Consider the following 51,043-nt stretch of genomic DNA (forward strand, 5'->3'; position numbering starts at 1 on the left):
TTACCAAGGAGTTTTCCGTTTCGTCTGCGCCGGAAGTGGGGCGAATTATAGAGAGATTCAGAGGGGCGTCAAGCACTTATTTAAACTTTTGTTACAGCCGCCGCTCTCTTGCTCATTCGACGTGGGATTCGCTTAGTAATCACAGGGATTCGCAGGATTAACAGGAAAGCTCCAATCCCAGCGTATATAGCCCACTCCTTAAGATCGGCGCGGACTATCCATAGGAAGTGCAGCAACCCTAGCCCGAGAATGAGATAGCTTAGGCGGTGCAGCTTCTTCCATCGCGCACCCAATCGACGCTGGCTATAACGATTGGACGTAACCGCCAACGCCAGCAGACAGAGAAACGCGATGCTGCCGACGATGATGTAAGGACGCTCGACCAACTCGACGCCCAACTGCGCCCAGTCGAATCCGAGAATAAAGAAGCCATACCCCAACATGTGCAGCAGCGCATAAGTAAAGCACCATAGGCCCAACTGACGACGAACGAGCACCCACCCTGCCCAACCGGAGATTCGCTGCAGCGGCGTCATCGCCAAGGTAATCAATAGCAGTACGAGGGTACCAAGACCGAAACGGTCGACCAGCACTTTCCCGGGATCAGGCCCGAGGTCCAGAATCCAAGCCTGATGCAGCCACATAACCGGTGCAACGCACACAGCTAAAAAGACCGCCAGGCGCCAAAGCAGATAACGCATCAATAGTTCTTCCGCAGATCCATACCCGCATAGAGAGAGGCAACCTGCTCCCCATACCCGTTGAACATCTCCGTCGGCCGGATATTGGGGCTGAACAATCCACTCGGCAACCGACGCTCGCGAGCCTGAGTCCAGCGAGGGTGGTCGACCGTAGGATTCACGTTGGCATAGAAGCCATATTCATTCGCGGCGATGCTTTGCCAGGTCGTTTCCGGCTGCTCACTGACCAGGCTGATACGCACGATCGATTTCACACTCTTGAACCCGTACTTCCACGGGACCACCAACCGCAGTGGCGCGCCGTTCTGGTTTGGCAGTTCGCGGCCATACATCCCTACCGCCAGGATCGCCAACGGATTCATCGCCTCATCCAATCGAAGCCCTTCCACATATGGCCAGTCAATTAGCGCAAAGCCAGACCGTTGCCCCGGCATCGCTTTAGGATCCTGCAGCGTCTCGAATCGGATGTACTTAGCGTTGGCCGTCGGCTCAACCTGCTTGAGCAGCTCGGAGATCGGGAAGCCCATCCACGGAATAACCATCGACCACGCCTCGACACAGCGTAAACGGTAGATTCGCTCTTCAAGCTGATAGGGCTTCATGAAGTCTTCCAGCGCATAGCGACCGGGCTTGCCTACTTCCCCATCAATGACAACAGTCCAGGGCTCGGTTTTCAGCGAGCCTGCATTTTGTGCCGGATCGCCTTTGTCGGTACCGAACTCGTAGAAATTGTTGTAGTGAGTGGCGTCCTTGAATGGCGTGATGGCTTCATTCTGAACGGTCACGGCTTCCCACTTGGTCGAGGGCAACTTGTCTTTGAACCAGGTCGGCGCATTTCCAGCCTCGACCCCGTCGTATCGCGAAGGATCAGCGGCGTGAGCCCAACCGGGCAGAGCACTCACGGCAACGCCCGCAAGAGAGGCCCCCAAGACAGCGCGGCGAGAGAGGTAAATGGATTCGGGCGTGACATCCGATTCATTGCAGGCGGATGCGGCTGGGATCTTGATAAGCATGGCAACTCCACAGTCGGCAGATGGATGCACCTTATAGGACTGTGGAGTCCGGGGGGAAATGAATCTCTGGGACTATTTGTGACGACGAAGCCGCAACAGATATTGCACAGGACCAGACGCTGCGTAGCCGAGGAATATCAGCAGCAGAATGCGCGGCGGGTCGCTGAACACGACAGCGAACACCAGCACCACCGCCAGGATGGCGACGAAAGGCACACGCCCCTTGAGGTCCAGTTCCTTGAAACTGTTGTACTTGATGTTACTGACCATCAGCATCCCCGCGGCCGCCACCAGTAGTGCTACGAGAAATGACAGCTTTGAGCCCTGAATACCGTAATCGCTGAACGCCCAGACTGTGCCAGCCACGACACCTGCTGCCGCCGGGCTGGCCAGACCGATGAAGTAACGCTTGTCAGCCTTGCCCACCTGAGTGTTGAAGCGCGCCAGACGCAACGCAGCGCCTGCAACATAGATGAAGGCGACCATCCAGCCGACCTTGCCCATGTCACCCAGCGCCCATCCGAAGGCCAGCAGCGCAGGAGCGACACCAAAGGCAACCATGTCCGACAGGGAATCGTATTCGGCACCGAACGCGCTCTGGGTGTTGGTCATGCGGGCAACGCGCCCGTCGAGCCCATCGAGCACCATCGCGACGAAAATAGCGATGGCGGCAAAGGCGAAATACTTGCTCGCGCTTACCTGATCGCCTGCACTTAGTGCGCTTTGGGCACTCATGGAGCTGATGATTGCGTAGAAACCGGCAAACAGATTCGCAGTGGTGAACAGGTTGGGCAGCAAATAAATGCCGCGATGGCGAACCTTGCGCCCTTCGGCGTCGTGGCCCTCTTCTATATGTTCATCGATCGGTAGCAGGCTTTCGGCGTCAGAGGCCTTGTTTGGCTCTTCGGGACGTTCGCTCATGGACAATACCTTGCAGCTATGAATTTTCGACAAATGCTCGCGGCGACGTCGCGCCAGCAAACGATGCAGCTTTATACCAGATGAGCTCCCCAGAACGAAAAAACGCGACCCGAAGGCCGCGTTTTCTTGAACCAGACTCAGAAAATCTTAGTTCTTGGTTTGGTCCACGATTTTGTTTTTCGCGATCCAAGGCATCATCGAACGCAGTTGTTCACCAATGATTTCAATGCCGTGAGCCTTGTTGTTACGACGCTTGGCGGTCATCGATGGATAGTTGCTTGCGCCTTCAGCGATGAACATCTTCGCGTATTCGCCGTCCTGGATGCGCTTCAGAGCATTGCGCATGGCCTGACGGGATTCAGCGTTGATGACTTCAGGGCCGGTCACGTACTCGCCGTATTCGGCGTTGTTGGAGATCGAGTAGTTCATGTTGGCGATACCGCCTTCGTACATGAGGTCAACGATCAGTTTCAGTTCGTGCAGGCACTCGAAGTAAGCCATTTCCGGCGCGTAACCAGCTTCGACCAGGGTTTCGAAGCCGGCTTTGACCAGCTCGACGGTACCGCCGCACAGTACGGCTTGTTCGCCAAACAGGTCAGTTTCGGTTTCGTCTTTGAAAGTGGTTTCGATGATGCCGGTACGGCCACCGCCAACGCCCGAAGCGTAAGACAGCGCAACGTTTTTTGCGTTGCCGGAAGCGTCCTGGTAGATAGCGATCAGGTCAGGGATACCGCCGCCTTTGACGAATTCGGTACGTACGGTGTGACCTGGCGCTTTTGGCGCGATCATGATCACGTCCAGGTCAGCACGAGGGACGACCTGGTTGTAGTGAATCGCGAAACCGTGGGAGAAGGCCAAGGTGGCGCCTTTCTTGATGTTCGGCTCGATTTCGTTTTTGTACAGTTGGGCCTGGAATTCGTCCGGGGTCAGGATCATGACCAGGTCAGCAGCGGCAACGGCGGAAGCAACATCAGTCACTTTCAGGCCATGGGCTTCAGCCTTGGCGACAGTAGCCGAACCTTTACGCAGGCCAACGGTGACATCAACGCCGGAGTCTTTCAGGTTGCACGCTTGAGCGTGGCCCTGGGAGCCGTAACCGATGATGGCAACTTTTTTGCCCTGGATGATCGAAAGGTCGCAGTCTTTGTCGTAATAAACTTTCATGAAATTCCCCTGTTATCTTGGCCGTTCAGGCCATTCGCTAAATGTGTGTAGGTTAGATGCTCAGCACTTTGTCGCCGCGGGCAATGCCCGTGACGCCGCTGCGTACGGTTTCCAGGATGGCGGTGGTGCCAATGGCCTGGATAAAGCTATCCAGTTTGTCGCTCGTCCCTGTCAGCTGCACGGTGTAGACACTGCTGGAAACATCAACGATCTGGCCGCGGAAGATGTCCGTGGTGCGCTTGATCTCGGCGCGCTGGGCGCCAGTGGCCTTGACCTTGATCAGCATCAGTTCGCGTTCGATGTGAGCGCTTTCCGATAGATCGACCAGCTTGACCACTTCGACCAGCTTGTTGAGGTTCTTGGTGATCTGCTCGATCACCTCATCATGACCGACGGTGGTCAGCGTCAGACGCGACAGGGTCGGGTCTTCGGTTGGCGCCACAGTCAGGCTTTCGATGTTGTAGTTGCGCTGCGAAAACAGGCCGACGACGCGAGACAAGGCACCGGGTTCGTTTTCCAGCAATAGCGAAATGATATGCCGCATGATTAAGTCCGCTCCGTCTTGCTCAGCCACATATCGCGCATCGAGCCGTCTCTGATCTGCATCGGATACACATGCTCGGCGACATCGACCTGGATATCGAGGAACACCAGTCGATCCTTCATGGCGAACGCTTCTTCCATCTTCGGCTTCAAGTCTTTCAGATCGGTGATCTTCATGCCGACATGCCCATAGGCTTCGACCAGCTTCACGAAGTCAGGCAGCGACTCCATGTAGGAGTGCGAGTGGCGACCGCTATAGCTCATGTCCTGCCACTGGCGGACCATGCCGAGCACGCCGTTGTTGAGCAGGATGATTTTCACCGGCAAGTTGTATTGCAGGCAGGTCGACAGCTCCTGGATGTTCATCTGAATGCTGCCTTCGCCGGTCACGCAGGCAACCTGGGCATCCGGGAAGCTCAGCGCAACCCCCATGGCGGCCGGAAGACCAAAGCCCATGGTGCCCAGACCGCCGGAGTTGATCCAGCGATTGGGCTTATTGAAGCGGTAGTACTGCGCGGCAAACATCTGATGCTGGCCAACGTCGGAGGAAACGTAAGCGTCCCCTTTGGTGACTTCACACAGGGTTTCGATCACCGTCTGTGGCTTGATCATACTGCCGTCGCCACGGTTGTACGGGAACAGGTCGCCGCCAGCACGCCATTCGTCGATCTGCTTCCACCAGGTCGCCACCGATTCCTTGTTAGGGGTCTCGCCGATTTCCTTGAGGGTCGCGACCATTTCGGTCAACACGCTCTCCACCGGACCCACGATCGGCACGTCGGCCTTGATGGTCTTGGAGATCGAAGCCGGGTCGATATCGATATGGATGATCTTGGCGCCCTGGCAGAAACGCGAAGGGCCGTTGATAACGCGGTCATCGAAACGTGCGCCGACGGCCAGGATCACATCGGAATGGTGCATCGCCAGGTTGGCGGTGTAGCTACCATGCATACCGAGCATGCCGACGAACTGGCGATCGGTGCCCGGATAGGCGCCCAGGCCCATCAAGGTGTTGGTGACTGGCGCGTTCAGCAGTTGAGCCAGTTCGGTCAGCGGCGCGGAACCGTTGCCCATGACCACACCGCCACCGGCGTAGATGACTGGACGCTTGGCCGCCACGAGCATTTCCACAGCCTTGCGGATCTGCCCCGAGTGACCGCGAACAGCCGGACTGTAGGAGCGCAGCTTGGCTTTTTTCGGGAAAACGTATTCAAACTTCTCGGCCGGGTTGGTCATGTCCTTCGGGATATCGACCACGACAGGACCAGGACGACCGGACTGCGCCAGGTAGAACGCCTTCTTCAGCACTTCCGGGATTTCCGACGGGTGTTTGATCATGAAGCTGTGCTTCACGATCGGGCGGGAGATACCGATCATATCGGTCTCCTGGAAGGCGTCGGTGCCGACCATGGTGCTTGCGACCTGACCCGACAGAACGACCATTGGAATCGAATCCATATAGGCGGTCGCGATGCCGGTGATGGCGTTTGTGGCACCAGGCCCTGAGGTCACCAGTACCACGCCAGCCTTGCCGGTGGCGCGGGCATAACCATCGGCCATGTGGGTAGCAGCCTGTTCGTGACGAACGAGGATGTGGCTCACAGCCGGTTCTTTGAACAGCGCGTCGTAAATATGCAGGAGGGCACCGCCTGGGTACCCATAGATATGCTCAACGCCTTCGTCACGCAAAAAGCGGACGACCATTTCAGCGCCAGATAAAAGCTCCACGTTGTTCACCTCTAAAACGCCAGAATACCGTCCACACAAACGAGGAGACGGGTCTTAATAGGTTTACTGCCAGCAGAGCATGAGCGACGGTGGTCGCCGACTACGTCAGCACTGACTGAGCAAGTATTGGGAGCTCCCTAAGTGTTTCGGGGTCATCCCACCCAGCGCGAGGTAACGCGTTGCGGGTGTAACAGGTCGACGCGGGTGTGCGCCTCATGATCTACCGAGACGGTCTGCTTCTGGCAGTCCCTCTACAGCGAACTTTGGATTGTTCTGATTCGCTCCCCGCAAGTCAAGTCATCGATGCGCTTTCTTCACCCACAGGCGCTGAAAAAGCACCGTATAAGGTCGTTGAGGCACGCTTGTGGTAGGTTTCACCCGAACAGCACCCGGAGTTAAGGAAGCAGTATGCGTTGGATGATTCTCGCCGCCACGCTGACAATGGCAGTCGGCTCCACTACGGCTTACGCGGCCCAGATCTACAAATGGGTCGATGCCCAGGGCGTCACGCATTTCGACGCTCAGCCGCCGGTCGGACAGTCCGTGCAGGAGGTCGACACTCAGAAGCCGGTCACACCACCGCCGCCATCACCGGCGCGAACGGACTCCTCGCAAGAGCAGCAGGCCGTCGATGCGAAGGTGAAGAAACAGGTCGCGGCTCAGGAAGCCAAGCGCAAGGAGTACTGCGCGACTCAACGCACCAACCTCGCGCAGTTGCAAAACAACCCGAGGGTACGCGAGGAAGTGAACGGGGAATTCAGGCGCTTTACTGAAGAAGAGCGTCAGGCACGTATCGCCGAGGTCAAGAAGTCCATCGACGATACTTGCAACTGAGTGTCAGACCGATTCGGTGATCAGGCGATCGAACTGCGCCAGCAGCTCTTGCAGATTCCGCGTTTCCTGGGCGCGGCTGGCGTAGACCATCTGCGCCATTTCCAGAATGCCCGAAGCATTGGGCAGCGCCAGATCCTGCTCCAGGATGGTTTTCATCCGGGGCAGGAATATCCATTGCAGCCACTGATCGAAATCCAGAGTGTCTACGCAGAACGGCTCGCGGCTCGACAGAGCCTCGTCGCTGGGCGGCACCTCTTTCCACCAGCCCAGCACACGTAACTCGCGCTCGATCAGCAACAACTGATCGGCAACCTTGGGGAAACGTTTATCCATTAGCCTTCTGCCGAGCCAGCGCTGCACCTGCAGCATCACCCTGTTTCTCACGGGCCTGTGCGATCAAGCCCCACAAGCTGGCTTGCAGGCTGGCGCGGCCGTTGGCGTAAGTCAGACCGCGACGCGCCAGCTGCTCGGCCTGCGGGGCATCGCCCTGGGCCAGACGAACCTGCGCCAACTTGTAGAGCACCTGAGGTTCGCGTGGGGCAACGCGCTGTGCTCGCTCAAGGCTCGACGACGCGCCGTTGAGGTCACCACTGCTCTGCTGTTGCTGAGCGGTGGTCAGCAGCGCCAGTACCGGACCCTCCAACTGCTCATCAGCCGACAAGCCACCGCTGGACGCCGACGGAATACCGGTCGGTGCCGACGACGGCATGTTGTAGGTGTTGTTGGTCGCCGCTGGCGGCGTATATCCGTTATTGACCGGCGGCGCCTGAGTGGCCGGGGAGGTGTCGATCGGCGCTGTACTGATGGGCGCCGTGGTCGGCGGCACGAACGTCGAGATCGGCGCCGCGCTGGCGTTGGCGCCGCCCGGCACCATGACCGTGACACCCGAATCTTCCTGAATCGATTGCCCCTGGGCCGGGGCCTGTGCCGGGGCCTGAGCAGCGCTGTTACGGTTGGCCGAGACACGCTCGCCGTTGGACAACCGAGAACCTGAGTCCACCACCGGAATCGCGCTGCGCGTCTGAGTCGCACAACCGTTAAGCAAAGCCAGCGCCGTTAAAGCCGGAATCCACCACTTGTTCACTTCACATCCTCTTCGCTTAATTCAACCAGCCTTTGACCCAGTCCATCACCGACTCGGCAGGCGCTGTCGGCCCGCCACACGTCGGCCCCGGTTGCGGCTCACTGCCGCGAATATACGGCATCTGCACGGCACCCGGGCAGCTGGCGTCGGTGCCCTGGCCGGTGGAAGCATTGACCCATGCCTGCACCACGTTATCAGGCATGGCCATGTCCAGCGGCAGCGGATCGGCCTTTTTCATGAAGCTGGTCCAGATCTGCAGCGCACCTGTCGCGCCGGTAAAAGGCGTCTTACCGTTGTCGTCGCGGCCCATCCAGACAATCGCCAGCAGATCCTGACTGAAACCTGCGAACCAGCTGTCACGCGAATCGTTGGTCGTGCCCGACTTGCCCGCCAGATTCAGCGTACTTGGCAGCACGTTGTACACCGACTTGCCCGTGCCTTCGCGCATCACGCGCTGCATGGCGTTTTGCAGCAGATAAATGGAGCCTGGGTCGAAGCGCTGCTGAATCTGGAACGGGTAACGCTTGAGGGGCTCACCCTCGGCGGTCAGCACGCTGCGAATCCCGCGCAACGGTGTGTTGAAACCACCGCTGGCAATGGTCTGATACATGGTCGCGACTTCGATCGGACTCAGGGCACCAGCCCCCAGCAGCATCGACGGGAAGGTCGGCCATTCGCGGGTAACGCCGAGCTTGGTCAGCGTCTTGAAGACGTTCGGCACGCCCAGATCGAGACCCAGTTTGGCGCTGGACAGGTTGTAGGAATGTGCCAGCCCCTGATACAGGAAAATGTTGCCGTGAGCCTTGTGATCAAAGTTCTGGGGCTTCCAGATCTGACCGTCCGCGCCTTTGACCTGAAACGGCTCATCCGGCACCCAACTGGTCAGCGTGTACTGCTGCGGGCGTTCCAGCGCGGTCAGATAAATCGCCGGCTTGACCAGAGAGCCGATCGGGCGAACGGCATCCAGCGCACGGTTGAAGCCGGCGAACCCTGCCTGGCGACTGCCGATCAGCGCCTGAACTTCACCAGTTTCCGGGTTGGTCACGACCATCGCCGTTTCCATCTCGTCCGCGCCTTTGCGGCCAGCGATTTTGGCGAAGCTCTCGCGCACCGCCGCCTCGGACTTCATCTGCAGAATCGGGTCGAAACTGGTGAAGATGCGCAATCCCTCTTCGGTCAAGTCTTCGTCGCGATAATCCTGACGCAGCTGACGCTTGACCAGATCGAGGAAATCCGGGAACGAGCTGTCGGCCAGAGAGCCGGTTTTGGTCACGCCCAGCGGCATTTTTTTCGCAGCAGCGACCGCTTCAGCCGAAGCAACGCCTTGCTGCTCAAGGAGGTCGAGCACCAGATTGCGGCGCTCCAGCGCACGATCCGGGTTGCGGCGCGGGTTGTAATAGGAAGGACCTTTGACCAGACCGACCAGCAGCGCGACCTGATGAAGTTTCAACTCAGACAGCGGCTGGCTGAAGAAATACTGGCTGGCCAGACCGAAACCGTGCACCGCGCGCTGACCATCCTGACCGACGAATACCTCGTTGAGGTACGCCTCAAGAATCTCCTGCTTGCTGTAATGGATCTCCAGCAGGATCGCCATCATGGCTTCGGTCAATTTGCGGGTGATGCTGCGCTCGCTGGTGAGATAGAAGTTCTTCACCAGCTGTTGGGTCAGCGTCGAACCACCCTGGCGCATCTGCCCCGCCGAAGCGTTGACCCAAAAAGCACGGGCGATCGATTTGGGGGACACACCGAAGTGGTGATAGAAATCGCGGTCTTCGACCGTCACCAGCGTATCGAGCAGATAAGGCGGCGCCTGATCGAGCTTGATCAGAATCCGGTCCTCAAGGTTTTTCGGGTAAAGCCCGCCGATCATCAACGGCTCGAGGCGCGCCACGGCCAGCTTGGCGCCATTGGCAGCAGTCAGGTCGGCGACGTAGTCGCCGGAGAAACGTACGTGAATCTGCTGAGCAGGATCGGCGCCTTCATAAAACTGAAAGCCGCGGGTATTGAGATCGACACTGTTACCATTCACCGCCGCCGCGCCCGGACCATTGGCAACGCTTTCGCGGCGATAACCCAAGGCATCGAGTTCGATCAGGAAGTCGTCGCGGGACAGCTTCTGGCCGACGAACAACTCCAACGGACGCGCGTAGACCTTGGCCGGAATGGTCCAGCGCTTGCCGGAGAATTTTTCCTGGACGATGGAGTCCAGGTAAACGGCGAAGCAAGCCAGGACGACCAGACCGACGAGGCTGAGCTTCAAGGCCCAGCCCAACAGCCCGCGAAGGCGGCTGTTGGCGGGTTTGGGGGATTTTTTCGAAGTGCGGGATCGAGTCATGGCGGCGGATTATACGCACTTTCAAGGTCCTCGGCAGACCACCCTCGCAGCGGTTTGCAGCAATGCGCCGAGCGGCCATAATGGCCACCTTTAGTCACTTCATCTCGACTTATCTTCTTTCAAGGACCGTCCGTGAGCCAGACACTGATAGCAGCGCTGCAAAATCCTGCCCTGTTTCCCCATCCGGTGGAGCAATTTCAGGTCATCGAGACGCATATTTCCTGGGTGCTGCTCACTGGCCCCTATGTCTACAAGATCAAGAAACCGATGAACTTCGGCTTTCTCGATTTCACCACGTTGTCGGCTCGCGAACACTTCTGCCAGCAGGAGCTGAAGCTCAATCAGCGCCTGACCGAAGATTTGTATCTGGAAGTGTTGCCGATCACCGGCACCGCTGAAGCTCCGCAGCTGGGCGGCACCGGCGAAGCGATCGAGTACGCCCTGAAGATCCGTCAATTTCCGCAGGACGGTCTGCTCAGCACCTTGCAAGCCAAGGGCGAGCTGACCACTGCGCACATCGACGAGATGGCACGCCAAATCGCCGAATTCCATCAAGCGACTCCACGTGTCTCGTCAGACAATCCGCTGGGCTCGCCTGAAAACGCGATGGCACCGGTCACTCAGAACTTCGAACAGATTCTGCCGTTCCTCAGTGAGAAGGCCGATCTCGTGCAGTTGCATGCGCTGGAAGCCTGGGCGAAGACCAGCTACGAGCGTCTGAAACCGCTGATGAGCCAGCGCAAGGCCGACGGTTTCATTCGCGAATGCCATGGCGATATTCACTTGGGCAACATCACCCTGATCGACGGCAAGGTGGTGATTTTCGACTGCATTGAGTTCAACGAGCCGTTCCGCATGACCGACGTCTACGCCGACATCGGCTTCCTGGCCATGGACCTGGAAGACCGCGGCCTCAAGAGCCTGTCGCGTCGTCTGATCAGCCAGTATCTGGCGCATACCGGTGATTACGCCGGCCTGGAATTGCTGAACTTCTATAAAGCCTATCGCGCACTGGTCCGGGCCAAGGTCGCGCTGTTCAGCCTGTCGGCGGATGCCGATCACGTTCAGCGCGCCACCACCCTGCGCCAGTACCGCAACTACGCCAATCTGGCGGAAAGCTACAGCGCCATTCCGTCGAACTTCCTGGCGATCACTCATGGCGTTTCGGCCGTTGGCAAAAGCCATGTCGCCATGCGTCTGGTCGAAGCCCTTGGCGCCATTCGCCTGCGCTCGGACGTCGAACGCAAGCGTCTGTTCAGCCAGAACGATGACCTGTACTCGGCCGATACCAGCGCCGCAACCTACAAGCGCTTGAACGAACTGGCGGAGCTGGTGTTGCACGCGGGCTTCCCAGTGGTGATCGATGCGACGTATCTGAAGCTGGATCAACGTCAGGCAAGCGCGCAAATTGCCGAAGCGACCGGCACACCATTCCTGATCCTCGATTGCGCGGCGCCGAAGGCCGTCATACAGGGCTGGCTTGCGCAACGTCAGGCGCAGAACGACGACCCTTCCGACGCTACCATGGAAATCATCGAAGCCCAACTGGCCAATCGCGAGCCGCTGACCGCAGACGAAATGCTGCGCAGCCGGCATGTCGAGACCAACGTCAGCGGCGATCTGGATAAGCTGGTGGACGATATCCGTCAGTACCTGCCGGGGTTGTAACCAGCCCTGGCACCCGTCATCGAATCGTGAAGGCTGTCTCTTCACGGCTCGATGATAGTGGCGCCAGAATTCCAACAAGGTGGCGCCAGATGAACCAGCCCAAGCAACTCGACTCGCCGCTCTTCGCCCTGCTGCGAAAAGATGACGTGAATGCCTTCAATCTGCAGCGCCCTAAAACCGCCCCCATCGATCTGGCGGGCGGAGATTTTCGCGGCCTGGATTTGCGCGAACTGATTGCCGACGATATCGACTTCTCCGACGCCTACTTCCGCTGCGCCGATCTTCGCGGCGTCGACTTCCGCACTGCTTCTCTGGAAGGCGCCAGCATCGCTCATGCTCAAATCTCCGGGGCCTACTTTCCGGTAGAACTGAGCGCGGACGAAATCCTCATGTCGGTCAATTTCGGCACCCGCCTGCGCTACCGCTGAGCCAACACGGCTTTCGCCCCGCGCGCGAGGACGGTCCCTGCCCTGCCTGCGCAAAAATGCCGGGCCATCGCAGTCGATTTCCCATTCACGCTGCCGTCCGGCGGCTGAGTCGGTATTTTCGCGCTCCCGACTCGAGAGAGTCCGGATAAGCACCTAGACTCATTCCATGGCTTGCATCTGTAGTTTTTACAAGCCCAAGAGGTTACAAAACACGGAGCTATACCTGCAGGAGGCATCATGGAAGACGAACTGCTACAGATGAAAAATCTGGGCAAGACATCGGCCCAGTGGCTACATGCGGTCGGGATTCACAATGCAGCAGACCTTCGCCGAATCGGCGCCATTCACGCTTATCAAGCCGTCAAGACCCGAGGGTTTTGCACGTCCAAGGTGTTGCTCTACTCAATCGAAGGCGCGCTGCGAGACAGGCACTGGCTGAGTCTTTCCCAGGACGATAAAAACAAACTGCTGGAGAAACTGGGCAGTCATGACACTCAGATGGCCGCCTCTATGAACCTACCCTGAAAATAGTTTGAGATTGCCTGTTGACTTACAAATGAGAATCACTATGATTATCACATCCGGTCGCGAGACTGGCTGGTAACCTGAAAGGCTCCTTGGTTCGGACTCTCAGATTATCTCCTCATCAGGCTAATCACGGTTTTTGACCCGGCTTTTTGCCGGGTCTTTTTTTGCCCGTGATTTACGGCGCGTCATTCAAAGGCGAACGCCAAGATGCGTCAGCAAGTCATCCAGCAGGCTGGCAGCGCCCAACCGCACCTTGCCCGGTTCCAGCCACAATGGTCCGAAGCGGTTTTGCACGACATCCATATAAATACGTGCTTCGCGCAATGTCCGCATGCTTCCAGACGCCTTGAAGCCCACTTGTGCACCCATCTCAGCAATCGCCTCAATCAGGATCCGCGCCGCTTGCGGGGTCGCGCTGATGCCCTGTTTACCAGTGCTCGTCTTGAGGAACGACGCGCCCTCACGAATCGCTGTGCGGCACACCTGATGAATGATCTGAGGGTCTCGAAGTACACCGGTTTCCAGCGTCACAGTCAGCCGACCCCGCGTTCCGCATTTCGCCTTGCACGCTGCGATCATCTCGCCGCCGACCGTTTTGTCGCCGCCAAGCTGTGCATGGAAGGGATAAACCAGATCGATCTCATCGGCGCCCGCGAGCATGGCCGCATGGGTTTGGGACTCAACCGTGGAGATCGACGCTCCACCATTGGGGAAGTTGACCGCCGCCACGACCTTGATCTCGCGCGCCAACAACGTATCGAGCGTACGCCGCGCCAGCCCGGCGAACCTGGGCAGCACGCATACTGCGGCGACGTTTCCTACGGGTGTTAACGCCCGCTCACACAATGCAACGATGCGCTCCGCCGTATCATCAGCATTCAGCGACGTCAGCTCCAACAGCCCTACCGCTTTTTGCGCCACCGCCTCATCGCTTTCATACATCCTGTTCATGCCGCTCTCCTCCGCACCCTGCGAAATTACCGGTGCGAAGATAATCCAGCTGGAGGGCGCGTGAACGGCCATGCGAGCTCTAAAGAGCGGACCTACGCGAGTATCAGAAACATCTTAAGGATTTTGCCTTCAACAACGCCCATCACGCGTCGGCTAACGGGCAATGATCAGCGGATGGCCCCGCTCTGGATGTCGCTGTACCAGCACCTCAAGGCCAAAAACGGCCTTGAGCGCGTCTGGCACCAGCACTTCCTCCGGCGTACCTGACGCGAACGGTCGGCCCGACTCCAGCAGCAACAAGCGGTCGCAATAGCGCGCCGCCAGATTGAGGTCATGCAGAATCACCATCACGGCTCCGCCACGATCAGCAAAACCGCGTACAGCCTGCAAGGTGGTGTGCTGGTGCAGCGGATCGAGCATCGATGTCGGCTCATCCAGCAGTAGCGTCTGCCCGCCTTCGCCCGGCCATAACTGCGCCAACACCCGGGCCAAGTGCACGCGCTGGCGCTCGCCGCCGGACAGCGCAAGATAACTGCGGTCGTGCAAATGCAACGCATCGGCAGCCTCGAGTGCCGCCTGGATAATTTCAGCATCACGCTGCTGGCCGCCGTCATGGGGTAAACGGCCCATCGCCACGACTTCCTGAACCTTGAAAGCGAAGCTCAGTGTCGAGCTCTGCGGCAATACAGCGAGCCGCCGCGCCCGCTGCGGACCGGTCCACTGCGTCAACGGTCGATCATCCAGCCAGAGTTGACCCTGCGTCGGTTTCAGCTCTCCGCACAGCGCGCCCAGCAGGGTGCTCTTGCCGGCACCGTTCGGCCCCAGCACACCCAACAACCGGCCAGGCTCCAGCGTGAGGTCGATGTCGGACAGCGCACACTGGCTGTCGCGATGAACGCTGAGGTTTTCGGCTCTTATCATCAGGTACGCCCTCGAACCAGCAGAAACAGAAAAAATGGCGCACCGATAAACACTGTAACAATTCCGATCGGCAACTCGGCCGGGGCCAGTACCAGGCGGGCGAATACGTCAGCGAACAACAGCAGACTGGCGCCCGCGAGTGCCGATGCGGGCAGAACCACGCGATGATCGGGACCGGCAATCAAGCGCACCAGATGCGGCACAATCAGCCCGACGAAGCCGATCAACCCGGCGGCCGCCACCGCCGCGCCTACGCCCAGCGCGATGCACAGAATCAGCTCGCGCTTGAGCCGCTCCACCTCGATCCCCAGATGGCGGGCTTCAGATTCCCCAAGCAACAGCGCGTTCAGGGCCTTGGCGCGGCGCGGCAGCCATAAAATCACCAACACGCAGACCAGCAACAGCGGCCACAGCCGGGCGTAGCTTGCGCCGTTGAGGGTGCCCAGGTTCCAGAACGTCAGGGTGCGCAGTGCGGCGTCATCGGCCAGATAGGTGAACAAACCGATGATCGAACCGGCCAGCGCGGTCATCGCGACACCGGCCAAGAGCATGATGCCGACGCTGGTCTGGCCATCCCGACGACCCAATCGGTAGACGATTCCGGTCACGAGCAACCCGCCAGCGAAGGCGAATATCGACAATAGATAGGGGGCAAGTGCTTCAGGAATACCGCCCAGAGATGCGCCGGCGACAATGGCGACGGCCGCTCCCAACGCCGCGCCGCTGGAAACCCCCACCAGACCGGGATCTGCCAGCGGATTACGAAACAGGCCCTGCATGGCCACGCCCGATAAAGCCAGTACCGCGCCCACTGCCAGGCCGAGCAAGGTCCGAGGCACTCGAATCTGCCCGAGAATCAACTCGGCTTGCTGCAAGTGGTCACCTGCCACGGGCAGGCCCATCAGACGCAAGCAGGCACGCAGGGTATCCATCAGCGGCAGGCTGACCGGGCCCAACGCCAGCGAAAGCCAGACCGCGAGCAGGCACGCGACACTGAGCACAATGAACAACGTTCGAGGCAGCAGAATGACCCTCATTGGGCGGGCGTGACCTTGGCGTTGAGCGCGGTGTCGGCCGGATAAAAGGCTTTGGCCAGGGTTTTAATCGCATCCGGAAGCCGTGGACCCAGGCCACCGACCAGCAACGTTGGATCGACTTCGACCAAACGATTGTCACGGGCGGCTCGCGTCGCTGCCAGTAGCGGATTTTCCCTGAACAGGGCATCGCGGGACGACGCACCGTTCTGCGCGCGATCAGTGAACACCAATACCTCAGGACTCAGCCCGGCCATGGCCTCGGCCGAGAACACCTTGTAACCGGTGTGGGTCGCCAGATTGCGGCCGCCAGCCTGCTTGATCAGCCAGTCGCCCACCGTGCCAACGCCGGCTACCATCGGCGCCGCCCCGGCGTGACTGACCAGCAGCAACACACCCGGCGCAGAACGACGCTGTTGCGCTTGCGCCACCCAATTGTGCTGGCCGTCCAGCCTTCTTTCGTACTGCTCGGTCAATTCACGGGCCTGGGTTTCGTTGCCCAACAGGACGCCGAGCTTTTGCAGATTACCCTGGAGTGCGGTCATTTCAGCTGCGGCGCAGAACACTTCGACCTTTACCCCCGCTGCGCGCAATTGCTCAAGGACCGGTGGCGGCCCCATTTCTTCGGTGCCGACCAGAATAGTCGGACGCAGGCTCAGGATGCCTTCGGACGACAATTGGCGCTGATAGCCGATGCTCGGCAGGGATTTTATCGACTCCGGATGCTGGCTGGTGGTGTCGATACCGACCAGCTTCGACTCCCCGCCCAACGCCACCACCCACTCCGTCAATGCTCCACCGGCACTGACCCATCGGGCAGGCGGTTGTGTATCCGCCGACGCCAGATGAGTGAATAAAAGCCCGGTCAGGATGACAGTCAGCTTGGCAACGAAGCGCATGAACAACGAGTCCTTTATATAGAGGGAGCGCGACAGCGGATCACGGGGCAGCAATCAGCTGGATCGACGTGTCACTTGCAGAGCTGTCAGACTAGGTCGCTCGTGACAGCCTGGCAATTTGATAATGACTTGCATTTACACGTCAAGCGAGAAGGTGACACCGCTGAATTACTTGTGTGACAAAAATGATCTTGATGAAGGAAAAAGCCGCGGCTTCGAGGTCGATGGCGTTCAACTGCTGGCCGTGCGACGCGTCGGGCAGGTCTATGTCTACCAAAACCGCTGCCCACACCGCGCGGTGCCTCTGCAATGGCAACTCGATCAGTTTCTCGATGCCAGCGCCAGCCTGATCCAGTGCGCGACCCACGGCGCGTTGTTTTTGATCGAGAGCGGCGAATGCATCGCCGGCCCGTGTGAGGGTAAATCCCTGAACCCCATCGACTGCGGCGAAGACGCTCAGGGGATCTGGGTCAATCTGCCAGAACGGGACTGAGCAGGCATGTCTGATCAGGTGACTGGACCAGGTGAACTTCGAGCCGACGGTCAACCCGCACCTCTTCAGGCGTAAGTTGCACGCCATAGGCGAGCACTTCGACGCCAGCGGCCACCGCCTCTCTCAACGCAGCCGCATAAGCGGCGTCGATTTCCTCGGCAGGCCGCACTGCCTCGATTCCGGTCAGATTGACGCAATACAGCAACACTGCACGCACACCCTCGCGCGCCAACCCCGCCAGCTCCCGCAAATGCTTGGCGCCGCGCTGCGTGACCGCATCGGGAAAAGCCGCCACATTGCTGTCATCAAAGCCCAGCGTCACGCTCTTCACTTCGAGAAACAGCGCGCCGTCGGGGTAGTCCAGGCGAAAATCGACGCGACTGTTCTCCTGGCCGTACGCCACCTCCCGCTTGAGGGCGGTAAAACCGTTCAGCTCGGTGATCACCCCACCCAGCAGCGCCTCCTCGACCAGCCTGTTCGCTCGCCCAGTGTTGACGCAGGCGAAGCGCCCTTGTGGGGTTTCGCTGATTTCCCAGGTGCCGGGCAGCTTGCGTTTCGGGTCGTTGGAGCGACTGAACCAGACCCGTCCGCCAGGCATCATGCAATTGAACATCGATCCGGTGTTGGGGCAATGGATGGTCAGGCGTTCGCCGCTGGGGGTTTCGATGTCCGCCAAAAAACGCTTGTAACGCTGCAACAGGCGACCTTCTTCGAGTTCGGGACAGAAGCGCATCAGCCTTGCCAGCTCCGCAGACCGCGCCCGATGCGTTCGACCGCCTCCTGCAGACGCGGCAAGCTCTGGGTGTAGGCGAAACGCACGTGGTGACCGGCTTGATAACGCCCGAAATCCAGCCCCGGCGTAAACGCAACATGCTCGGTCTCCAGAAAGTGTCTGCAAAAAGCGAACGCGTCGCCGCCAAAGGCGCTGATGTCGGCATAAAGATAGAAGGCGCCTTCAGGCTCTACGGCAATGTTGAACCCCAGTTCGCGCAGGGCTGGCAGCAGGAAGTCGCGGCGCTTGCCGAACTCGGCGCGACGCTGCTCGAGTATCTCGAGGGTTTGCGGCTCGAAACAGGCAAGCGCCGCGGTTTGCGCCATGCTCGGCGCGCTGATGTACAGGTTTTGCGCCAGCTTTTCCAGATCCCCGATGGCCGCTTGCGGCGCCACGAGCCAGCCGAGACGCCAGCCGGTCATCCCGAAATACTTTGAAAAGCTATTTAGCACGAACGCGTCGTTATCGACTTCCAGCACGCTGGCAGCGTCGGTGCCATAGGTCAGACCGTGATAGATCTCGTCCACCACCAGATGACCGTCGCGAGCCTTGAGCGATTCAGACAGCGCTGCCAGCTCGTCGCGATGCAGCAATGTGCCAGTCGGATTGGCCGGCGAGGCGACCAGAGCGCCGACGCTGTCCTGATTCCAGTGCCGCGCGATCAGATCCGGCGTCAGTTGATAACGCACGTCCGGCCCCACCGGCACCAATTGAGCCGCGCCTTCGACCAGACGCAGAAAATGCCGGTTACACGGGTAGCCCGGATCGGCCAGCAGCCAGTGTTTGCCGGGGTCGACTAACAGGCTGGTCGCCAGCAGCAATGCACCGGAGCCGCCTGGGGTGATCAGAATGCGCCCCGGATCGATGCCCAGGCCATAACGCCGTTGATAGAAGCCAGAGATAGCCTGGCGCAGCTCGGGCAAGCCGCGGGCTGCGGTGTAGCGGGTTTTCCCGGCCGCCAATGCGGCTTGCCCGGCTTTGATGATCGGTTCGGCCGTAGTGAAGTCAGGCTCGCCGATTTCCAGATGGATGACGTCATGCCCCGCCGCCTGCAGTTCATTGGCCCGGGCCAGCAGCGCCATGACATGAAAGGGTTCGATGGCGCGGCTGCGCGCACTGAAGGGCTGAGGCATGGGTCTTCCTTTGGTTGCAGGTATCGGAAACAGCTGACCGATTCTACCCAACCGCTTGCGTCGCTACAGACTTTATCGTCTCTTCGGGCAGAGTTGCCGGCGATCCATAAAAGCAGACAACGTCGCAGAAGGGACTAGACTGCTGGCGCCGCTAAATAATATAAAACCGCGCGCTTTGGCTGCGGTCATAGTTCACGGGCGCGTTGCCGGGGCATGCTCGACAACCGGGAGTAGCGCGCTCCGATTCGATCTGGTAAGTTCGCCCGCTTGCAGCCGCAGGGCCGGCAGGTGTCGGCAATGGTCTTTACCCTGCGCAATGGCTTAGAAGAGTGAGAGGCGGTCCGTTCATGCCCACCGAAGAAAAGCAAAACAACACCCAAACGATCAGTGGTTTCGAACCCTATGCTGACAAGAAGGGTGAGGAATACATGGGCAAGCCCATGCGCGAACACTTCACCAAGATCCTGCACAAGTGGAAGCAGGACCTGATGCGTGAGGTCGACCGCACGGTTGATCACATGAAGGACGAAGCGGCCAACTTTCCTGACCCTGCCGACCGTGCAAGTCAGGAAGAAGAGTTCGCTCTGGAGCTGCGTGCTCGTGACCGTGAGCGCAAATTGATCAAAAAGATCGACAAGACGCTGCAACTGATCGAAGACGAAGAGTATGGCTGGTGCGAATCCTGCGGCGTCGAGATCGGCTTGCGCCGTCTGGAAGCCCGTCCGACCGCCGACATGTGCGTCGACTGCAAGACCCTGGCTGAGATCAAGGAAAAACAGGTCGGTAAATGATCTGTGCTTCGACTACGACCAAAGACGCTTCGGCGTCTTTTGTCGTTTTTGGGCGCTGATTAACCTGCAGGAGTGAACTTGCTTGCGATTGGGCCTTTATAAGCGGCTACCTGTCCGTCGCCTGGCAACATCACATCGCGGGCAAGCACGCTCCTACAGGGATTGAGGCGTCTTCCGGTTTTTCGTACATTCGATTTCCAGTACCATCAGCGCCCATGAAATCCCCTTCTTATATAGGGCGCTTTGCGCCAACCCCCAGTGGCTACCTGCACTTCGGTTCGCTGGTCGCGGCGCTGGCGTCTTATCTGGATGCGCGCGCGGTCGGCGGAAAATGGCTGATGCGCATGGAAGACCTGGACCCGCCGCGCGAAGAACCTGGCGCTCAAGCAGCCATCCTCAAAACCCTGGAAACGTATGGTTTCGAGTGGGATGGTGAGTTGATCAAACAAAGCGGCCGGCACGACGCCTATCAAGACATCATCAATCGCTGGTTCAACTACGGGCTGGCCTATGCCTGCACCTGTTCGCGCAAGCAGCTGGAAGATTTCCAGGGCATCTATCCAGGTTTCTGTCGCAACGCCGGGCACTTGCCCGAGAACGCCGCCATCCGCATTCGAGTGCCGGAACTCGAATACCGCTTCGAAGATCGGGTTCAGGGTGAATTTCGTCAACATCTGGGCCGCGACGTCGGCGACTTCGTGATTCGACGCCGCGACGGCTTGTACGCCTATCAACTGGCAGTAGCGCTAGATGATGGCTGGCAGGGTGTGACCGACATCGTGCGCGGCGCCGACCTGCTGGATTCCACGCCGCGCCAACTCTATCTGCAAGAGTTGCTTGGCCTGCCGCAACCGCGTTACCTGCATGTCCCGCTGATCACGCAACCCGACGGGCACAAACTGGGCAAATCCTATCGTTCCCCGCCGCTGCCCACCGATCAGGCCACGCCGCTGCTGCTTCGAGCGTTGCGCGCCCTGGGGCAACCGGTGCCAAACGAGCTGTCGTTCGCTACCCCGCGCGAAGTGTTGGACTGGGGAATTGCGCACTGGAACGCTGATTTGATTCCACGGGTCGCCAGTATCGAAGAAGCTCGAATAGACTGAGCCAGAGCGGTCGCCGCAAATCGCAGCACAAAGGTGGCAGAAACGTCGCTTGCAGCCTGATCACCATCCGTTACCATGCCGCTCCTTCGGGCTCACGTCCTGTCGCACTCAATCCAGGAGGCCAAATGTACATTTATCGATTGGTCCTGCTACTGGTGGTTGGTATCTACCTCTTCTCCCCGGCCATCATGGACTGGTGGATCGACGCGACAGGCGCCTGGTACCGGCCTTACATGCTGTGGCTGATCCTGATCGTGGTGACATTCATTCTGCAGAGCCAACGAGATGCCGATGAGCTTTAGCCTGACCCAGATGATTCTGGTCAGCGCCGCCTACCTGCTGGTGCTGTTCAGTGTCGCCTGGATCAGCGAGCGCGGCCTGATCCCGCGCTGGATCATCCGCCACCCGCTGACCTACACCCTGTCGCTGGGTGTGTATGCCAGCGCCTGGGCGTTCTACGGCACCGTGGGCCTGGCGTACGAGTATGGTTACGGTTTTCTGTCCAGTTATCTGGGGGTGTCTGGTGCGTTTCTGCTGGCGCCGGTGCTGCTTTATCCGATCCTGAAGATCACTCGCACTTATCAGCTTTCGTCGCTGGCGGACTTGTTCGCCTTCCGCTTTCGCAGCACATGGGCCGGGGCACTGACGACGATCTTCATGCTGATTGGCGTTCTGCCGCTGCTGGCCCTGCAAATACAGGCCGTGGCGGATTCCATCGGCATTCTCACCCGCGAACCGGTGCGCAACTATGTCGCTCTGGCCTTCTGCATCCTGATCATTCTGTTCACCATTTTCTTTGGCTCGCGCCACATCGCCACCCGGGAAAAACACGAAGGGCTGGTGTTCGCCATCGCTTTCGAGTCATTGATCAAGCTGATTGCCATCGGTGGCATCGGGATTTATGCGCTGTACGGCGTCTTCGATGGCCCGCAAAGCCTCGAACAATGGCTGCTGCAGAATCAAAGCGCTCTGGCGGCCTTGCACACCCCGCTGCAGGAAGGCCCGTGGCGCACACTGCTGCTGGTGTTTTTCGCCTCGGCGATCGTGATGCCTCACATGTATCACATGACCTTCACAGAAAACCTCAATCCGCGCTCGCTGGTCAGTGCCAGCTGGGGGTTGCCGCTGTTTCTGCTGCTGATGAGCCTGGCGGTGCCGTTGGTACTGTGGGCCGGGTTGAAGCTGGGGGCGACTACCAGCCCCGAATACTTCACCCTCGGCATCGGGATCGCCGCGCACAACAAGTCGCTGGCCCTGCTGGCTTACGTCGGCGGTCTGTCGGCCGCCAGCGGGCTGATCATCGTCACCACACTGGCTCTCTCGGGGATGGCGCTCAACCATCTGGTCCTGCCGCTTTACCAGCCGCCCGCGCAAGGCAATATCTATCGCTGGCTGAAGTGGACACGGCGCGGCCTGATCGTCGCCATCATCATGGCGGGTTATGGTTTCTATCTGCTGCTGGGCGCCAAGCAGAGCCTTGCCAACCTGGGGATCGTCGCTTTCGTCGCGACCTTGCAATTCCTGCCAGGGGTGCTTTCGGTGCTGTACTGGCCAGCCGCCAACCGCCGCGGGTTCATGACAGGCTTGATCGCCGGGATCGTGGTCTGGATGGTCAGCATGCTGTTCCCGCTGATTGGCAATTTTCAAGGTTTCTACATTCCGCTGCTCAATATGATTTACGTGCTGGACGACACCAGCTGGCACCTGGCGGCGATCGCATCCCTGGCGGTCAACGTGCTGGTCTTTACCCTGATTTCGCTGTTCAGCAACCCCAGCCCTGAAGAAGCCAGCGCCGCCGAAGCCTGTGCCGTGGACAACGTGCGCCGTCCGCAACGTCGGGAGCTGCACGCCGTCTCCCCTCAAGAGTTCGCCACGCAACTGGCCAAACCGCTGGGGGCCAAAGCCGCGCAGAAAGAAGTCGAGCAGGCATTGCGCGATCTTTATCTGCCTTTTGACGAGCGTCGGCCTTATGCGCTGCGCCGCCTTCGGGACCGGATCGAGGCCAACCTCTCCGGACTGATGGGGCCAAGCGTTGCCCAGGACATGGTCGAAACCTTCCTGCCGTATAAATCCGGCAGTGAGAACTATGTCACCGAAGACATTCACTTCATCGAAAGCCGCCTCGAGGATTACCACTCGCGTCTCACCGGCCTTGCCGCCGAGCTGGATGCCTTGCGCCGCTACCACCGCCAGACCCTGCAGGAATTGCCGATGGGCGTGTGCTCGCTGGCCAAGGATCAGGAGATCCTGATGTGGAACAAGGCCATGGAAGAGTTGACCGGCATCGGCGCCCAGCGCGTAGTGGGCTCGCGTCTGGAAACCATCGCCGACCCGTGGCGCCAGTTGCTGCTCGGGTTCATCAATGTCCCGGACGAACACTTGCACAAACAACGCCTGGGCCTGGACGGGCAGACCCGCTGGCTGAATCTGCACAAGGCGGCGATCGACGAGCCTCTCGCGCCGGGTAACAGCGGCCTGGTGATTCTGGTTGAGGACCTGACCGACACCCAGATGCTTGAAGATAAATTGGTCCACTCCGAGCGCCTGGCGAGCATTGGTCGGCTGGCGGCGGGTGTGGCGCACGAGATCGGCAATCCGATCACGGGTATCGCCTGTCTCGCGCAGAACCTTCGCGAGGAGCGTGAGGAAGACGGCGAACTGACCGAAATCAGCAGCCAGATCATCGAGCAGACCAAACGCGTTTCGCGCATCGTGCAGTCGCTGATGAGCTTCGCCCACGCTGGCGGCCATCAGCACGCCGACGAAGCCGTCTGTCTGGCCGAGGTCGCTCAGGATGCCATTGGCCTGCTCGCCCTCAATCGGCGCAATTTCGAAGTGCAATTCTATAACCTGTGCAACCCGAACCACTGGGTCGATGGCGATCCACAACGGTTGGCTCAGGTGCTGATCAATCTGCTCTCCAACGCCCGGGATGCCTCGCCTGCGGGCAGTGCGGTACGGGTCAAGAGTGAGGCGTCCGAACATACGGTCGATTTGATCGTCGAAGACGAAGGCACTGGAATTCCCAAAGCAATCATGGACCGCTTGTTCGAACCGTTCTTCACCACCAAGGATCCGGGGGAAGGGACAGGACTGGGGCTCGCACTGGTCTATTCCATCGTTGAAGAGCATTATGGACAAATCACCATCGACAGCCCGGCTGATGCCGAGCAACAGCGCGGAACCCGTATTCGGGTGACCTTACCGCGACATGTCGAAGCGACGTCCGCCGTGAACTGAGACCGTCGAGGGTACCGAATCAATGCCGCACATTTTGATCGTCGAAGACGAAACCATTATCCGCTCTGCCTTGCGTCGTTTGCTGGAACGCAATCAGTACCAAGTCAGTGAAGCCGGATCCGTGCAGGAAGCTCAGGAACGTTTCAGCATCCCCTCGTTCGACCTGATCGTCAGCGACTTGCGCCTGCCCGGCGCGCCAGGCACCGAGCTGATCAAGCTCGGCCAGGGCAAACCCGTGCTGATCATGACCAGTTACGCCAGTCTGCGCTCGGCCGTGGATTCAATGAAGTTGGGTGCGGTGGATTACATCGCCAAGCCTTTTGACCACGACGAGATGCTGCAGGCGGTGGCGCGCATCCTGCGTGACCGGCAGACGGTGCAGAGCATCCAGGCCGAACGCGCGGCTACTGCCGGCAAGGCTCCGGTCTCTGACAAGGCGATCCCCGACAACAGCAACGGCGAGATCGGGATCATCGGGGCTTGCCCGCCCATGCAGGATCTCTACAGCAAGATTCGCAAGGTCGCGCCGACCGATTCCAACGTGCTGATTCAGGGCGAGTCCGGCACGGGTAAAGAATTGGTCGCCCGAGCCCTGCATAACCTTTCACGTCGCGCCAAGGCACCGATGATTTCGGTCAACTGCGCGGCGATCCCTGAAACGCTGATCGAATCCGAGCTGTTCGGTCATGAGAAAGGCGCATTCACGGGCGCCAGCGCCGGTCGTGCTGGCCTGGTGGAAGCGGCCGATGGTGGCACGCTGTTTCTCGATGAGATCGGCGAACTGCCGCTCGAGGCCCAGGCGCGCCTGTTGCGTGTTCTGCAGGAAGGCGAGATTCGCCGGGTTGGTTCGGTACAGTCGCAAAAGGTCGATGTACGTCTGATCGCCGCTACCCACCGGGACCTCAAGAGCCTGGCCAAGGTCGGTCAATTCCGTGAAGACCTTTATTACCGTCTGCACGTGATTGCTCTCAAGCTGCCAGCCCTGCGTGAACGTGGCGCGGACGTCAACGAAATCGCCAACGCGTTTCTGGCCCGCCAGAGCGCGAAGGCCGGACGCAATGACCTGCGTTTCGGTCCCGACGCCGAGCAAGCGATTCGTCACTACTCCTGGCCCGGTAACGTGCGCGAACTCGAAAACGCAGTCGAGCGGGCCGTCATCCTGTGCGAAAGCCCGGACATCTCGGCGGATCTGCTGGGTATCGATATCGAGCTCAGCGATCTTGATGTCGAGGAGTTCATCGGCCTTGCACCCCAGCAGGCTGGCTCCAGCTCTACGGCTCACGAGCCGACTGAGGATTTGTCTCTGGAAGACTATTTCCAGCATTTCGTTCTCGAGCATCAGGACCACATGACCGAGACGGAACTGGCACGCAAGCTCGGCGTCAGCCGCAAATGCCTGTGGGAACGCCGTCAGCGCCTGGGCATCCCGCGGCGCAAGACCGGTGTGGCGAGCGAAACCTGAGTCACGCCGTTCACAAAGCAAGCCTTGCGGGGCTCTGGCACGCGCATTACAGGACTTGTGAAAAAACTGTTACCACATCAGCGACACGTAACAAAAGCCGGGGCGTACGGTAACGCAGCCCCGGCTTTTTCTTACCCGCAAAAAGTAGCGTCGTTTTGCCACACCCTTGGATTTAAAGGGCTGCAGCGATTTTCGCAAAAGTTGGCACGTGTCCTGCTATCTATATCCGTACAAGAACAACAAAAATCAGTCACCCGCAAAACAACATAACAAGAACAAGACGAATCGACTCACGCATAACAAAAACAACACGGCGGAGGCGCAGCTAACTGATTCTTTTGGAGAGGCGTTGCATTTGGGACTTGTCCCGCAACCAGGCTGAGAACAACAAAAAACTACCCTAAGGTAGCGCCTGAACTGGTTGGATCGATTGATCACTGCAGCACAGCGACCAAAGCAATCCGTTTGCTCTTGACTCCCGATTGGGAGATTTCACAGGCGAAAGCCGTGAATTGGGCGCTCAACAAAAACAAAAAGCCCAACTGACAATAAAAATAAGAGCACGCACTTTGGGGGAGCTTCGGCTCCCCCAGTAGCTTCTGAAGCAAAACTCTACGCTCTACCCTCCGGCAACAACCGTTTCAGCCTGTAATTCCTGCCTCCAGGCGCCCTTCGCGCAGCGTCCTACACCATCCCTCGACTAAATGCTAGAATCCCCGCCCATCGTGCGGTCATTCTTCGTAAGTGGCCGAATATTCCTTCAAACAGTGCATCCCATGCTGAAGAAGCTGTTCCAGTCATTCCGTTCTCCTCTGCGTAAACCGCAGCAACACACGCGTACAACGCCTGAAGTGCTCAGCAGCAGCCAGCATTCGTTGCAGCGCAATCAATTCAGCCGCTACGCGGTAAATATCGTCGAGCGTCTGCAAAATGCAGGCTATCAGGCCTATCTGGTCGGTGGCTGCGTTCGGGACATGATGCTGGGCATCACCCCAAAGGACTTCGACGTCGCTACCAGCGCCACGCCTGAACAGGTCCGCGCAGAGTTTCGCAACGCGCGTATTATCGGCCGCCGTTTCAAACTCGTTCACATTCATTTCGGTCGCGAGATCATCGAGGTGGCGACCTTCCGCGCCAATCACCCTCAAGATGATGAAGAGGAAGACAGCAACCAGTCTTCGCGCAACGAGAGCGGGCGAATTCTGCGGGACAACGTCTACGGCACTCTGGAAGATGACGCCCAGCGTCGCGACTTCACCATCAACGCCCTGTATTACGATCCGGTCACCGAGCGTGTGCTCGACTACGCCAACGGTGTACACGACATCCGCAATCGTTTGATCCGTCTGATCGGCGACCCGCAGCAGCGTTATAAAGAGGACCCAGTGCGGATGCTGCGCGCCGTGCGCTTCGCCGCCAAGCTGGATTTCGGTATCGAAAAACACAGCGCCACGCCGATTCGTCCACTGGCGCCGATGCTGCGCGACATCCCGTCCGCCCGCCTGTTCGAAGAAGTGCTCAAGCTGTTCCTGTCCGGGTACGCCGAGCCGACCTTTGAAATGCTCGTGGATCTGGAGCTGTTCGAGCCGCTGTTCCCGGCAAGCGCCAAGGCCCTGGAATACAACCCGACATACACCCACACGCTGATCAGCGAGGCCCTGGCCAATACCGATCTGCGCGTTCAGCAGAACAAGCCGGTGACACCGGCGTTCCTGTTTGCCGCGTTGCTATGGCCTGCGCTGCCTGCCCGCGTGCTGCGCCTGCAAGAGCGCGGCATGCCGCCGATTCCGGCCATGCAGGAAGGCGCCCACGAGCTGATCACCGAGCAGTGCCAGCGCATCGCGATTCCGAAGCGTTTCACCATGCCGATCCGCGAAATCTGGGACATGCAGGAGCGTCTGCCGCGTCGCTCGGGCAAGCGTGCCGACCTGCTACTGGATAACCCGCGCTTCCGTGCCGGCTACGATTTCCTGCTGTTGCGTGAGAGCGCTGGTGAGCAAACCGATGGTCTTGGCGACTGGTGGACCGAGTATCAGGATGCCAACGAGGCAGGTCGTCGCGACATGATTCGCGATCTGGGCAGCAAGTCCGAAACGACCGGCCAAGGCCCGCGCAAGCGTCGTCGCAGCGGCGGTGGCAAGCGCAAGCGTGCTGGCGCCGACGCTTCGGAATAAAGCGCAATGACGGAACGTGTCTACATTGGCCTGGGCAGCAACCTGGCCGACCCTGCCGAGCAATTGCGTGAAGCGATCAAGGCATTGGTGCAGTTACCGGACACCAGCCTGTCAGGCGTTTCCGCGTTTTATGTCAGCGACTCTCTCTTGCCGGGCCAGCCCCGTTACACCAACGCGGTCGCTGCGCTGGATACGGCGTTAGAGCCGCTGGCACTGCTGGATGCATTGCAGGGCATCGAGAACGGTCAGGGTCGCGAGCGCCTGGAACGCTGGGGGCCGCGCACGCTGGATCTGGACATACTGCTGTTCGGCGATCGGCTGATCGACGAACCGCGTCTGAAGGTGCCGCATTACCACATGCACGCCCGCGCCTTCGTGCTGTACCCGCTGGCTGAGCTGGCGCCGGGCATTACGCTGGCTGACGGGCGCAACCTGGATGACCTGCTTGCCGATTGCCCGTTTGAGGGATTGGAGCGACTGCCGCTCTGACGCCTGGACCTGACACACGCTATCGACTGTAGGAGCGCGCCTGCCCGCGATTGCAATGGATCTGACGCTGGTTTCGGCCGAGATAGATCTTGATCGCGGGCAAGCGCACCCCTACAGATTTGCGTCGTTTCGTGCAGAGGGGTCAACCTTCGCAATACCTGTCTCCCGCTGCCGCGCCCCTCTCGGTAACATCCTTCCCAAACCGGTAACACCCGGAATTGACTTCCCGCCCCCTCCTCACGAAGATAAGCGTCCCGAAGCCGGGCGACCGGCCCATAGGCGCCAGACAGGTCTTTTCAAACATCGCGAAACGACGATGTGCCTGGATTTGCAGAATGAATCACGCGTTGCTCGCCGTAGTATTCACAGCGCCTGAATGAGGACTTTTTTCATGCCAGATATCACCGTTACGTCCCTGCTGGGTCTGAAGCAAAAAGGTGAAAAAATCACCATGCTGACCTGCTACGACGCAACCTTCGCCCACACCGCCAGCCAGGCCGGTGTGGAAGTGCTGCTGGTCGGTGACTCGCTGGGCATGGTGCTTCAGGGCCATGACAGCACACTGCCAGTGACTACCGCCGAGATGGCTTATCACGTTGCCAGCGTCAAGCGCGGTAACCAGGGTGCGCTGATCCTCGCCGACCTGCCGTTCATGTCCTACGCCACTGCCGAGCAGACCTTCGCCAACGGCGCGACGCTGATGCAGGCCGGTGCGCACATGCTCAAGGTCGAGGGCGCGGCATGGCTGGGTGAATCCATCCGGTTATTGGCCGAGCGCGGTATTCCTGTGTGCGCGCATATGGGCCTGACGCCGCAGGCGGTGAACGTGCTGGGCGGTTATAAAGTGCAAGGTCGGCAGGAATCTCAGGCGCGGCAGATGCGCGCTGACGCCATCACGCTGGAGCAGGCCGGCGCGGCGATGATCCTGCTGGAATGCGTGCCGAGCGAACTGGCACAGGAAATCACCCATGCGGTAAAGATTCCGGTGATCGGCATCGGCGCCGGCAGCGCCACCGACGGTCAGGTCCTGGTGCTGCACGACATGCTCGGCCTGTCCATCAGCGGTCGCGTGCCCAAGTTCGTGAAGAACTTCATGACTGGCCAGCCTGACATTCAGTCGGCCATCGCCGCGTACGTCAGCGCCGTCAAAGATGTCAGCTTTCCCGCTCCAGAACACGGATTCTCGGCATGAACACAGTCAAAACCGTGCGCGAGTTGCGCGCCGCCGTGGCACGCGCCCGTAGCGAAGGCAAACGCATCGCGCTGGTCCCGACCATGGGCAACCTGCACAGCGGCCATACCGCGCTGGTCACCAAGGCCGCTCAACGCGCCGACTTCGTGGTGGCGAGCATTTTCGTCAACCCGCTGCAGTTCGGCCCCAACGAAGACCTGGCCACTTACCCGCGCACCCTTGCGGCCGATCAGGAGAAGCTGCTGCAAGCTGGCTGTCATCTTCTCTTCACACCTTCGGTCGAAGAAATGTACCCCAACGGCATGGCCGACCAGACCATCGTCCGTGTGCCGATGGTGTCCGAAGGACTGTGTGGCGGCAGCCGTCCGGGCCATTTTGACGGCGTGTCCACCGTGGTCAGCAAGCTGTTCAACATGGTTCAGCCTGACATCGCAATCTTCGGCCAGAAAGACTTTCAGCAGTTGGCGGTGGTCAGCACGTTGGTGCGAGATCTGAACATGCCGATCCAGATCATCGGCGAGCCCACTGTGCGAGCTGCCGACGGCTTGGCGCTGTCCTCGCGCAATGGCTACCTGACCGAGGCGGAACGTGCGAGCGCGCCTGCGCTGTACCGCGTGATCAAGCAAATCGGTGACGCGCTCAGCGAGGGTGATTCAAACCACGAGCAGCTGCTGGCCGATGGCAGGAAACAGCTCGAACGTGCAGGCTTTCGCCCGGACTATCTGGAAATCCGCCATGCCGTGAGCCTGCGCCCGGCAGTGGCCGGGGATGAGGATTTGGTAGTGCTCGGCGCGGCGTTTCTGGGGAAGACCCGCTTGATCGACAATTTGCACCTGACCAGGGAGCAATGACTGGCAAGCACGTCGGCAAAGCATCGAAGGCATTTTGCGATTCGCGGCTATGCTCATTAGCCGATGCCGACGGTTTATGAAACTTTGCGTCGCGCGCTCTCTATCTGGCGCCGGACGGTGAACTTTAGCCACACCCGCAATGCCATACCGGTACAGGTCGCCCGAGAAAGGCGGCACTAGCTTGTGAGAAAAAGTACCGAGCAAAAGGAAAGCAAGGCGCAGACATCCGCGTCGCCTGGGCTTAGTCTCTGACGTATCGACGAATTCAGTCCAATCCTGGCTTTTCAGTGTCCAAAAGGCAGTTCAAGTACAAGGAAACCCGCAGCGATGGCGTACTACCGCACTCCTCATGACGTCACTACCCTGCCCGCTTGGCAGGCGCTCGAAGCACACCGCAAAGCGATGCAGCATTTCAGCATGCGCGAAGCGTTCAACGAAGACCCACAGCGTTTCAGCGAATTCACTCTTAGCAGCGCCGGTCTGTTCCTCGACTATTCGAAAAACCTGATTACCACCGAGACGCGCAAGCTGTTGGTCAATCTGGCCAATGAAGTGGGTCTGAAGGATGCGATCAAAGCGCAGTACGACGGCGAACTGGTCAATGCTTCCGAAGGCCGCCCGGCGCTGCACACCGCCTTACGCCGTCCGGTTGGCGACAAGCTGCAAGTCAACGGCGTCAATGTGATGCCCGAAGTGCACAAGGTACTGAACCAGATGACCGATCTGGTGGGCCGTATCCACGATGGGCTGTGGCGCGGTTACACCGAGAAGCCGATCACCGATATCGTCAACATCGGCATCGGCGGCTCGTTCCTCGGCCCTGAGCTGGTGTCCGAAGCGCTGCTGTCCTACGCGCAGAAAGGCGTTCGCTGCCACTATCTGGCGAACATCGACGGCACCGAGCTGCACGAGCTAACCAGCAAACTGCGCGCCGAAACCACGCTGTTCATTGTTTCGTCGAAAACCTTCACCACCCTCGAAACCCTGAAGAACGCCACGGCCGCCCGTGCCTGGTATCTGGCGCAGGGGGGCTCTCAGGCCGAGCTGCACCGTCACTTCATTGCGGTCTCGAGCAACAACGCCGCAGCCGTGGCGTTCGGTATTCGTGAAGAGAACATTTTCCCGATGTGGGATTGGGTCGGCGGTCGTTACTCGCTGTGGTCGGCCATCGGTCTGCCTATCGCGCTGGCCATCGGCATGTCCAACTTCAAGGAGTTGCTGTCCGGGGCCTACACCATGGACCAGCATTTCCAGAATGCCGATTTCGATAAGAACATGCCGGTGCTACTGGGTCTGCTGGGTGTCTGGTACGGCAACTTCTGGGGCGCGCAAAGCCACGCGATCCTGCCGTACGACCACTACCTGCGCAATATCACCAAGCACCTGCAACAGCTGGACATGGAATCCAACGGCAAGAGCGTTCGTCAGGACGGCGTGCCGGTGAATGTCGATACTGGCCCGGTAATCTGGGGTGGCGTGGGTGCCAACGGTCAGCATGCTTATCACCAATTGCTGCATCAAGGCACGTTGCTGATTCCGGCCGACTTCATCGTGCCGATCGTCAGCTTCAACCCCGTGTCCGACCACCACCAGTGGCTGTACGCCAACTGCCTGTCGCAGAGCCAGGCGCTGATGCAGGGCAAGACACGTGCGGAAGCCGAGGCCGAATTGCGCGCCAAGGGCATGCCGGAAGCAGAAGTGCAGCGAGTCGCGCCGCACAAGGTCATCCCGGGTAACCGCCCGAGCAACACCATTGTCGTCGAGCGCATCAGCCCTCGTCGCCTCGGGGCTCTGGTGGCAATGTACGAGCACAAGGTATTCGTGCAGAGCGTGGTCTGGGGGACCAACGCCTTCGACCAGTGGGGCGTCGAATTGGGCAAGGAGTTGGGCAAAGGTGTCTACAGTCGCCTGGTCGGCACTGAAGAAACCGCCGCTGAGGATGCCTCGACCCAGGGGCTGATCGATTACTTCCGCGGTCGTCACCGCGGCTGATCCAATCCCGTTGCAACCTCCAAAACCCGTCGTCTCGCAAGAGGCGGCGGGTTTTGCGCATTTGGGGAGGACTGCCGCCGACCTATCGTCGGAGATCTCGGAGGTTGCAACGGCAGCGAACTCGGAGCGCCAGCCAATACATTCGGGTTTGGCACCCCGCGTGAGGCAACAAGCCAGCGTCTACAAGAATCTGCGCCCGCCTGATGACACCGGATTGACACGTCCCCATCGCCTGAACCCTGCGAAGTCAGACGACTCTGATGTCATAGTGTTCCCACAAGAAAAACAGGAGACGCCATGTTCAATCTCAGCGATTTCCCGCAGGCCGACGCGACGCGCAAGGCCGCCCAACTCAGCGCCGACGATTACCAACGCATGTACCGGCTATCGGTTGAACAACCCGATACCTTCTGGGCAGAACAGGCAAAGGCATTTCTCGACTGGTTTTCCGAGTGGGAACAGGTTCAGCAGTCTGACCTCACGACCGGCGCCGCCAGCTGGTTTAAGGGCGGCAAGCTGAATGTCAGTTACAACTGCATCGACCGTCACCTGAAGGACCGCGGCGATCAGGTGGCAATTCTCTGGGAGGGCGACAATCCTTCCGAGTCCGCTGAAATCACTTACAAGAAGCTTCATCACAACGTCGCCCGCCTGGCCAACGTGCTGAAACAGCGCGGAGTCAAGAAAGGAGATCGTGTGTGCATCTACATGCCGATGGTGCCGGAAGCGGCGTATGCGATGCTCGCCTGCACGCGCATCGGTGCCGTGCACTCGGTGGTATTCGGCGGATTTTCCCCGGACGCCCTGCGCGATCGTATTCTCGATGCCGATTGTCAGACCGTTATTACCGCTGACGAAGGGGTGCGCGGCGGCAAGTACATCCCGCTGAAACAGAACGTCGACCAGGCCCTGCAAAGCTGCCCGAACGTCAGCACCGTGCTGGTGGTCCAGCGCACCGAAGGCGATGTCGATTGGGTCAAGGGCCGCGATATCTGGTATCACGAAGCCCTGCATGGCATCAGCGACGATTGCCCGCCGGAGCCGATGGACGCCGAAGACCCGCTGTTCGTCCTCTACACCTCTGGCAGCACTGGCAAACCCAAGGGCGTGTTGCACACCACAGGTGGCTACCTGTTGCAGGCGGCGATGACCCACAAATATGTGTTCGATTACCGCGATGGCGAAATTTACTGGTGCACCGCCGACGTCGGTTGGGTCACAGGGCACAGCTATATCGTCTACGGCCCGCTGGCCAACGGCGCGACCACGCTGATTTTCGAAGGGGTGCCCAATTACCCCGACAGTTCGCGCTTCTGGAAGGTGATCGACAAGCACGACGTCAACATCTTCTATACCGCGCCGACTGCCTTGCGGGCATTGATGCGCGAAGGGCCGAAGCCGCTGCAAGGCACCAGCCGGGAAAGCCTGCGCGTACTCGGCACCGTCGGCGAGCCCATTAACCCGGAAGCGTGGGAATGGTATTTCCATAAGGTCGGAAAAGACCGTTGCCCTATCGTCGACACTTGGTGGCAGACCGAAACCGGCGCAATCATGCTGACTCCGTTGGTCAGCACCAACCCGCTGAAACCGGGCTGCGCAACTCAGCCGATGTTCGGCGTACAGCCTGTGCTGCTGGACGAAAAAGGCAACGAAGTCGAAGGCGCCACCAGTGGGTTATTGGCGATCAAGGCCAGTTGGCCGGGGCAAATTCGTGGGGTATATGGCGACCAGAAGCGCATGGTCGAGACCTACTTCAAGCCCTACCCCGGTTACTACTTCACCGGCGATGGCGCGCGCCGCGATGAAGACGGGCATTACTGGATCACCGGACGCGTGGACGATGTGATCAACGTTTCCGGGCATCGCATAGGTACGGCCGAGGTCGAGAGCGCGCTGGTATTGCATGACAGCGTCGCCGAGGCCGCCGTGGTGGGTTATCCCCACGACGTCAAGGGCATGGGGATTTACGCGTTCGTGACCACCATGGCCGGGATCGAGCCGGACGAGGCGTTACAGAAGGCGCTGTTGGCGCGGGTCAGCAAGGAGATCGGCGGTTTCGCCAAACCGGAGCTGATCCAGTGGGCGCCAGCCTTGCCGAAAACACGCTCAGGGAAGATCATGCGCCGCATCCTTCGCAAGATCGCCTGCAACGAAATAGACAGCCTGGGAGACATTTCGACCTTGGCTGATTCGGACGTGGTGGAGGGGTTGATCGATAAGCGGTTGAACAAGTAGCGAATGTGGGCCCTTTGTAGGAGCGCGCTTGCCCGCGACTGCCATTGTTCAGACACCTATAGGTACCTGACACATCTGCAACCGTGAGCAAGCGCGCTCCGACAGGTGCAGCGAGCAGTCAGCCCACTCAGTTGGACACCCATGGAATTCATCCGCACACGCATCGAAACCCAGGTCATGAGCATGACCGGTCTGGCCCTCGGGCAGCTGGATATGGAAAATCCCAAGGGCGATCCCGGGCTGTTCGGGCCGCAGGCGGTGTGCTGGCAGGTGCATGGTGACTTCCCCAGCATGCTCATCGGCGGGATCTGCGCGTTGATGCTGCAAATGCTGCATCCGCGTGTGCTGGCGGGGGTCTGGGATCATTCGAATTTTCGCCAAGACATGCTCGGCCGACTGCGTCGAACGGGGCAGTTCATTTCGGGCACGACATTCGGCTCGACCCACGACGCCAACTGGCTGATCGACAAGGTGCTGCATATTCACTCGCAGGTCCGAGGGGTCGCGCCGGATGGCAGCGCCTATGCGGCCGATGACCCCGAGCTGCTGACCTGGGTGCATGTTGCCGAGGTGAGTAGTTTCATGGCTGCACATCTGCGTTACCTCAATCCTGATCTGTCGCGCGAGGACCAGGACCGCTATTACGCCGAAACCGCGGTCGTCGCCGCGCGTCTTGGTGCTCGCGACATACCCTGTTCGACAGATGAAATTAACGACTATCTGCAGCGAATGCGTCCGCAACTGCTGTGTGATGAGCGCACGCGGGAAGTGCATCGCATCTTGCAGAACGCCCCGGCGCCGAGTCGGCTGGCCAGACCGATGGGCAATCTGATGATGCAGGCGGGGGTCGAACTGTTGCCGGAATGGGCCAGCGGGATGTTCGATATTCGGATGACCAACCTCAAGCGCAAGATAATTCGCAGCGGAGTGAACCGCACCGCGCCGATTCTGCGCTGGGCCGTGCGCAATGCGTCGGTGCATCGGGCCAGGCGCAGGATGGGAGTGGTTTGAATTCCATGGACGCGTTGTAGCAGCACGCTTGCCCGCGATTGCGGTTAGTCAGGTACATAAACGTGTCTGACAGATTGCAATCGCGGGCAAGCGCGCTCCTACTCCGCCTCGGTCATTCATGCCACCATGTGCGACTTTGATTCCGCCGTTCCGGCTCGCACCCTTTTTAGCTTTTACCCAGGTCCCAACACGTAAACCAACAAAAGTGAGGATTCGTACCATGCAAGACGTCGTAATCGTTGCCGCTACCCGCACGGCGGTCGGCAGTTTCCAGGGTTCGCTGGCGAACGTTCCTGCTGTCGATCTCGGCGCGGCGGTCATCCGCCAATTGCTTGCCCAGACCGGTCTGGACCCTGCACAGGTGGACGAAGTGATCATGGGCCAGGTGCTCACCGCTGGCGCGGGGCAGAACCCGGCGCGTCAGGCGTCGATCAAGGCGGGCCTGCCGTTCGCGGTGCCTGCAATGACGTTGAACAAGGTCTGCGGCTCCGGTCTCAAGGCGTTGCATCTGGGCACACAGGCGATCCGTTGCGGCGACGCCGAGGTGATCATCGCTGGCGGCCAGGAAAGCATGAGCCTGGCCAATTACGTGCTGCCGGGCGCGCGTACGGGTCTGCGCATGGGCAACGCGACCATGGTCGACACCATGATCAGCGACGGCCTGTGGGATGCCTTCAACGATTACCACATGGGCATCACCGCCGAGAACCTGTCAGAAAAATACGAGATCAGCCGTGAGGCGCAGGACGCTTTTGCCGCCGCTTCCCAACAGAAAGCCGCTGCAGCCATCGAAGCCGGGCGCTTCGTCGATGAAATCACTCCAATCCTGATTCCTCAGCGCAAAGGCGATCCGATCTCCTTCGCCACTGACGAGCAGCCCCGGGCCGGCACCACTGCCCAATCCCTGGGCAAGCTCAAGCCTGCGTTCAAGAAAGACGGCACCGTGACGGCGGGTAACGCTTCGTCGCTGAACGATGGCGCTGCCGCGGTAATCCTGATGAGCGCAAAGAAGGCTGAACAATTGGGCCTTCCGGTGCTGGCGCGCATTGCGGCCTACAGCAATGCGGGCGTCGATCCGGCGATCATGGGCATCGGGCCGGTGAGCGCGACGCGTCGTTGCCTGGACAAAGCCGGTTGGTCCCTGGAGGAACTGGACCTGATCGAAGCCAACGAAGCGTTCGCCGCGCAGTCGCTGTCGGTGGGCAAGGAATTGAGTTGGGACATGGCCAAGGTCAACGTCAACGGCGGCGCCATCGCCATCGGTCACCCGATCGGCGCATCGGGCTGCCGCGTGCTGGTGACCCTGCTGCATGAAATGATCAAGCGCGACGCGAAGAAAGGCCTGGCGACCCTGTGCATTGGTGGTGGCCAGGGCGTGGCGCTGGCGTTGGCGCGCTAGGCATCTCCCTCTTGTAGGAGCGCGCCTGCCCGCGATGCAATCTGTCAGACAAATCATGCAGCTGACACACCGCAATCGCGGGCAAGCGTGCTTCCACAGGACAGAGGCTGGCGTCATTGCCAACCGAACTTGCGCACATAAAACCCTTTCACCGCCTGAGTCAGCCCTACATATCCCAGCAGAATCAGCGGCAGGATGACGAAATACAGCGGTGGCAGCGCCTGCAGTTTGAAGTAGTGCGCCAGTGGCCCCATCGGCAGGAATATGCCCACCGCCATGATTATTCCGGTCATCACTGTCAACGGCATGGCCGCGCGGCTTTGCAGGAACGGGATTTTCGGGGTACGGATCATGTGCACGATCAGCGTCTGGGTCAGCAGCCCCACGACAAACCAGCCCGACTGAAACAGGGTCTGGTGTTCCGGTGTATTGGCACCGAACACGTACCACATCACCGCAAAGGTGGTGATGTCGAAGATCGAGCTGATCGGCCCGAAAAACATCATGAACCGGCCCACATCCGCAGGCTGCCAGCGTTGCGGTTTCTTCAGCAGTTGCTCGTCGACGTTATCGAATGGAATGGCGATCTGCGAGATGTCGTACAGCAGGTTCTGCACCAGAAGGTGCATCGGCAACATCGGCAGGAAAGGAATGAATGCGCTGGCCACCAGCACCGAGAACACGTTGCCGAAGTTAGAGCTGGCGGTCATCTTGATGTACTTGAGCATGTTGGCGAAGGTCCGGCGTCCTTCCAGCACGCCCTCCTCCAGGACCATCAGGCTCTTTTCCAGCAGGATGATGTCGGCCGCTTCCTTGGCGATGTCCACCGCACTGTCCACGGAAATCCCGATATCGGCGGTGCGTAGGGCAGGGGCGTCGTTGATGCCGTCGCCCATGAAGCCAACTACGTGCCCGTTGCCCTTGAGCAGCCGCACGATGCGCTCCTTGTGCGAAGGCGTCAGTTTGGCGAAGACGTTGGTGGTTTCCACTGCCGCCGCAAGTTCCGCATCGCTCATGCGCTCGATATCCCCACCCATCAGCAGACCCTGGCGCTCCAGCCCCACTTCACGGCAGATCTTCGCGGTCACCCGCTCGTTGTCACCGGTCAGCACTTTCACCGCCACACCATGTTCGGCCAGAGCTTTCAAGGCCGGCGCGGTGCTTTCCTTGGGCGGATCAAGGAAGGCCACGTAACCGATCAGTGTCAGATCGTTCTCATCGGCCAGGCCGTAGGTGTCGCGCCCTGCTTCCATCGCCCGAGCGGCCACCGCCACGACCCGCAACCCTTCTTCGTTGAAGGACGCCGTGACTTGCAGAATACGCCCCAGCAATTCAGGGGTCAGCGCTTCATCGACCTCGCCGTGACGCACGCGCTGGCAAACGCTCAGCACTTCTTCCAGCGCACCTTTGCAGATCAGCAAATGCGGTTGACCCTGCTCCTGCACCACCACCGACATGCGCCGACGGTTGAAATCGAACGGCGCTTCATCGACCTTGCTGAACGCCGTCCCGACCTGCAGTTGGCGATGAATTTCCACGTGCTCCAGCACGGCGACGTCGAGCAGGTTTTTCAGGCCGGTCTGGTAATAGCTGTTCAGGTAGGCCATCTCCAACACGTCATCGGACTCATCGCCCCACACGTCCACATGGCGGGCGAGGAAGATCCTGTCCTGGGTCAGGGTGCCAGTCTTATCGGTGCACAGCACGTCCATGGCGCCGAAGTTCTGGATCGCGTCCAGGCGTTTGACGATGACTTTCTTGCGCGACAGGAACACCGCGCCCTTGGCCAACGTCGAGGTGACGATCATCGGCAGCATTTCGGGGGTCAGGCCCACGGCGATGGACAGCGCGAACAGCAGCGCTTCCATCCAGTCTCCCTTGGTGAAGCCGTTGATGAACAGCACCAGCGGCGCCATGACGAACATGAAGCGGATCAGCAGCCAGCTGACCTTGTTGACCCCGGCCTGAAATGACGTCGGCGCGCGGTCGGTGGCACTGACCCGTTGCGCCAGGGCGCCGAAATAGGTGTTGTTGCCGGTCGCCAGAATGACCCCGGTGGCGGCGCCGGAAACCACGTTGGTGCCCATGAAGAGGATATTCTCCAGGTCCAGCGGATTGCCGGTGTCGACCTCCTGCCGACGGGCGAATTTCTCCACCGGCATCGATTCGCCCGTCATCGCGGCCTGGCTGACGAACAAGTCCTTGGCGCTGAGCACGCGGCAGTCGGCCGGGATCATGTCACCGGCGGACAGCACGATCAGGTCGCCCGGCACCAATTGCTTGATCGGCAGTTCGACGCGCTGTGGCCTGCCATTGCCTGGAGTGCCGTTCTCGCAAGCACCCGCTCGACGCATCACGGTGGCAGTGTTGCTGACCATCGCTTTGAGCGCATCCGCTGCCTGATTGGAGCGTGTTTCCTGCCAGAAACGCAGCAGGGTCGAGAGCACGACCATCGAGAAGATCACGGTGGCGGCCTTCATGTCCTCGGTCAGCCACGAGATGAAGGCCAGCAGGGTCAGCAGCAGGTTGAACGGGTTCCTGTAGCAATGCCACAGATGCACTCACCAGGGCAGCGGCTGTTCGTGCTCGACTTCGTTGAGGCCATGTTGTTGACGCAGGGCCAGCGCTCCGTCTTCGCTTAGGCCTTCGTGGTGGCTTCCCAGACGAATGAGCAGTTCAGGCACATCGGTGCTGGCGCCACGGGTGAGGGTCTGCGCCAGGGTTGGTGGCACTTCGCGACTAACGCTGGCATCGCTCACGCTATCGAGCATCGCCAGCCGACGGAAGTGCCGGGCGAAGTGACGGGTCCGCAGAAAGCCTGGGAAGAATTCTTTGAGCAGGGCGAGCTTCATGGTGGTGAGCTTCATGGCGGTGTCCCTGACTTAAGGGCTGACTTCAAAAAGGCCCGAGCAGGTACGGCCGTCTGCACGCGCAGTTCCAAAGGGAACGGCACGCAAAGTCAGGCCCGCAGCCATAAAGGCCGCGCGGGTGTGACATCAGGAAAGGGACAGGGCATCCGCTCTGTAGCAGCCCGGCTTGGCGGCGGTGTGATCTCAAGGACCTCATCGCTGTCAAATCCAGCTGCTACAGAAAAGGCGGGCACTGCCGTTTCTCGCGCTTGTCGGCGAGAAAACGGCAGTGAAAAGGCTGCGCGTTATCGTGCCGAGAATTGGCCGGTCATCGAAACCGGCTGACGTCTGTCACTCGAACAAGTACCCACTGTGGGTCTGCGCATTGGTTGAAAACGGGCGAAGAATACGCCCGGCTTTTATGAGAGTAAACGGCCACTACAGGGTCTGCCGAGACTATTGCGTTGGGGTTCAGGGGAGGTTCAGGAACGTAGCGGACATCTCACCTGTAGGGGCGCGCTTGCCCCGCGATTGCGATGTGCCAGACGCCACTCATGTCGCATGTGCCGACGCCATTCGCGAGCAAGCAAGGTTCAAGCGGTGTGTGGCATCCCAAGACCGCAACAATGCTTGCTGCTAAACTCGCACGCCCTTATTCCTGCCCCAAGGCGCCGCATGTCTTCCTTGAATCAGGCGCTCAGCGTCGCCCTCGACAATCGCCAATCCCTGCTCGCCGAGCTGCACGCCCAGGGCACTGACTGCTACCGCCTGTTCCACGGCAGTCAGGAAGGTGCGAGCGGTCTGACCGTCGACCGCTACGGCCCGCAATTGCTGGTGCAAAGCTTTCACAACAGCCTGGATCGCGACTCGCTGCTGGCCTTGCACGCAGCGATCAACGCGCGCTTGGGCCTTGAATTGATGCTGGTCTACAACGACCGTTCCCACGGCAATTCGCGGATCGACCGTAGCGACGCTGTCTACAAGGCCGACGACGCCGCGCTGGAAGACCTGGTGGGTCACGAATGGGGCCTGAACTACCGGGTTCGCGGCCGCCATGCCGGTCAGGACCCGCTGCTGTTTCTCGACCTGCGCAACGCGCGCGGCTGGGTTAAGGACCACGCCAAAGGCAAGAGCGTGCTCAACCTGTTCGCCTACACCTGCGGCGTTGGGCTGAGCGCGGCAGCAGGCGATGCTCGCGAGGTGTGCAATCTGGACTTCGCCGAAGGCAACCTCGCCGTGGGCCGCGAAAACGGCCTGCTGAATCCGCAATTGCCGGAAATGCAGTTCATTCAATCCGACTATTTCCCGGCGATTCGCCAACTGGCCGGCCTGCCGATCGCCTCCCGACGCGGTCAGAAGCTCCCGAGCTATGTGCGCCTGGAACAACGCCAGTTCGATCTGGTGTTGCTCGATCCACCCGCCTGGGCCAAAAGCGCCTTCGGCACCGTGGACTTGCTGCGCGACTATCAAAGCCTGCTCAAACCGGCGCTGCTGACCACCGCCGAAGAAGGCGTGCTGATCTGCTGCAACAACCTGGCGAAGGTCAGCATGGATGACTGGCGTGAGCAGGTCCTGCGCTGCGCAAGCAAGCTTGGCCGCCCCGTTCGCGACTGCCAGGTGCTCACACCGGGCGCCGATTTTCCGTCGATGGACCAGCAGCCACCGCTCAAGACATTAATCTTGCAGCTTTGATTGCGTAGCCAGCGTCAGGCCTTTCCTGCAGCTTTTGAAGCGACGACTTCGGAACCAGATTGACGTGCCATACTCAAAAGCACCTCACTTCGAGAGAGTTGGCGACCCATATGCCCAAAGGATTGAAACGCGCCATCGGCGCCCTGCTGGCCGTCTTCGCAATCTATAGCTTGCTGGGGTTCCTCATCCTGCCCGGTATTGCGCTGCGTGTGATCAACCAGCAGTTGACCAACTACGCCTCGGTGCCGGCCAAACTGGATCGCCTCGAACTCAACCCCTACACCTTGGAAGTGACGTTGTGGGGCCTGAGCATCGGGGCGCCGGGCAAGGAGCAGATCGGTTTCGAGCGGCTCTACGCCAATCTCCAGATCGACAGCCTGTGGACCAAAGCCCTGCATCTTGAGTCAGTGGAGTTGAACAAACCCAAGACCGAGCTGCTGTTTTCCAAGGACGGTACGCTTAATCTGGCCGGGCTGTTCAAACTGCCGCCGAGCGAGCCGGCCAAGCCTGACGAGCCGCCGAGCAAAACTTTCCCGCTGCGCATCGGCCAGATCAAACTGGCCGACGGCTATGTGCATTTTCAGGACCTGCGCCCCAGCGAGCCCATCGAGTTTCTCTACGACACGCTGAATTTCGAGCTGAAAAACCTCAGCACGCTGCCCGAAGACAACGCCGACATGACCCTTGTGGCGGCAGGCCCCGAAGGTGGCCAGATTGACTGGGTCGGGCGTATCAGCCTGGTTCCGATCAGCTCCGAAGGGACCCTGAAGGTCACTGACGGCAAAATGAAAGTCTGGTGGCCCTATGTGCGCGATGCCCTGCCGCTGGTGCTCAAGGATGGCGTGCTCAACTTCGATACCCACTACAAACTCAATCTGGCCAAGGAAACCGAGCTGCTGCTGGACAACACGTCGCTCAAGGTCGCGCCGTTTGCCATCGATGCGCCAGATGGCCGACCACTGGTACGCCTGAACAACCTGGAGGTCAGCGATACGTCAATCGACCTTGCCAAGCAACGGGTCACTGTCGGAAAGATCCGCAGTCAGGGCCTGGAAACCTGGGCCGCTCGGGAGTCTGACGGTGAGTTGGACTGGCAGAAGTTGTTCGCCAGTCAGCCGTCCAAATCCGAACAGAAAAAGGCCGAAGCCGAGAAACAGCAGCCCGCCACTGCCTCCGGTGCCGAAACCACAGCGAGCAAGGACTCTGCCGCGCCGAGCAAGCCTTGGCAGGTTCTGCTGCGTGACACCCAACTGCGCGATTACCGCGTGCATCTGGCAGACAAGGTGCCCAAAGCGCCTGTGGCGCTGGAGGTCGGCCCGCTCAATCTGGACCTGACCAACTTCGACAGCCTCAACGAGTCGCCTTTCAATCTCAAGCTCGACACCGGCCTGGGCAAGCAGGGCAAGCTGACCGCCGAGGGTGAGGTCAATCTGGCGCCGGTGCGTGCCAGGCTCAATGTCACCACCCGCGACATTGACCTGCGCGTGGCGCAGTCTTACATCACGCCGTTCATTCGCCTGGAAGTGCGCAGCGGCATGCTCAACACCGATCTGGCCGTTGACCTGAAAAGCACCGAGCCACTCGCGCTGGGCATCACCGGCAAGGCTCAGGTCGATCAGCTGCACACCCTCGACACGCTCAAATCTCGGGATTTCGTGAAGTGGCAACAGTTGAATGTCGAGGGCCTGAACTTCCAGCTCGGTGACAGTCTGAGCATCGCCACGATCAACATCGAGCAGCCGTACGCGCGCTTCGTCATCGCCGACGACCGCACCACCAACATTGACGATTTGCTGATTCCGCAGCCCGCAGAAGGTGCTTCGGCCGTGTCGAAGACAGCCCCTAAAGCGAAAGCGGCCGCCGACAAGCCGATGGGCATTCATATCGGTGAGGTGAACATCAACAACGGCTCGGCCAACTTCGCCGACTTCAGCCTCACGCCCAACTTCGCCACCGCCGTGCAGCAACTCAACGGCAAGATCGGCACGCTGGACAATCGCCAGGACAAACCGGCTCCGGTGAATGTTCAGGGCAAGGTCGACCGCTACGCACCGGTCACCATCAAGGGCGCGCTCAACCCGTTCAACCCGCTGGCAAGCCTGGACATCGCCACAAGTTTCCGCCGCGTCGAATTGACCACCCTGACGCCCTATTCCGGCAAGTTCGCCGGTTATCGCATTCGCAAGGGACGGTTGAATCTGGACCTGCATTACCTGATCACCAAGGGCCAGTTGAAGGCCGAAAACAAGGTGGTGGTCGAACAGCTGCAATTGGGTGAAAAGGTCGACAGCCCGGACGCCGTGAACCTGCCGCTGAAACTGGCGGTTGCCCTGCTCAAGGACGTCGACGGCAAGATTTCCATCGAACTGCCGGTCGCCGGCGATTTGAACAACCCGCAATTCAGCGTGATGCCGATTGTCTGGCAGACGTTGCGCAACCTGGTGGTCAAAGCTGCTGCGGCGCCGTTCAAGTTCATTGGCGGTTTGATCAGCGGCGGCGGCTCGGAAGATCTGGGTACTGTGGCGTTCGCGCCGGGTTCGGATGAGTTGAGCGGCGAAGCACAGGATTCACTGAACAAGCTCGCGGCAGCCTTGAAAGAGCGCCCTGCCCTGCGTCTGGAAATCGAAGGCACCAGCGCTGAAGCCAGCGACGGCCCGCTGATTGCCCAGCAGCGGCTTGAGCGCGAATACCAGAGCACCTATTACAAGATCCTCCAGCGCCGGGGCGACAAGGTCCCGGCTCAGGCAAGCGATCTAACAGTGCCTGACGACGAAAAACCGCCAATGCTCGAAGGGATCTATCGCACCCGCCTGAAGCAGCAGCCGCCCGCCGAATGGGTCGATCTGGGCAAGGAAGAACGCCAGAACAAGCTGCGCGACGCGGTGCTCAAATCCTGGAGTTCCAGCGCCCTGTTGCTGCGCCAATTGGGTCAGGCACGCGCCGGCAGCATCAAGGACTACTTGGTGGACAAAGGACAACTGGCGGATGATCGGGTCTATTTTGTCGATGCATCCCTCGGTCAGCCGGAAAAAGACGGTCGCGTCATCAGCCCCCTGCATCTGGACAGCGAGTAACGACTTTTGAAGAGTGTGTTAACCAGGACCGTGGCGATTCTCGGTCTGGCAGTGTTGAGTGGCCTGGCTCAGGCCGATACGTTGCGTTGCGGCAGTCAATTGATCAGCGTCGGCGACCGGATGTTCGAAGTGCAACAGAAATGCGGCCAGCCGGTCAGCCAAGACATCATCGGTTACAAGGAAACCGTCAATCACTTCCGCCAGGTCGATCAGGTGCAGGTCCAGGAATGGGTCTACGGCCCGAACAGCGGGATGTACCAGTATCTACGGTTCGAGGGTGGGCGGTTGGTGCGGATTGATAGCAAGCGGGGGCGGTAACCCCGCTCGATTTCCTGAGACGCCACCAAGCTGTAGGAGAGCGCTGCCCGCGATTGCAGTGTGTCAGGCGAAGATTCTGGAACTGACAAATAGCAATCGCGGGCAAGCGCGCTCCTACGCCCTTCGGGCGGAAGCAGGCTTGCGGCACGGCATCAAGTCCTGAATTGCTTCACTAACCCGCCCAGCCGATCCCCGAATTCCGTCAGGCTGCGCGCGGTATGTGCGCCGCTCTGGGCGTCGTCGGCGACGGTGTCCACAGCCTGGGCGATCTGGGTCATGCTAAGGCTGATCTCTTCGGCGACAGCGGTCTGCTCTTCCGATGCGCTGGCGATCTGCGCGTTCATGGTGAATTTCCTGAGTGCTCTGCTGCGTGCGACTGGCCAACGGGCGAACCTCGTCGGCCACCACGGCGAAACACTCGACCGAACAGCTACCAGCCGACGATCACCAGATCCAGGCTTGGTACACCGATGAAGTGGTAGAGGAAAAGCTTGAATCAACTCAAGTTGAGCGACATGGAGATGATCCGTGTACTCGACGACTTGATTCAGGTGCTGACCAGCAAAGGCGTCCTGAATATCACCAATCTTCCGGCCGCCGCACAGGCAAAATTGCTTGATCGTAACCAGGCGCGAGAGACGTTGGGCGGCCTGAGTGATTTGATCAATGACGATGAAACGCGGTTGATTTGAACGAACCTAATTGCGTTTCTGCCCGAACGGCGAGCAAGCTTGCTCGCGATCTGGCGCGCAACGGTAGTAAAGTCTGAGCGCGTGACAGGGCCGACCCAATGCATCGGCGGTTTTACTGCCGCGGCGCACGAGATCGATGACAAGCCAAACTTCCACAGCCTCTGGCCGGAACAAGAGCCTCAGCCGCAGCGCTACGCTTCACTCCCACGGCGCCGGATCCCCAAACAAACGTCCCTGCACCCCTTCTATTCCCATTTCCGCGATCACCTGGTGCTCGCCCTTGGTCTCGACGCGTTCGGCGATCAACGGCAGGTCGATGCTGTGCGCCGCGCGCTGTACGGCTTCGATGAACAGGCGTTTGTGGCTTTCTTCGTCGATGGCGCGGATGTAGCTGCCATCGATCTTCAGATAGGCTAGGCCCAGATGCGCGAGGTTACCGATCATGCTGAAGCGCCCGCCAAAGCGTTGCACGGCCAGAGTGAAACCGACGGCCTGAAGACGACGGGTCAGCTGTTCGAGAACCGCTTGCGCAGGCAGTTGCTCTTCGCCGATCTCAATGATCAGTTTGCCGCCGAGCTTGGGGTGCTGACGCAACGCATTGAACACTTGATTCAGCGCAGCGGGGTCATTGAGGGTTGCCGTCGAGAGGTTCAAGGCCAGCGGCTGACCGTGGGTGCCGAGATGTCGGAGCGCCTGCTGCAGCATCAGCAGATCAAGGCGACTCGACCAGCCGAAACGTTCGATCCAGGGCAGGAAACGCCCCGCCGGAATGGTTTCCCCCTGCTCATTGACCAGCCGCGACAACGCTTTGTGGTGCATCACTTGATTCGTATCGTGAGTCCCTACCACCGGCTGGAAGAACAACTCGAAGCCGCCGTGTGTCAATGCGTGATCGAGCACACGATGCCAGGTGTGTTGATCGTCAGCGACGCCGGTGACTTCGGCGTTTTCAACATAACTCCAGGTCTGCTCGCCGTGGGTTTCGGCCTGCGACAACGCTTGGTCGGCAAGGCCGAGCAAGGTCAGCGGCGCTTCGCCAGGGGTATACGGGGCCATGCCCATGTGAGCGACCGGAGACACATCGCTGGCGCCCGTCGCGACCAGTGCTTTCAAGGCATACTCCAGATCGAGGGCCAGCTCCAGCGCTTCTTCGCGGACCATGCCAGGTGCCAGCACCGCGAACTCGCCGCCCCGTGAACGGCTGATCAGGTTGCGGGTTTTCGGGTACTTTTCACACTGTTCGAGCAACACCTGCGCGACTGCGACCAATAACGCATCGGTGCGCTTGCCGCCCATTCGAAGGTTCAGACCAGCCAGATCCTGAACGCGCAACAGCAGCAGATGGCCGGCCCGATGCTCTTCCTGATTGGTGACATGAGCCTTGAGCTGCATATCGAAATAACGCCTGTTGGACAGGCCGGTCAGGCTGTCCTGATAGGACTCGACGCGCAGTCTTTCGCTACGCTCGGCATATTCCTTGAACAGCGCCTTGAGCTTCTCGACCATCTGGTTCATCGCCTGCACCACTCGGCGCAGCTCCGGAGTACGCGGCAGCTCCGGCAGCGTCAGGAATTCACGACGACCAATGGCTTGGGACTGCGCAACCATGTAATCCAGCGGCTTCAACTGCCGACGCAGCAGCAGCGCGCCAAGGACTGCGCTGACCACGCCACACAGCACCAGCCAGCCGAGGCTGCCCAGCGCGCTCTGCCACAACTTCGCCAGCGCAAACATCGGGTGGCTTACCACCTCGACCCGCGCCGTCTGCTGCCAGCCGCGACTGACTATTGCCTCGCCCCCCGCTGGCTCCAGACCGATGGCATCGATGAACCACTGGGGCACGCCCTGGTTGTCCGGCGTGGAGCTGCGCTCGACGATCGCGGCACCAGTTGCCAGATCGACCACGCGGATGCTGGCGTAATAGCCGCTATCGAAAATCGATGTGACCATCAATTCGACCATCGCCGGATCGTCGATGTTGTTGGTCAGCGACAACGCCAGGGACGTGGCCGCATCCTGTGCGTGGGAGCGCAGCTGGTTGACGTACTGCGCCCGCGAACTCTCCAGGCTGACGACAAAGCTGCCCGCAAACGCGACCACCAGAAACAGACAGATAGCGATCAACAGCTGTTTGAACAGAGACATCAGTACTCCTAATTCTCGGGCTCGGTCGGGAAGCCTTCGGCGGCCATTTTCTTCAACACGTCCTGCCAGCGCGACAGACGCTTGGTATCGCCCACTTTCTTATTGCCCTGCGCACCCGGCAGCCACAGCCCTTGCGCATTGAAGGAATAGACCGGCAACAGGTCCGGCCGCTCGCTCGCGGGTTTGATTTCGTTGATCAGGCTGTCGAGCACCAGGGGCATCGCGTTCGGGCTCGAGTAGTAGGTCAAGACCATGTGCGCGCGGTTCAGGCGCAACGCCTTGACGTAGGTGATCAGCAGCTTCTCGCCGGGAACGCCCAACCGACGCAGGCTGAAATACTTGGCGATAGCGTAGTCTTCACAGTCGCCAGCCCCCTTCCACAACGACTCGATCGGCGTCGCCCAATAATCGACTTCATGCCACAGGTCGATGTCTTCCATGTGGCGCATCTGCTTGTTGAAGAACAGGTTCACCACCGTCAGCTTGTCCATTTCGCTGACCTGCTTTTCGGTGGCCAGCAGATGCTGCCAGGCGTCGATCCGTTGCTTGCCCGCCCCCAGCGGCCCGTAAAGCGCTTCGGCCCGACGGCTGATCAGAGAAAAATCCCAATCGGCACTCAGATAGCTCGCACACGCCGTGCACGCCAGTGCAAGCGCCAGAAGCAACCACAACCCTGGGCGCTGGTGCGCTGAACGTGCTGCCAATTCGTTGAGTCCATAGGGCAAACGGATAACCGGAAAGCGATGGTGAGGGGTTGGGGGAGGAAACGCAATGGCGCGTTGAGATCATGCGCAGAAGCAAATGCCCGAAAACGCTGCTCATGATAGGCTCGCGCCCCTTAATTTCATGACTCGCCGGATTGGTTTGGAAACGCGTATGGATATTGGTCTGAGCTGCACCGTCTGGGCAGGGTGTGAACGTGCCGGTCATCTGGATGGTATCGGCGTGTACACCCGCTCTCTGTGGCAGGCGATGGAGGAGCTCAAGCGAAGCGAAGAGCCAGGCATCACCGTCATGCCTTATGCGTTTGGCCGCAATTTCCCCGAACTGGCGTGCGGCGTACCAAAGACGCTCTCGGCTGATTTCCGCATTCAGGTGCTGGCGAGCGGCTTGCTCAGCCTACCGTTACCCAACTCCTCCGCCATCGCCCGCGATGTCGACATCGTGCACGCCTCAGATCACCAGATCCCGAGAATCAGTGGCGTTCCCGTCATTGCCACGGTCATGGACGCGATTCCGCTGATTCATCCGGAATGGATCAGACAGAACCTCAAGACCCTCAAAGGCTGGCTGTTCGCTCGAAGCGTGCATAGCGCCGATCATCTGATCACCATCTCCGAGCACAGCAAGCAGGATCTGGTGAGGCACATGGGGATCGCCCCCGAGAAAATCAGCGTGACGCCGCTTGGCGTTGACCCTGGGTATTTCGAGCGCATCCCGCTTGAAACCCGCGACGCTGTGCTGGAAGAGCACCGCCTCCAGCCCGGGTTTTTCCTGTTCATCGGCACGCTGCAGCCGCGCAAGAATTTGCCCAAGGTGCTGGAGGCGTTCAATGCGCTGCCGGAGTCGGTCCGCAAACAGCATCCACTCATCGTAGTGGGACGTGACGGTTGGGCCAACGAAGACTTGATTCCGCAGCTCAAAGCATTGGAAGAAAAAGGCGAAGGACGCTGGCTCAGTTATCTGCCGCAATCTGACGTGTTCGCACTGCTCCAGAGCGCTAGCGCCTTGGTGTTCGCCTCTTTGTACGAAGGGTTTGGCCTGCCGGTCATCGAAGCATTCGCGGCCGAATGCCCGGTTATTGCGTCGAACACCACGTCGCTGCCGGAAGTGACTGGCAATGCCGCCTGGGGAGTCGACCCGCATGACGCTGCAAGCATCGCGGCGGCAATGCTCGACGTCTTGAGCAACGACGCACTCAGGAGCGAACGGGTTGAAATAGCGCTGGAACGCGCTCGTCAATTCACTTGGCAAGAATGCGCCCGGCAGACCCTCGCGGTGTACCGCAAAGTATTGGCAGCATACCGACAAGCGTGAGTGGCTGCAGGCTACTTGGGGGCTACCTGAGGGCCTGAGTTATTCAAGTCCTTCAGCGCTTCAGAATCATCGCCACCAAGCCACACGTTCACGCTGGCAACGCTCTCTTGCGACAACTTGCCGGCCCAGCGATTCAGAATGAACAGATTGGTGATGAAGTCATACTGCGATTTCAGCAGATCGGAGTTCTTGGCCATCTGCCTGGCATACAAGGCATTGACGCGATCGAGGCTACCTTGGGTGGCGCGCCGCTCGGCCGATACCAGCGCCAGCGCATCGTCGGCTGCCAGCGCAGCGAAATACCGCTTGGCCAGATCGACCGTGGCTTCAGCCTGAGAGTCCTCGGACTGCAAGCTCTTCTGCAACGTGACTCTCTTAGCCTTCTGATACCGCTCCCACGCCTCTTTGTTGTAGACGAACTGGCTCAGGTTCAGCGAATAGCTTTTGTTGTCATAGATATCCCGCGACAGATCGTCCTTGCGCAGAATCCGGTTGATGTTGCTGCTCGCCGTGACCTGCGGCAGCAACCCACCAAACGCTTCGCGCTCCTGCTGTTTTGCAGAGCGTGCATGGGCGTAGGCCGACAGGATGCGTGGATCTTCAAGCCGAGACTCTTTGTACAACGTCATCAAGTCGAGGGAATAGGTCGAAGCACTAACCTGTTGCGGGGCCGCGGGCTGCGCCGCATTCGCGTTGAGCGCAAACACCCAAAAAGCGGACCGGGAAGCATACTGGCCACGGTCATTCCTCGATCATCGACTTGGCGAACATGTTGCGCGCAGGCTTGAGCAGGTACTGCAGCATGGTGCGGTCGCCCGCATTGATCAGCACTTCCGCAGGCATCCCCGGCTGCAACTTGCGATCGCCCAAACGCTTCAGGCCTTCATCGGTGAATTTCACCCGCACCAGGTAATAGCCCTCGCCGGTTTTCTCGTCGGTAAGACGGTCAGCCGAAATTCGCGTGACCTGCCCCTGAATCACTGGCGTGGTGGCAGCGTTGAACGCGCTGAAGCGAATGTCGGTGAGCTTGCCGAGGGTGATGCGGTCGATGTCGTTCGTCGATACGTGCGCCTCCACTACCAAGTCCGATGATTCCGGCACGATGTCCAGCAGCGGCGTTCCCGCGCTGACCACCCCCCCCCCC

41 protein-coding genes and 3 pseudogenes are annotated in these 51,043 nt (G+C 59.8%); 23 read left to right on the top strand and 21 right to left on the bottom strand.

Annotated elements, in window-relative coordinates:
• Positions 1–80 precede the first annotated feature (80 nt).
• The 6 genes from msrQ to CE491_RS05120 all read right to left on the bottom strand — a co-directional run bounded on the left by msrQ (position 81) and on the right by CE491_RS05120 (position 6,070).
• The gene (msrQ, locus tag CE491_RS05095) at positions 81–701 is read right to left on the bottom strand and encodes a protein-methionine-sulfoxide reductase heme-binding subunit MsrQ (protein ID WP_110947278.1); all 621 of its coding nucleotides are present in this window, start codon (positions 699–701) and stop codon (positions 81–83) included.
• Entirely contained in the window at positions 701–1,714 is a 1,014-nt protein-coding gene (gene msrP / locus CE491_RS05100; protein ID WP_110947279.1) for a protein-methionine-sulfoxide reductase catalytic subunit MsrP, read from the bottom strand. The genes msrQ and msrP overlap by 1 nt, the downstream gene beginning before the upstream one ends.
• A gap of 72 nt (positions 1,715–1,786) precedes the next feature.
• Positions 1,787–2,635, bottom strand: a complete 849-nt coding sequence (gene pssA / locus CE491_RS05105; RefSeq protein WP_110947280.1) for a CDP-diacylglycerol--serine O-phosphatidyltransferase — start codon at positions 2,633–2,635, stop codon at positions 1,787–1,789.
• A gap of 147 nt (positions 2,636–2,782) precedes the next feature.
• On the bottom strand, positions 2,783–3,799 hold the full coding sequence (gene ilvC / locus CE491_RS05110) for a ketol-acid reductoisomerase (protein WP_110947281.1): 1,017 nt from the start codon (positions 3,797–3,799) through the stop codon (positions 2,783–2,785).
• 52 nt (positions 3,800–3,851) lie between these two features.
• The gene (gene ilvN, locus CE491_RS05115) at positions 3,852–4,343 is read right to left on the bottom strand and encodes an acetolactate synthase small subunit (RefSeq protein WP_093469284.1); all 492 of its coding nucleotides are present in this window, start codon (positions 4,341–4,343) and stop codon (positions 3,852–3,854) included.
• Between the two features lie 2 nt (positions 4,344–4,345).
• Positions 4,346–6,070 carry an acetolactate synthase 3 large subunit gene (locus CE491_RS05120; RefSeq protein ID WP_110947313.1) on the bottom strand — a complete coding sequence of 575 codons (1,725 nt, stop codon included), beginning with the start codon at positions 6,068–6,070 and terminating at the stop codon, positions 4,346–4,348.
• A gap of 408 nt (positions 6,071–6,478) precedes the next feature.
• On the opposite strand from CE491_RS05120, the gene CE491_RS05125 reads away from it, so the two are divergent.
• Positions 6,479–6,904, top strand: a complete 426-nt coding sequence (locus tag CE491_RS05125; RefSeq protein ID WP_110947282.1) for a DUF4124 domain-containing protein — start codon at positions 6,479–6,481, stop codon at positions 6,902–6,904.
• 3 nt (positions 6,905–6,907) lie between these two features.
• Here the strand turns inward: CE491_RS05125 and CE491_RS05130 are convergent, their stop codons facing one another.
• From CE491_RS05130 to mrcB, 3 genes are read right to left on the bottom strand one after another with little or no spacing between them, the layout of a single operon-like run.
• A complete protein-coding gene (locus CE491_RS05130) occupies positions 6,908–7,237 on the bottom strand; it encodes a YqcC family protein (protein ID WP_110947283.1) in 330 nt (109 codons plus the stop codon).
• Positions 7,230–7,988 carry a tetratricopeptide repeat protein gene (locus CE491_RS05135; protein WP_110947284.1) on the bottom strand — a complete coding sequence of 253 codons (759 nt, stop codon included), beginning with the start codon at positions 7,986–7,988 and terminating at the stop codon, positions 7,230–7,232. Before CE491_RS05135 ends, CE491_RS05130 begins: the two co-directional genes overlap by 8 nt.
• Before the next feature lie 16 nt (positions 7,989–8,004).
• The gene (mrcB, locus tag CE491_RS05140; protein ID WP_110947285.1) at positions 8,005–10,326 is read right to left on the bottom strand and encodes a penicillin-binding protein 1B; all 2,322 of its coding nucleotides are present in this window, start codon (positions 10,324–10,326) and stop codon (positions 8,005–8,007) included.
• A 132-nt stretch (positions 10,327–10,458) separates the two neighbouring features.
• Between mrcB and CE491_RS05145 the strand changes: the two genes are divergently transcribed.
• The 3 genes from CE491_RS05145 (at position 10,459) to CE491_RS05155 (ending at position 12,947) form a co-directional block, all read left to right on the top strand.
• On the top strand, positions 10,459–11,994 hold the full coding sequence (locus CE491_RS05145; RefSeq protein WP_110947286.1) for a bifunctional aminoglycoside phosphotransferase/ATP-binding protein: 1,536 nt from the start codon (positions 10,459–10,461) through the stop codon (positions 11,992–11,994).
• 89 nt (positions 11,995–12,083) lie between these two features.
• Positions 12,084–12,422 carry a pentapeptide repeat-containing protein gene (locus CE491_RS05150; protein ID WP_110947287.1) on the top strand — a complete coding sequence of 113 codons (339 nt, stop codon included), beginning with the start codon at positions 12,084–12,086 and terminating at the stop codon, positions 12,420–12,422.
• A gap of 237 nt (positions 12,423–12,659) precedes the next feature.
• On the top strand, positions 12,660–12,947 hold the full coding sequence (locus tag CE491_RS05155; protein ID WP_110947288.1) for a TfoX/Sxy family protein: 288 nt from the start codon (positions 12,660–12,662) through the stop codon (positions 12,945–12,947).
• A 192-nt stretch (positions 12,948–13,139) separates the two neighbouring features.
• Here CE491_RS05155 and deoC read toward each other — a convergent pair whose 3' ends face one another.
• From deoC to CE491_RS05175, 4 genes are all read right to left on the bottom strand, one after another.
• Positions 13,140–13,901 carry a deoxyribose-phosphate aldolase gene (gene deoC / locus CE491_RS05160; protein WP_234407517.1) on the bottom strand — a complete coding sequence of 254 codons (762 nt, stop codon included), beginning with the start codon at positions 13,899–13,901 and terminating at the stop codon, positions 13,140–13,142.
• 153 nt (positions 13,902–14,054) lie between these two features.
• Complete coding sequence (locus CE491_RS05165; RefSeq protein ID WP_110947289.1) at positions 14,055–14,822, bottom strand: heme ABC transporter ATP-binding protein; 768 nt, start codon at positions 14,820–14,822, stop codon at positions 14,055–14,057.
• Entirely contained in the window at positions 14,822–15,805 is a 984-nt protein-coding gene (locus tag CE491_RS05170; protein ID WP_199884997.1) for a FecCD family ABC transporter permease, read from the bottom strand. The genes CE491_RS05165 and CE491_RS05170 overlap by 1 nt, the downstream gene beginning before the upstream one ends.
• Before the next feature lie 50 nt (positions 15,806–15,855).
• Positions 15,856–16,755 (bottom strand): heme/hemin ABC transporter substrate-binding protein, encoded by a 900-nt coding sequence (locus tag CE491_RS05175; protein WP_110947291.1) that lies wholly within the window; start codon positions 16,753–16,755, stop codon positions 15,856–15,858.
• Between the two features lie 124 nt (positions 16,756–16,879).
• Here CE491_RS05175 and CE491_RS05180 point away from each other — a divergent pair, with 124 nt between their 5' ends.
• Positions 16,880–17,248 (top strand): Rieske (2Fe-2S) protein, encoded by a 369-nt coding sequence (locus tag CE491_RS05180; RefSeq protein ID WP_110947292.1) that lies wholly within the window; start codon positions 16,880–16,882, stop codon positions 17,246–17,248.
• On the opposite strand, the gene sfsA is transcribed toward CE491_RS05180, so the two are convergent.
• On the bottom strand, positions 17,226–17,981 hold the full coding sequence (gene sfsA, locus CE491_RS05185) for a DNA/RNA nuclease SfsA (RefSeq protein ID WP_110947293.1): 756 nt from the start codon (positions 17,979–17,981) through the stop codon (positions 17,226–17,228). The genes CE491_RS05180 and sfsA overlap by 23 nt on opposite strands.
• Complete coding sequence (locus tag CE491_RS05190; protein WP_110947294.1) at positions 17,981–19,153, bottom strand: pyridoxal phosphate-dependent aminotransferase; 1,173 nt, start codon at positions 19,151–19,153, stop codon at positions 17,981–17,983. Before CE491_RS05190 ends, sfsA begins: the two co-directional genes overlap by 1 nt.
• Positions 19,154–19,500: 347 nt before the next feature.
• Between CE491_RS05190 and dksA the strand changes: the two genes are divergently transcribed.
• From dksA to CE491_RS05255, 13 genes are all read left to right on the top strand, one after another.
• Positions 19,501–19,944: an RNA polymerase-binding protein DksA gene (dksA, locus tag CE491_RS05195; RefSeq protein WP_110947295.1), complete on the top strand. Its 444-nt coding sequence runs from the start codon at positions 19,501–19,503 to the stop codon at positions 19,942–19,944.
• A gap of 215 nt (positions 19,945–20,159) precedes the next feature.
• Entirely contained in the window at positions 20,160–21,047 is an 888-nt protein-coding gene (gluQRS, locus tag CE491_RS05200) for a tRNA glutamyl-Q(34) synthetase GluQRS (RefSeq protein ID WP_110947296.1), read from the top strand.
• Between the two features lie 125 nt (positions 21,048–21,172).
• Complete coding sequence (locus CE491_RS05205) at positions 21,173–21,349, top strand: hypothetical protein (RefSeq protein ID WP_002552060.1); 177 nt, start codon at positions 21,173–21,175, stop codon at positions 21,347–21,349.
• Positions 21,333–24,287, top strand: coding sequence for a sensor histidine kinase (locus tag CE491_RS05210; protein WP_110947297.1), 2,955 nt, complete (start codon positions 21,333–21,335; stop codon positions 24,285–24,287). The genes CE491_RS05205 and CE491_RS05210 overlap by 17 nt, the downstream gene beginning before the upstream one ends.
• A gap of 22 nt (positions 24,288–24,309) precedes the next feature.
• Positions 24,310–25,749: a sigma-54-dependent transcriptional regulator gene (locus CE491_RS05215; RefSeq protein WP_110947298.1), complete on the top strand. Its 1,440-nt coding sequence runs from the start codon at positions 24,310–24,312 to the stop codon at positions 25,747–25,749.
• Between the two features lie 776 nt (positions 25,750–26,525).
• Entirely contained in the window at positions 26,526–27,923 is a 1,398-nt protein-coding gene (locus CE491_RS05220; RefSeq protein ID WP_110947299.1) for a polynucleotide adenylyltransferase PcnB, read from the top strand.
• A 6-nt stretch (positions 27,924–27,929) separates the two neighbouring features.
• The gene (gene folK, locus CE491_RS05225; protein WP_110947300.1) at positions 27,930–28,412 is read left to right on the top strand and encodes a 2-amino-4-hydroxy-6-hydroxymethyldihydropteridine diphosphokinase; all 483 of its coding nucleotides are present in this window, start codon (positions 27,930–27,932) and stop codon (positions 28,410–28,412) included.
• A 391-nt stretch (positions 28,413–28,803) separates the two neighbouring features.
• Positions 28,804–29,604 carry a 3-methyl-2-oxobutanoate hydroxymethyltransferase gene (gene panB / locus CE491_RS05230; protein WP_110947301.1) on the top strand — a complete coding sequence of 267 codons (801 nt, stop codon included), beginning with the start codon at positions 28,804–28,806 and terminating at the stop codon, positions 29,602–29,604.
• On the top strand, positions 29,601–30,455 hold the full coding sequence (gene panC, locus CE491_RS05235; RefSeq protein WP_110947302.1) for a pantoate--beta-alanine ligase: 855 nt from the start codon (positions 29,601–29,603) through the stop codon (positions 30,453–30,455). The genes panB and panC overlap by 4 nt, the downstream gene beginning before the upstream one ends.
• Positions 30,456–30,782: 327 nt before the next feature.
• Entirely contained in the window at positions 30,783–32,447 is a 1,665-nt protein-coding gene (pgi, locus tag CE491_RS05240) for a glucose-6-phosphate isomerase (RefSeq protein WP_110947303.1), read from the top strand.
• Between the two features lie 297 nt (positions 32,448–32,744).
• Positions 32,745–34,682, top strand: coding sequence for an acetate--CoA ligase (gene acs, locus CE491_RS05245; protein WP_110947304.1), 1,938 nt, complete (start codon positions 32,745–32,747; stop codon positions 34,680–34,682).
• Positions 34,683–34,823: 141 nt separating this feature from the next.
• Positions 34,824–35,693: an oxygenase MpaB family protein gene (locus CE491_RS05250; protein ID WP_110947305.1), complete on the top strand. Its 870-nt coding sequence runs from the start codon at positions 34,824–34,826 to the stop codon at positions 35,691–35,693.
• A gap of 220 nt (positions 35,694–35,913) precedes the next feature.
• A complete protein-coding gene (locus CE491_RS05255; protein ID WP_110947306.1) occupies positions 35,914–37,092 on the top strand; it encodes an acetyl-CoA C-acetyltransferase in 1,179 nt (392 codons plus the stop codon).
• Between the two features lie 113 nt (positions 37,093–37,205).
• Here CE491_RS05255 and mgtA read toward each other — a convergent pair.
• Positions 37,206–39,944: pseudogene (gene mgtA / locus CE491_RS05260) on the bottom strand (magnesium-translocating P-type ATPase).
• A gap of 672 nt (positions 39,945–40,616) precedes the next feature.
• On the opposite strand from mgtA, the gene CE491_RS05265 reads away from it, so the two are divergent.
• From CE491_RS05265 to CE491_RS05275, 3 genes are all read left to right on the top strand, one after another.
• Positions 40,617–41,633, top strand: a complete 1,017-nt coding sequence (locus CE491_RS05265) for a class I SAM-dependent rRNA methyltransferase (RefSeq protein ID WP_110947307.1) — start codon at positions 40,617–40,619, stop codon at positions 41,631–41,633.
• 110 nt (positions 41,634–41,743) lie between these two features.
• Complete coding sequence (locus CE491_RS05270) at positions 41,744–44,707, top strand: DUF748 domain-containing protein (protein WP_110947308.1); 2,964 nt, start codon at positions 41,744–41,746, stop codon at positions 44,705–44,707.
• A 15-nt stretch (positions 44,708–44,722) separates the two neighbouring features.
• Positions 44,723–45,025: a DUF2845 domain-containing protein gene (locus tag CE491_RS05275; RefSeq protein WP_407681332.1), complete on the top strand. Its 303-nt coding sequence runs from the start codon at positions 44,723–44,725 to the stop codon at positions 45,023–45,025.
• A gap of 152 nt (positions 45,026–45,177) precedes the next feature.
• Here CE491_RS05275 and CE491_RS05280 read toward each other — a convergent pair.
• A pseudogene (locus tag CE491_RS05280) lies at positions 45,178–45,439 on the bottom strand (methyl-accepting chemotaxis protein); the annotation flags it as partial.
• On the opposite strand from CE491_RS05280, the pseudogene CE491_RS05285 reads away from it, so the two are divergent.
• Positions 45,396–45,717 (top strand): annotated as a pseudogene (locus tag CE491_RS05285) (tryptophan synthase subunit beta). The pseudogenes CE491_RS05280 and CE491_RS05285 overlap by 44 nt on opposite strands.
• 198 nt (positions 45,718–45,915) lie before the next feature.
• On the opposite strand, the gene lapD reads toward CE491_RS05285, so the two are convergent.
• Both lapD and lapG read right to left on the bottom strand, forming a co-directional pair.
• Positions 45,916–47,862: a cyclic di-GMP receptor LapD gene (gene lapD / locus CE491_RS05290; RefSeq protein WP_110947310.1), complete on the bottom strand. Its 1,947-nt coding sequence runs from the start codon at positions 47,860–47,862 to the stop codon at positions 45,916–45,918.
• An 8-nt stretch (positions 47,863–47,870) separates the two neighbouring features.
• Positions 47,871–48,566: a cysteine protease LapG gene (gene lapG / locus CE491_RS05295; RefSeq protein WP_407681331.1), complete on the bottom strand. Its 696-nt coding sequence runs from the start codon at positions 48,564–48,566 to the stop codon at positions 47,871–47,873.
• Positions 48,567–48,738: 172 nt separating this feature from the next.
• Here lapG and CE491_RS05300 point away from each other — a divergent pair, with 172 nt between their 5' ends.
• Positions 48,739–49,899 carry a glycosyltransferase family 4 protein gene (locus CE491_RS05300; protein ID WP_110947312.1) on the top strand — a complete coding sequence of 387 codons (1,161 nt, stop codon included), beginning with the start codon at positions 48,739–48,741 and terminating at the stop codon, positions 49,897–49,899.
• An 11-nt stretch (positions 49,900–49,910) separates the two neighbouring features.
• Here CE491_RS05300 and CE491_RS05305 read toward each other — a convergent pair whose 3' ends face one another.
• Together CE491_RS05305 and CE491_RS05310 are read right to left on the bottom strand one after the other, a co-directional pair.
• Positions 49,911–50,528 carry a TolC family protein gene (locus tag CE491_RS05305; RefSeq protein ID WP_110947315.1) on the bottom strand — a complete coding sequence of 206 codons (618 nt, stop codon included), beginning with the start codon at positions 50,526–50,528 and terminating at the stop codon, positions 49,911–49,913.
• 112 nt (positions 50,529–50,640) lie between these two features.
• Positions 50,641–51,043, bottom strand: a 403-nt coding sequence (locus tag CE491_RS05310; protein ID WP_199884996.1) for an HlyD family efflux transporter periplasmic adaptor subunit, incomplete at its 5' end; no start/stop codon positions are given.

This window comes from Pseudomonas bohemica (assembly GCF_002934685.1).
In the GTDB taxonomy this organism is placed as follows: domain Bacteria; phylum Pseudomonadota; class Gammaproteobacteria; order Pseudomonadales; family Pseudomonadaceae; genus Aquipseudomonas; species Aquipseudomonas bohemica.

Excerpts from the sequence above, each read along its gene's own strand:
- CE491_RS05125 (WP_110947282.1), top strand. The coding sequence starts at position 6,479 with ATGCGTTGGATGATTCTCGCCGCCACGCTGACAATGGCAGTCGGCTCC.
- pgi (WP_110947303.1), top strand. The coding sequence starts at position 30,783 with ATGGCGTACTACCGCACTCCTCATGACGTCACTACCCTGCCCGCTTGG.
- panB (WP_110947301.1), top strand. The coding sequence starts at position 28,804 with ATGCCAGATATCACCGTTACGTCCCTGCTGGGTCTGAAGCAAAAAGGT.
- acs (WP_110947304.1), top strand. The coding sequence starts at position 32,745 with ATGTTCAATCTCAGCGATTTCCCGCAGGCCGACGCGACGCGCAAGGCC.
- msrQ (WP_110947278.1), bottom strand. The coding sequence starts at position 701 with ATGCGTTATCTGCTTTGGCGCCTGGCGGTCTTTTTAGCTGTGTGCGTT.
- msrP (WP_110947279.1), bottom strand. The coding sequence starts at position 1,714 with ATGCTTATCAAGATCCCAGCCGCATCCGCCTGCAATGAATCGGATGTC.
- ilvN (WP_093469284.1), bottom strand. The coding sequence starts at position 4,343 with ATGCGGCATATCATTTCGCTATTGCTGGAAAACGAACCCGGTGCCTTG.
- CE491_RS05250 (WP_110947305.1), top strand. The coding sequence starts at position 34,824 with ATGGAATTCATCCGCACACGCATCGAAACCCAGGTCATGAGCATGACC.
- dksA (WP_110947295.1), top strand. The coding sequence starts at position 19,501 with ATGCCCACCGAAGAAAAGCAAAACAACACCCAAACGATCAGTGGTTTC.
- CE491_RS05165 (WP_110947289.1), bottom strand. The coding sequence starts at position 14,822 with ATGATAAGAGCCGAAAACCTCAGCGTTCATCGCGACAGCCAGTGTGCG.
- gluQRS (WP_110947296.1), top strand. The coding sequence starts at position 20,160 with ATGAAATCCCCTTCTTATATAGGGCGCTTTGCGCCAACCCCCAGTGGC.
- mrcB (WP_110947285.1), bottom strand. The coding sequence starts at position 10,326 with ATGACTCGATCCCGCACTTCGAAAAAATCCCCCAAACCCGCCAACAGC.
- CE491_RS05155 (WP_110947288.1), top strand. The coding sequence starts at position 12,660 with ATGGAAGACGAACTGCTACAGATGAAAAATCTGGGCAAGACATCGGCC.
- panC (WP_110947302.1), top strand. The coding sequence starts at position 29,601 with ATGAACACAGTCAAAACCGTGCGCGAGTTGCGCGCCGCCGTGGCACGC.
- CE491_RS05205 (WP_002552060.1), top strand. The coding sequence starts at position 21,173 with ATGTACATTTATCGATTGGTCCTGCTACTGGTGGTTGGTATCTACCTC.
- CE491_RS05305 (WP_110947315.1), bottom strand. The coding sequence starts at position 50,528 with ATGACGTTGTACAAAGAGTCTCGGCTTGAAGATCCACGCATCCTGTCG.
- ilvC (WP_110947281.1), bottom strand. The coding sequence starts at position 3,799 with ATGAAAGTTTATTACGACAAAGACTGCGACCTTTCGATCATCCAGGGC.
- CE491_RS05215 (WP_110947298.1), top strand. The coding sequence starts at position 24,310 with ATGCCGCACATTTTGATCGTCGAAGACGAAACCATTATCCGCTCTGCC.
- CE491_RS05130 (WP_110947283.1), bottom strand. The coding sequence starts at position 7,237 with ATGGATAAACGTTTCCCCAAGGTTGCCGATCAGTTGTTGCTGATCGAG.
- CE491_RS05270 (WP_110947308.1), top strand. The coding sequence starts at position 41,744 with ATGCCCAAAGGATTGAAACGCGCCATCGGCGCCCTGCTGGCCGTCTTC.
- CE491_RS05210 (WP_110947297.1), top strand. The coding sequence starts at position 21,333 with ATGCCGATGAGCTTTAGCCTGACCCAGATGATTCTGGTCAGCGCCGCC.
- lapD (WP_110947310.1), bottom strand. The coding sequence starts at position 47,862 with ATGTCTCTGTTCAAACAGCTGTTGATCGCTATCTGTCTGTTTCTGGTG.
- CE491_RS05255 (WP_110947306.1), top strand. The coding sequence starts at position 35,914 with ATGCAAGACGTCGTAATCGTTGCCGCTACCCGCACGGCGGTCGGCAGT.
- CE491_RS05150 (WP_110947287.1), top strand. The coding sequence starts at position 12,084 with ATGAACCAGCCCAAGCAACTCGACTCGCCGCTCTTCGCCCTGCTGCGA.
- CE491_RS05220 (WP_110947299.1), top strand. The coding sequence starts at position 26,526 with ATGCTGAAGAAGCTGTTCCAGTCATTCCGTTCTCCTCTGCGTAAACCG.
- CE491_RS05180 (WP_110947292.1), top strand. The coding sequence starts at position 16,880 with ATGACTTGCATTTACACGTCAAGCGAGAAGGTGACACCGCTGAATTAC.
- CE491_RS05300 (WP_110947312.1), top strand. The coding sequence starts at position 48,739 with ATGGATATTGGTCTGAGCTGCACCGTCTGGGCAGGGTGTGAACGTGCC.
- deoC (WP_234407517.1), bottom strand. The coding sequence starts at position 13,901 with ATGAACAGGATGTATGAAAGCGATGAGGCGGTGGCGCAAAAAGCGGTA.
- pssA (WP_110947280.1), bottom strand. The coding sequence starts at position 2,635 with ATGAGCGAACGTCCCGAAGAGCCAAACAAGGCCTCTGACGCCGAAAGC.
- sfsA (WP_110947293.1), bottom strand. The coding sequence starts at position 17,981 with ATGCGCTTCTGTCCCGAACTCGAAGAAGGTCGCCTGTTGCAGCGTTAC.
- CE491_RS05175 (WP_110947291.1), bottom strand. The coding sequence starts at position 16,755 with ATGCGCTTCGTTGCCAAGCTGACTGTCATCCTGACCGGGCTTTTATTC.
- CE491_RS05190 (WP_110947294.1), bottom strand. The coding sequence starts at position 19,153 with ATGCCTCAGCCCTTCAGTGCGCGCAGCCGCGCCATCGAACCCTTTCAT.
- folK (WP_110947300.1), top strand. The coding sequence starts at position 27,930 with ATGACGGAACGTGTCTACATTGGCCTGGGCAGCAACCTGGCCGACCCT.
- CE491_RS05265 (WP_110947307.1), top strand. The coding sequence starts at position 40,617 with ATGTCTTCCTTGAATCAGGCGCTCAGCGTCGCCCTCGACAATCGCCAA.